Consider the following 55,300-nt stretch of genomic DNA (forward strand, 5'->3'; position numbering starts at 1 on the left):
CTACGTCCGACAAGGACGCCGCCGGGGTCGTCGACATGGCGAACTACTCGGCCGCCGGGCGGGTCCGCTTGGTGGCCCGGGGCAGCTTCGCCGACGGGGTCGCGGCCGGCTTGGCGGCCTTCGGTGCACGGGCCGCCTTCTTGACGGCGGCCGGCTTGGCCTCGGCGATCTCGGCCACGTCGGCCGGGGTCGGCACCTCGGCCGGGGCCGTGGCGGCGGGAGCCGGGGTGGCGGCGGTGGTCGCCGGCACTCCCTCGGTGGCCTCGATGTCGGCGTTGACCGTCTCGGCGGCCTCCAGCACACCGGCGCCGACGACGCGCTCACCCCGGGCGACCAGCGCACCGTACGCGGCGAAGGCCCGCTCCTGGGCGGCCTGGGCGCCCGCGTACACCATGATGGCGTTGCGGGTCGCGGCAGCGCGCAGCTTGTCGAGGTCGGTGACCTCGCGCAGCTTCGCCAGGTCGGCGGCCTCGCGCAGCTTGGCCAGCTCGGCCGAGTCGCGCAGCTTGGCCAGGTCCAGTTCGGCCTGCGCCCGCTCGCGCAGCGTGCCGGCGGTCTCGTTGGCGGTACGCAGGGTCTCGGTGGCCTTCTGGCGCAGCTCGTAACCGGTCAGCACGGCCCGACCGCCCAGGTCGGCGACGACCCGGGTGCTGAGGACGCCGACAACGGCCGGCAGCTTGCGCAACTGCTCGATGGCCAGCTCACCGGCGCCAGCGGCGGCGTAGATCGGGGCGGGGATGCGGTTGGTCTTCGGCTCGCTCATGACGTCTCCTCTTCGGCCGCCGTGGCGGCCTCGCGGACCGCCGGACCGGCGGCCTTCTTCTCGGGGGTGTTGGTGCTGCCCGGGGCGGGTGCGGTGCCCGCCTCGGTGACGGCGACCGACTCGAGTACGGCCTCGGTCGGGGTGCCGCCTGCGGTGGTGGGGCCGGTGGCGGCCAGATTGGCCACGTCGGCGGGCTGATCGCCGACATCGGTCGGGGTGGTCGCCCCGGCCGTGCCGCCAGTGGACCCGGTGCCGCTGCCCTCGGCGGGGGCCTGGGCGTCGGCCAGCCGGGTGTTCTCCCGGCGGAACGTCTCGTAGATCTGGGTGAGTGACTGCTTCTGGGCCATCGTCAGGTCGGCATCCACGGCGATGGCCGCGAGCACGCCGTGGCCTTCCTTGTCGTCGAGCAGCCCGGCGCGCAGGTACATCGCCGGGGTGGAGACCCGCAGCGCGCTCGCCAGTTGCTGAAGCACCTCGGCGCTGGGCTTGCGCAGGCCGCGCTCGATCTGACTGAGGTACGGGTTGCTGACCCCCGCCTGCTCGGCAAGCTGACGGAGCGAGATCTTGGCGTTCCGCCGAAGATCGCGGATGAACCCGCCGACGTCGGGAAGGTCCTTCGGTGTGGCCATGACCGCGACGTTAACCGGCCGCGCTAGCTCCTGCAAGCAAAACGCTAGCCACAGTTAGCAAGGTCTCAGCTGCCGGTTGCGCCCCGCTCCCCCGATTCCGTACGGTCCGTCCGTGCACAAGATCACAGTCAATGGAGCAAGCATCGCGTACGACGAGGCGGGCACCGGTTCGCCAGTCGTACTGCTGCACGCGGGCATCGCCGACCGGCGGATGTGGCGAGGGCAGCTTCCCGCGCTCGCCGCCCGCCACCGGGTGATCGTCCCGGACCTGCGCGGCTACGGGGACTCGGAGCTGCCGCCGACCCCGTTCGCGCACCACGACGACGTGGCCGGGCTGCTGGACGCGCTCGACCTGCCCCGTGCCGCCCTGGTCGGCTGCTCCTTCGGCGGGGCGGTCGCCATCGACACCGCACTGGCCCACCCCGACCGGGTGAGCGCGCTTGCGCTGTTCGACACGGCGGTCTCCGGCAACGAGTGGTCCGAGGAGGCGAACGACCTCTGGGACGACCTGGTCGGCGAGGTCGACCCCGACGACTTCGTCGCCGGCGCTGCCGGTGAGGTGCGGTTCTGGGTGGTCGGCCCGGGCCGCCAGCCGCAGGACGTCGACCCCGCGCTCCTCGCGTTCGCGCAGGAGATGGACCAGCGTGCGCTCGCCGCCGAGTTGGCGCTCGGTGCGGTCGAGGTGGGAGAGCTGACGCCGCCGGCGATCGGTCGCCTCAGCGAGCTGACGGTGCCCGTCCTGGTCACCGCCGGCGCCGCCGACGTACCGGACATCAGCCGGCTCGCCGACCGGATCGCCGCCGAGGTCCCCGGCGCGGTACGGCTGCCGGACGTGCCGGACGCCGCACACCTGTTGCCGCTGGAGCGTCCGGAGCCGGTCAACGCCGCACTGCTCGACTTCCTGCGCTAGACGACAGTCACCAGAGCGGGCGGACCGCGCCGACCGGGACACCGCCGCCGAAGAGCGGCACCTCGGCGTACTCGGTCAGCACCGGGGCGTCCACACCGAGCCGGCGCAGCGCGGAGACCAGCACCGGCATCCGGGCCCGGTCGGCGCCGTCGTCGATCTTCAGTGCGACGGCGCCGACACCCGGCAGGGCCACCGCGATCACGCCCTCGGCACCGACCTTGGCCAGCAGACCCGGAACGCCGCGCATCAACCGGGTGTCGTCGGCCTGGGTGCCACCGACGATCTCCGGGTACGCGCGCATCGCGTCGGCCACCGTACGCGGCACCGAGCCGGGCTCGGCGTCGACCAGCCGGAGGAACGCCCCGGCCAGGCCGGTCAGCGACACCGCGAGCACCGGGGCGCCGCAACCGTCCACGCCCACCGCCGCCGCCTGCTCGCCGGTGAACTCCTCGATGGCCGCCCGCAACCGCTGCTGCAACGGGTGCTCCGGCCGCCAGTAACCATCCAGCGGCCAACCGGCGGCCTCGCAGGTCAGCAGCATCCCGCTGTGCTTGCCGGAGCAGTTCATCTGCACCCGGTTCGGGCCGCCCCCGGCGCGCAGCACGGCCTCCCGGGCGGCCATGCCCACCGGCAGGTCGGGCGGGCAGTGCAGGGCCGAGGCGTCCAACCCGGCCCGCTGGAGCAACGCACCGACCCGGGCCAGGTGGAAGTCCTCACCGGCGTGACTCGCCGAGACCAGCGCCACGTCGGCCGGGTCGGTCAACGGCAGGCCGGCACGCAGCATCCCGATCGCCTGCATCGGCTTGCTGGCCGAGCGGGGGAAGATCGGCGACGTCACGTCCCCGGCGGACGCCACCGCCGCACCGGCGGCGTCCAGCACCACCACCGAACCTCGGTGCGCCCCCTCCACGAACCCGGAACGGACCACCTCGGCGAGTGGAGCGCCACCCTCGTACGTCTTCGTCACGCGCTGGACGGTACCGACGGTGCCAGGGTGCCCGTCGGCGGGGTGACCAGGTGGTCCTCCGCTCGGGTGACAGGAGTGTGGGACCGGCCCGGCCTTACAGACCGAGCAGCTCGCGAGCCTCGGTGGTGGTCAGCGGCGGGCGTTGAGCGAGCTGGGCGAAACCCACAGCGCGGGCGACCAGTTGCATGTTGGACTCCACCGGACGGCCCTTGGCGTACGTCACTGTGTCCTCCATACCGACCCGCAGGTGCCCGCCGGTCGACAGGGAGGCCAGCAGCACCGGAATCGTGCTGCGGCCGACCCCGGTGGCCGAGAACGTGGTGCCCTCGGGCAGGTCCCGCAGCATCCGGTGCGCCGCGACCAGCGTCTCGGTGGTGCCCGGCATACCGCCCGGCACGCCCATCACGAAGTCGACGTGCACGTGCCCGCCGGCCGGCAGGCCGTACCTGCCGAGCAACCGCTGCAACGCGGACAGGTGGCCGAGGTCGAAGATCTCGTACTCCGGCACGATCCCGCGTTCCTGCATCCGGGTGTGCAGGTCGACGATGAACTCCCAGCGGTTGAGGAAGACGTCGTCGCCGAAGTTGACGGTGCCCATCGTGCACGAGGCCATGTCCGGCCTGGCGTCGAGGACGGCCAGCCGAGCGGCCTCCGGATCGGTCACCGCGCCGCCGGAGGAGAGCTGCACGATCAGGTCCGTGCTCTCCCGCAGCGCCGCCACCGTGTCGGCCAGGCGCACCGGGTCGAGGCTCGGCCGCGCCTCGTCGTCGCGGATGTGGACGTGGATCACGGCAGCGCCGAGCGCCTCGCACTCCTTGGCGGTGAGCAGCAACTCTTCGAGGGTCACCGGCAGCGCCGGCACCTCTGCCTTGGCCGACTCAGCGCCGGTCGGGGCCACCGTGATCAACGTCCCTGTTGTCATGCCGGCGATCCTAGACGGCCCGCTCAGGACGGGTCGATCGCCGCCGCGGTCTCCCCGATCATCAGCGCGGCGTCGTCGGAGACGTTCCGCTTGATCACGGCCAGGGCGACCTGACCCAGCTCGTGGTGCAGCACCGCGGTGCCGACGAAGCCGACCGCCCGGCCGTCGAGGGTCACCGGCGTACCGACCGCCGGCGGCTGGTCGGTGGTCACCCCGTCCAGGTGCAGGAGTACGAGGCGGCGCGGCGGCCGACCCATGTTGTGCACCCGGGCCACCGTCTCCTGCCCCCGGTAGCAACCCTTGTCCAGGTGCACCGCCGGGCCGATCAGGTCCACCTCGGCCGGGATGGTCCGGTGGTCGGTGTCCACCCCGACCCGGGGCTGGCGCGCGGCCACCCGGATCGCCTCGTACGCCCAGAGCCCCGCGACCGGCACGCCCGCGCCGCGCAGCTCCGCCACGACCTGGTCCATCGCCGAGCGGGGCACCAGCAGGTCCACCCCGAGCGGGCCGCGGCGGGCCCAGCCGCCGATCGGCAGCGGTCGTACGTCGTACCGCGCGCTCGCCCGGAGTGGCACGGCACCGTGCGGGAACTTCGGACCCGGCACCGCGATCTGGTCCGGCGCGGCGAGCCCGGTCACGCCGAGCGTGCTCAGCGCCTCCGTCGCCGCCGGCCCGACCAGCGACAACAGTGCCCGCTCGGCGGTCGCGTCGCGCGGCTCGACCTTGCTGAAGAACCGCATCTTGTTCAGGTAGGCCAGTAGACCCTCGGTGGCCCCCGGCTCGGTGTCCAGCCAGGTGGTCTCGCCGTCCTCCGCGACCATGGCGTGCTGCTCGATGTGGCCGTGCGGGGACAGCACCAGCAGTTCGGTGCCCTCACCGGCGGCCAGTGCGCTCAGGTGCTGCGAGGTGACAGTGTGCAGCCAGCTGGCCCGCTCTTCCCCGGGCACCGCGATGATCCCCCGGTGCGACCGGTCGACCAGACCTACAGCGGTGTCGAGGGTGCGCTGCTCACGCAGCGGGTCGCCGTAGTGTGCGGCCACCCCCCGCACCCCGGCCGCGACATGCGCCGGATCCGGCTGGTCACGGCTGGCCTCGTCAATGCCCTCGACGGCCACCGCGCCCGCGATGTCGATCATTTGTTGTCCCCGTTCTCGCAGCGTACGCAGACGCCGAAAAGTGACACGTGCCCGATATCCACCCGGAACCCCCGCTGCGTGGCCAACTGGTCGGCGAGCGGGCGCAGCAGCTCCGGATCGATCTCGTCGATCGCGCCGCACTCCCGGCAGACCAGGTGGACGTGTTGGTGCTCACCGGCGGCGTGATAGGTCGGTGAGCCGTGCGACAGGTGCGTGTGGGCGACCAGGCCGAGCCGTTCCAACAGCTCAAGCGTCCGGTAGATGGTGGTGATGTTGACGCCGGCCGCGACCTCCCGGACGGCGGTGTGCACCTGCTCCGGGCTGGCGTGCCCCAGATCGAGCACCGCCTGGAGGACGAGCTGCCGTTGGGCCGTCAGCCGCAGCCCACGGGCCCGCAGCATTTCCGCGAGGGAGGATTCGGACACCGTCCGATCATAGTTCGGCCACCAGGCTGCTCCTCACATCGCGATCGACCGCCGCTACGCTCGACGGTCATGGTGAAGTCGTCCGGCGGGGAGGGCGCGGCCGGCCCGACCGCGCGGATCGCCGTGCTCGGGCGCGGCCTGATTCCGCCCGGCGACCCCGTGCTTCGCGGCGACGACCTCGGCGTCCTGCACGGCGACGGCATCTTCGAAACCATGCACCTGCGGCACGGCCGGCCGTGGCTGCGCGACGAGCACCTGGCCCGCCTGGTCGCGGCGGCCTTGGCCATCGACCTGCCCCTACCCCCCACCGCAGCGCTGACCGACCTGCTCGACGAGGTACGCGCAGACTGGCCGACGCCCGTGGAAGGGGCGCTCCGGCTGGTCTGCACGAGGGGCCCGGAGGCCGGCGGCCCTCCGACGGTCTACGCCACGCTGGCCGAGGTGCCGGCGCCTCCCCGGGCAGCCCGGCGGAACGGGATCAATGTGGCCACCCTGCCGCTGGGGGTGACCGCCGACACTCGCCCCGGGCTGAGCTGGCTGCCGGCCGGGATCAAATCCACGTCGTACGCGGTCAGCAGCGCCGCCCGCCGCTGGGCCGGCCGGGCCGGGGTGGACGACGTGCTGTGGGTCTCCTCCGACGGCTACGCGCTGGAGGGCCCCACGGCCAACGTGGTGTGGCTCACCGACGACACGCTCTGCACGGTGCCGGCCGCGACAACCGGCATCCTCGCCGGCACGACCGTCGCCTGGTTGCTCGCCCACGCCGCCGAGCTGGGCCTGAACACCGCCGAGCGGCTGGCCACGGTGGCCGAGCTGCACGCCGCGGACGGCCTGTGGTTCACCTCGTCGCTACGCGGAGCCGCCGAGGTGCACACGCTGGACGGGGTGCGTCGGGCTCGCTGCCCGCGCACCCCGGCCCTGCACGCCCTGCTGGGTTTCCCCGTCTAGTCAGCCGCCGACCCGGACGAGCCGGGCGGAGAGGTGCGGGCTGAGACCGTGGCCCATGGCGGCCATCTCCTGGGCGTAGAGCAGCGCACCCTCGACGATGCCGAAGAGCCGCTTCCCACCGGTGACCTCCTTGGCGGTCGGAGTCCGGACCACGGCGTCGGTGGCGAACTCGACCTGGGTGCCGGTGCGCTTGCCCAGGTGCAACTCCATCACCCCGGTCGGGGTGCTCAGCAGCGCCTCCAGCTCGTCGCCCGCCCGCCCGTCCACCAGCACCGGCCGCCACCAGCCGATCTCACGGCCGGCCGGCCGGACCGGCTTGCTCTGCTCGTCCAGGATCCAGGCGCGGGACTCGTAGTGCAGGAACGGTCGGCCGTCGTGGCTGATCCGGATCTCCTGCGCGTAGTCGAAGTCCTCGATGGTGGGGAAACCACCCTTGCCCCGGCCGCGCCACAGCCCGATGTAGGGCAGCAGGCCATCCAGCGCGGGGTGCAGCTTCGGCCCGACCCGAAGGTCGTGGCTCTCCTCGAACGGGTACTCCTCGACCGGCGGCGCGTTCAGCCACGGCGGCTGCAGCGGGTTCTCGCTCACAGGGCCACCTTCGTTCGCGACTGCGGGGCTCGCAGACCCGGCTCACTCCTCGCGCTCACAGGGCCACCTTCGTTCGCGACTGCGGGGCTCGCAGACCCGGCTCACTCCTCGCGCTCACCAGCGTCCTCTCGAAATGCGTACGGCAAGGTAGACCAGGCCACCGGCGAGCCCGCCCAGGCCAGCGACCAACAGGCTGACAAACCCGATCTCGGTAACCATCCCGGCCATCCTATGCTGGGCCACATGGCCCGCACTCTCGTCGTCAAGGCCACCGCAGGGGCGGACGCCCCGGAGCGGTGCGCGCAGGCATTCACTGTCGCCGCGACGGCTGTCGCGGCCGGGGTGGACGTGTCGCTCTGGCTGACCGGTGAATCGACCTGGTTCGCGCTGCCCGGTCGCGCCCAACAGTTCGAGCTGCCGCACTCCGCACCGCTGGCAGAGTTGCTGCACGTCATCCTGACCAGTGGCCGGGTGACTGCCTGCACCCAGTGCGCCGCCCGCCGGGAGATCGGCCCGGACGATGTGTTGCCCGGGGTGCGGATCGCGGGCGCCGCGGTTTTCGTCGAGGAGGCGTTGGCCGAGGGCGCGCAGGCACTCGTCTACTGACCATCCGACCCGGTGGGGCTGATCCGGGCGGAGTGCCGATACCGACCCGACATCTCGGACGGCTGCCTACGATTCGGATGTGACCGAGGCGGCGGAGAGGTTCTTCGAATCACTGCCGGCGCGCGCCCCGGACGTCCTGGGCGGCCTGGCCGACGGAACCCTGCAGATCGACCTCGGCAGCGACCACCGGACCGAGCACTGGCTGGTCCGGATGCGGCCCGGGTCGGTGCAGGTCAGCCGCGAGCGCGGGCCGGCCGACGCCATCTGGTTCAGCAGCGCCGCCCTCTTCGATCGACTGATCACCGGCGAGGCGCAGGGTGTCGCGGCGGTGCTACGCAACGAGAGCACGTTCAGCGGAAACGTGGTGCTCTTCCTCGCCTTCCGTCGGTTCTTCCCCGACCCACCCGGCACCCGCGACCCCCGTGAGGTGGCCCGCCGGGCGGCCAGGCGACCGACGTGAAGGAACTCGTCAGCATTCTGGACGGCAACACCTTCCTGGTCAGCGACCGGCGTGGGGACATCGAGCCGTCCTACGACTTCCCCACCGGGCTGTTCTCCTTCGACACCCGGTTCCTGTCCAAGTGGGTACTCACCCTGGACGGCCAGCGGCTGCACGCCCTCTCCGTCGACGACACCCAGTCGTACCGCACCAAGTTCTTCCTCGCCCCCGGCGAACCCACGCACTACCTGGACGCCAAAGCGTCGGTGATCCGCAGCCGGGCGATCGTGGGCAGCTTCGCGGAGGAACTGACCGTCCTCAACCACACCGAGGCGGACGTCGAGTTCACCGTCCGGATCGACATCGCGGCCGACTTCGCCGACCTGTTCGAGATCAAGCACCGCCGGCAGAAGCAGGGGCGCACCACTGTCACGGTCGCGGAGAACGAGTTGCGGCTGACCTACCGCCGGGAGGCGTTCCACCGGGAGACGACGGTCAGCACCAGTGCGCCGGGGCAGGTCGACACCACCGGGATGACCTTCCGGATCCGGATAGAACGCAACGGCAAGTGGACCACCCGGCTACGCGTGTCCAGCGTCGTCTTCGGGGCGCGCGGTGAGGACATCCGCGCGACCCTCCCCTACGGCGGCAGCCGCAGCGCGGACGTCATCCGGGCCGAGCAGCAGGAACTGATCGACCGGGCGCCGAAGCTCGGCTGCGACTGCCAGCCACTGGCCGGGGCGTACCGGCGCAGCCTCAACGACCTAGCCGCCCTGCGCTACGAGTCGATCGCCCTGGGCGTGCGGCTGATCGCCGCCGGACTGCCCTGGTTCATGACCCTGTTCGGTCGGGACAGCATCATCACCTCGTTGCAGGTGCTGCCGTTCCTGCCGGAGCTGGTGCCCCCGACCATCCTGATGCTGGCCGGACTACAGGGGCACCGGGTGGACGACTTCCGGGACGAGGAGCCCGGCAAGATCCTGCACGAGCTGCGGTACGGGGAGACCGCCGGCTTCGAGGAGCAGCCGCACTCGCCGTACTACGGGTCGGCCGACTCGACCCCGCTGTTCATCATCCTGCTCGACGAGTACGAGCGGTGGACCGGTGACGCCACACTGGTCCGCAAGCTGGAACCGCAGGTCCGCGCGGCGTTGCAGTGGATCGACACGTACGGGGACCTGCTCGGCACCGGCTATCTCTGGTACCAGACCCGCAACCCGGAGACCGGTCTGCAGAACCAGTGCTGGAAGGACTCCTGGGACGCCATCTCGTACGCCGACGGCGAGATGCCCGGCTTCCCCCGGGCGACCTGCGAACTTCAGGGGTACGCGTACGACGCGAAGATCCGGGCCGCCCGGCTGGCCCGGACCTTCTGGAACGACCCGGCGTACGCCGACCGGCTGGAGCGGGAGGCCGCCGACCTCAAGCGGCGGTTCGACCGTGACTTCTGGATCGCCGACCGCGAGTACTACGCGCTCGCGCTGGACGCCGACGGGCGGCAGGTGGACGCGCTCACCTCGAACATCGGGCACCTGCTGTGGAGCGGCATCGTGGACGAGTCCCGCGCCGGCAAGGTGGTCGAGCACCTGCTCGGGCCGCGCCTGTTCTCCGGGTGGGGAGTGCGGACGCTCGCCGAGGACGAGGGACGGTACAACCCGATCGGGTACCACGTCGGCACGGTGTGGCCGTTCGACAACTCGATCATCGCCTGGGGGCTGTGGCGGTACGGCTTCCGGAATGAGGCCGGGCTGATCTGCGACACGATGCTGGCCGCGTCCCGCTACTTCGAGGGACGGCTGCCGGAGGCGTTCGCCGGCTACGCCCGCGACCTCACCGACTACCCGGTGGAGTACCCGACCGCGTGCAGCCCGCAGGCCTGGTCGACCGGCACTCCCCTGCTGCTGCTCCGGGTGATGCTGGGCCTGGAGCCGCAGGGCGAGCACCTGATCATCGACCCGGCCGTGCCACCGGGCATGGGCCGGGTCGAGCTGCTGGACATCCCCGGTCGGTGGGGGAAGGTCGACGCGTTGGGCCGCAGCCGTGACCCGGAGGATCAGCCAGGCGGCGGATGATCCGAGCGAGCCGCCCGGCTCAACCCGGGCAGCCGACGGTGGCGGCCAACCGGGTCGCGTCCTGGTCGAGCTCGGCCAGCACGGTGACCGGGCCGGTGCGGTACGCGTACACCGGGGGTTGGTCCAGCAGTGGGGCGTTGCCGGCCAGCGCGGCGAGCGCGGCCGTCGGCGCGGCCGGGCCGGGGCCCTCAGCGGAACGGACGGTGTGGGCCGACCCGCCGCCCGGGCAGGGTGCGGTGACCAGCTCCGGCGCGGCGTCGGCCGGGCGGTCGAGCGCCCGCAGCGCCGCGGTCAGGGCGGCGGCCTCGGGGCCGGCGGTGGCCGCGACCGGTGTGTAGCCGGAGCCGACCGGTCGGCAACCGGTGTCGACGACCACTCGCACCCGGCCGTCCGCGGTCGGCCGTCCCTGGACGGCCACGAACTCTCCGGCGTCGGCGTACAGCTCGATGCCGTTCAGCCCGGGGCCCACCCCGGCCCGCCAGCTCGCCGGCAGCCGCTCGGCGATCCCCTTCAGCACGGTCTGCTCGGAGCCGGCTGGCGCGAGCACCCCGACGTCACGCCGCAGCCTCGCCCCGTCGGCGAACGGGGTGACCCGGCAACCCTCCGCGATCCGCGCCGGGCCCAGCTCCAGCAGACCGGCCGCACCGGCCGCCCGGGCCAGCTCGCCGATCGCCCGGTCGACCACCGGGCCCGCCTGGTGGAGGGACCGCTGCTCGCGCACGGTCGGTGGGTCGTCGCGGACCGACGTCCAGGTGAGCAGGGCCAGCAACACGGCCCAGGCCGCTGTCGCGGCCACCAACACACGCCGCCACGACCGGGCAGGAGGCGGCGCGGTGGGACCGGCCGAAGGAGCCCAACCCGTCTGGACAGCACCGTTCACCCGGCCATGGTGTCACGGGTCGGCCGCCGGCCCACCGGCGGTCAGGTCGAGCGGGGTGGTGGATCGAGCCGGTAGCCGATCCCCTGGACGGTGTGCACCTGCGGCCCTCCCGGGAGACCACGCAGTTTGTGCCGGAGCTGCTTGACGGCTGAGTGCAGGATGGCGCTGCCCCGGTACGGGCCGCTCCACACGGCGGCGAAGAGCTGTTCGTAGCTCCACACCACCAGCGGTGGGCCGATGAGCAGGGCGAGCAGTTCCCGTTCGGTGGGGGTGAGCGGGAGCGGGTCCCCGCGCCAGGTGACCCGGTGTCCAGCCCGGTCGACGACAAGCTCACCCCACCTGACCAGGCCCTGCGGCACGCCGGGCGGCACGATCGCGGGACGGGCCGGAGCGGCGGGCGGCACTGTCGCGGGACGGGCCGGCGGCGGGGCGGTCGGCGACGACAGCAGCTCGCGCAGCTCGGTCAGGTCGGCACAGCTGAGCACCGGGCCGAGCCCGTCGAGTTGACGCAGCACCCGCTCCCGCATCGACATGTCCGCGCTGACGCAGACGACGATCGGAACCTCTTCGCCGGACATGCCACCCTCACCCGTGATTTCCACCAGTAGATAGTGACGTATGCCGATTGATTTCGCGGCCCGTCCCGGCGGAACGGCGGTGACCGCCGAGGACCCGTGAGCGGCGGTGGCCCACACCACCGGCGCATCGCCGAACACACGACCGGGGCCGACCACCCCAGGAGGGTGACCGGCCCCGGTCGATCAGAGCAGTGGGTCAGGCGACGGTGACGCCAACCTCGTTGACGCCACGGCCAGCGGTGACGGCGGTGTCGCCGTTGCCGTGCCGGGACAGCGCCCGAAGCGTCCACGAGCCCGGCGCGGCGAAGAACCGGAACTGGCCGGCTGGCGAGGTCACCACCTCGGCGGTGAACTCACCGGTCGAGTCGAGCAGCCGGACGTACGCGCCCGGCACCGGCTCGTCCTCGCTGGAGCGGACGATCCCGGTGATGACGGTTTCCTTCTCCAGGTCCAGACTGGCCGGCAACTGTGCGGCCTGGTCCGGTGCGGCGCAACCCGCGGCGATGGGAAGCGTCATGATCAGGCCTCCCCGGGTTCGTCACCGAGCGCGACCGGCACGCCGACCAGCGAGCCGTACTCGGTCCAGGAACCGTCGTAGTTCTTGACGTTGCGGTGGCCCAGCAGCTCCTGGAGCACGAACCAGGTGTGCGAGGAGCGCTCGCCGATCCGGCAGTAGGCGATGGTCTCCTTGCCGTCGTCGAGCCCCGCGTCGCCGTAGATCTTGCGCAGCTCGTCGTCGGACCGGAAGGTGCCGTCCTCGTTGGCCGCCTTGGACCACGGGACGCTGATCGCGGTGGGGATGTGCCCGGCCCGCTGCGCCTGCTCCTGCGGCAGGTGGGCGGGGGCGAGCAGCCGGCCGGCGAACTCGTCGGGGCTGCGCACGTCGACCAGGTTCTTGGTGCCGATCGCGGCCACGACCTCGTCCCGGAAGGCCCGGATCGACGTGTCCGGCTCCTGCGCGACGTACTGCGTCGCCGGGCGGGCCACCGAGTCGGTGACCAGCGGGCGGGCGTCCAGCTCCCACTTCTTGCGACCGCCGTCGAGCAGCTTCACGTCGCCGTGGCCGTAGAGCTTGAAGTACCAGTAGGCGTACGCGGCGAACCAGTTGTTGTTGCCGCCGTAGAGGATGACGGTGTCGTCGTTGCTGATGCCCCGCTCGGAGAGCAACGCCTCGAACTGCGTCTTGTTGACGAAGTCCCGGCGGACCTGGTCCTGCAGGTCGGTCTTCCAGTCAATCTTGATGGCGCCGGCGATGTGGCCGGTGTCGTAGGCCGAGGTGTCCTCGTCGACCTCGACGAAGACGACGCCCGGGGCGTCGAGGTTCTTCTCGGCCCATTCGGCCGAAACGAGTGCGGTGTCGCGACTCATCGAATCACTCCCTGGTGAGGATGGATGGTGAGCCAACGCGCGAGCATTGATGGGTGTAACTGTCGCACCACGCGCGGGACCCAGCGGAAGGACGGGATCACGGGTTCGTGCGACGGCGCCGCTGCCGGGCATTCGGTGGGATCACCGGAGGGTGCGAGAACCCTGCGCCGGTGGCCGCCGTCAGGCGGCCGGAGACAGCCCCGCCGTCAGATGACGGGGCGACACAGGCAGGTGGCCACGCGGCACAGGTCGACCGCGCGCCGTTTGGTGAGGTGGGTCCCCATGGCCAGGGAGCCTACCAGTCAGTGACCGGGCTGCCACTGAGCCGACCACCATCCGGGAATCGACCGGATCACCGGCCGGATGGGGTTCCGACTCAGCTGACGGAATTGATCGGTACGTTCTTCGCGTCGGCGGTGACCGCCAACCCTTCCGGCAGCGGCCGGACCTCCCGGACGGCGAGTTGGAACGGCAGGTCGGGCAGGGGCACGTCGATGGAGATGTCCTTGGCGAAGTTGTTCAGCAGGCCGCGCGCCAGCGGCAGGTTCGGCAGGCCCGCGGCATCCAGGTCGTTGAAGCGCAGGGCGACGGCGCCGTTGTCGGCGACGGTGACGTCGGCGGTGCCGCTGATCGTGATCTTCCGACCGAGGATGTCGGCCGGACCCGTGACGGCGAGCTTGCCGTTCTGCTCGCCAAGCGTGAGCCCCGGACGCTTCAGCAGCGCGGCGAGGCTGTCGTAGCTCATCGTGCCGGTGCCGTTGACGGTGTCCGCCACGATGTCACCCTGGCCGGTGCGCAGGGTGTCCAGTGAGGCCCGGACGTTGCGGGCGTCCACGTCCAGCACCGACAGGCGCACGACGTCGCCCTGGACCGGGGCCTGCACGTCCCGCAGGTTGATGGTGATCCGCTGGTAGCGGCCGTCGAGCACCTGGGTGAGGAACGGGGTGCCGGCGACCTCCACATCGGGCTCGGCGGATTGCCCGCCCTGCTTGGTGATCTCCTGGCGGACCCGGTCGGCGATCATCCGCTCGGCGACCCCGACCGCCACCCGGTCGGCAACGACCAGCAACCCCGCCACCACCAGAAGCAGGACGAACAGGCCGATGAGCAGCTTGCGGCCGCGCCGTCGGGGCCGCGCCCCGTCCGCCGGATAGTCCTCCGCCACGCCGCCTCCTGTCTCCACCCGCCGCACCACGACGGGTCGTCCACACCGGTGCCGCTGCGCGGCGCACCCGTAGGTACCCGACCGGCTCCAGGCTCAACCGTGACTCAGAGGAAGAGCATGCACATCGCGTACGCGGCCGGTGCCGCCAGGGCGAAACCGCCGAGCGGACCCTGCATGTGTCGGGCCACCCACATGGTGGGCGGTTCTCCGGCCATCAGCCGGCCCGCCTCCGCGTACCCGACGGCGAGGTCGGAGAGCACGGCGGTGACTGCCGCGACCAGGCCGATCACGGCGGCCCGGGTCGGCGTGAAGGGTGCCACCAGGTAGCTGCCGAGAAGTGCGCTGGTCAGCGTGCCGACCATCGCGCCAGCCACCACGCCAGCCGCGCCCCTGGGCACCTGCGGGGCCAGCCGGGGCCAGGGCAGTACGGCGTCGGTGAGCCGAGCGACAGTCAGCGCGACGCCGCTCGCCGTCAGGCAGACGGTGATCGCCTGGGTGCCGGCCGGGATCCGGCTGAGCACGATCAGGGTGCCGAAGGCCACCACTCCGACCACGATGAGCAGCGTGGCGCCGAGGGAGTCGGTGACCCGGACCCGGTCGACGCGGCGGACCAGCTGGCCGAGCACCGCGGCGAGGAAGCCGCCGGCGGCCAGGTAGCCCAGCGGCGCCAGACCGGCGACGTCGGTCTGCACGGCGGCGATGTCGGCGAGTGCGGCGACAACGACGCTGATCCCGGCGACCACCAGCATCGCGGGAGGGCGCATGGCGATCGTCCAGGCGAGCACGAAGAGCAACTGGACGCCGAAGATGATGAAGGCGAACGGCAGCCGGTGACCGGGCCCGGACGTCTGCGCGCCGAGCACCAGGCCGACGCCGAGCAGCGCGGCGAAGCCGGCGATGGTCAACGCGAGCTGACGGTGCACCTCGACCGGGGGTATGACCTCCTCTTCCGGCTCGTCGATCTCGTCTTCGGATCGGCGCGCCGGTTCGCCGGAGCGACGGGCTCGGCGAGGCCCACTTCGTTCGCGGCGATCGCCGTCGGTGGTGGCCGGACCGGTACGCGGCGCGGGCGGGTTGCCGCGCGTCGCTGCGGCGGCCGGGCCCGGGTGGGGTCCGGCGGGCCACGATTCACGGCCGGCCTCGGGCGAGGTGGAGGGAAACACGACCCGATCGTGCCAGACCGGCGGCCGGACACGACGGTCACGGGTTTCAGCAACGTTAAAATCTGCTCCACGATCAGGGGCAAGGTAGACAAACGGGAAATGGCCAGACGGCGCGGCCGAGGCGATCGGTTACGCTCAACCCCGTTACCCCGCCCGTCAGCGACGCCGGGACCACGCAATTTCTCAGCACACTCCCCCGCGAGTGTGTCTGGTCGCGTGCGGCCGAGCGCCGCCGGGACGGAGGTGATCGTGGAGATCCTGCTGCTGGTGACCGCGCGCGCAGGCGAACCGTCGGCTGTGCTGCCGGCACTCGACCTGTTGCCGCACTCGGTCCGCACCGCGCCGCGCGATGTCCGCACTCTGGTCGCGGGCCCCAGCCCCGACGCGGTGCTGGTGGACGCCCGGTCGGAGTTGAGCGAGGCCCGGGCGACCTGCCGCATGTTGCACGCCACCGGGCTCGGCGTGCCGCTGGTCGCGGTGGTGACCGAGGCCGGCCTGATCGCGCTGAACGCCGACTGGGGCGTCGACGACGTCATCCTCGCCTCGGCCGGTCCCGCCGAGGTGGAGGCACGACTGCGGCTCGCGGTCGGCCGCCTGAGCAACGCGACCGCCGGCGCCGGCGGCTCGATCCGGGCCGGCGAGCTGACCATCGACCCCGACACGTACGCGGCCAAGCTCAAGGGCCGCCCTCTCGACCTCACCTACAAGGAGTTCGAGCTGCTGAAGTTCCTGGCCCAGCACCCAGGGCGGGTGTTCACCCGGGACCAGCTCCTGCGGGAGGTCTGGGGCTACGACTACTTCGGCGGCACCCGCACTGTGGACGTGCACGTCCGGCGACTGCGCGCCAAGCTCGGCTCGGAGTACGAGTCGATGATCGGCACCGTCCGCCAGGTCGGCTACAAGTTCGTCGTCCCGCCTTCGCGGTCCCTGCCCGAGGCAGAGCACGCGCCCCTGCCCGTCTGATCGAGGAGTCACTCAGCTTTCCTATATGCCCTTTTTGCGCGGCTTGGCGGTTCTATTCTGACTGCCGGGTTTGTCGGAGAAAGGGGCGACGGTGCGCGCAGTGACCACGGGGGCGACGGGTCGGCCTGGCCGGCAAACCGGGCGGAAGCCGTGACGCGGGTCAGTTCGTCCGCGCGGGCGACGGGAATCGTGACGCTGGTGTTGGCGGCGCTGCTCGGCTCGGCGTACGCGCTGGGCCGCAGCCTCGTCGTCGACCCGACCCCCCGGCATCCCACCGATGTCACCGCGCACGCCGACGGGCCGCACTACGCCGACCAGCCCAGCGACGGCGAGCCGGGCGACGTCCCGAACCCCGGCGCCAGCAACGGCCCCACCGAGACGGGCCAGGACGGGTCGGAGCGGGACGGCGGCGGCGACAAGCTGTTCGGCGCGCACGCCACCACCGGCTCCCCACGGCTCGCGCTGACCTTCGACGACGGGCCCGACCCGCGGTACACCCCGCAGGTCCTCGCCATGCTGCGCGAATTCGATGTGAAGGCGACGTTCTGCGTGGTCGGCGAGAACGCTCAGAACCACCCCGACCTGGTCCAGGCGATCGTGGGCGACGGCCACACCCTGTGCAACCACTCCTGGCACCACGACGTCGGCCTGGGCGCCCGGTCGGCCGACGCGATCCGGGCCGATCTCCTGCGCACGAACGAGGCGATCAGGGCGGCCGTGCCGAACGCGCCGATCGTCTGGTACCGCCAGCCGGGCGGGGCCTGGACGTACCCGGTGGTATCGGTGGCGGGGCAGCTCGGCATGACCCCGCTGCACTGGTCGGTCGACCCGTCGGACTGGGATCTGCCCGGTGCCGCCAAGATCACCGCGACCGTGCTGAGCCAGGCCGAACCGGGCTCGGTGGTGCTGCTGCACGACGCCGGCGGCGACCGGCAGGGCACCGTGGACGCGTTGCGCCGGATCCTGCCCGACCTGACCGCGCGGTTCGACCTGGAGGCCCTGCCCACCGACCCGACCTGAGTCACAGCATTCGCTCGGCGACGGACCGGGCGTCACGACACGCAACGGATACGGTGACGGGATGAGCAGCGCGGAGCCGACCAGCGACCAGGTGACCCGGACCGACCGACTGGCACCGGCGGACATCGCCGACGTGCTGGCCCTCGCCAGCTCCGCGGGCGACACCGACGGCGCCGACCCGCTCGACGAGCACGTCCTGCTCCGACTGCGCGACCCGGACGCCCCGGCCGTGCACCTGATCGCCCGCGCCGACGACGGCACCCTGACCGGGTACGCGCACCTGGACACGACCGACCCCGTCGGCGGCATCGGCGTCGAGCTGGTGGTGCACCCCGCGTACCGGCGGAGGGGCACCGGCCGCGCGCTGGCCCGGGGCGTGCTCGCCTCGGCCACCGGGCCGCTGCGGGCGTGGGCGCACGGCGACCACCCGTCCGCCGCTGCCCTCGGCGTCGATCTCGGCTTCACCCGGGCGCGGGTGCTCTGGCAGTTGCGTCGGCCACTGGCCGCCCCGCTCGGCGAGCCACGCCTGCCCGACGGGGTGGCGCTGCGCGCGTTCCAACCCGGTGCGGACGACGCGACCTGGCTCAGTCTCAACGCGCGCGCCTTCGCCGAGCACCCCGAGCAGGGCCGGTGGACCTCGGACGACCTGGCGGTCCGCCTCGCCGAGCCGTGGTTCGACCCGGCCGGCTTCCTGCTCGCCGAGGAGACCGCGACCGGGCGGCTGCTCGGCTTCCACTGGACCAAGGTGCACGAGCGCCCCGGTTCGGCCCGGATCGGCGAGGTGTACGTCCTGGGAGTGGAGCCGACCGCGCACGGCGGTGGGCTCGGCCGGGCGCTGACCACAGCCGGGCTGGCGTACCTGCGGGACAAGCGCGGCCTGGACCGGGTGATGCTCTACGTGGACGAGTCGAACACCGGGGCAGTGGCGCTCTACGAACGGCTGGGCTTCGCCCGCTGGTCCGCGCACATCAACTACCACCTGGGCTGACCGTGGTCACCGGCGGGTAACGGCCGGGCGTCGGCGGCATAACGCCGAACCGGAAATATACCCATACTTCCGACAGGTGTATCCCGGTTCACTTAACGGACAACTCACCCTCAGCAAGCGGTCACCTCCGGGGCCGTACGTGTTCACCCTGCGTTCACTTGTGACCGGCGAACCGGCTACCTGGCACTTCTAACTTTCGTGTCAGCCGGTCAGTGCCGGTCCTCGGCCCCCGGGATCGGGGCGCCAAGTCAGACGCGAAGGGAACCCCTCAGGTGAAGCTCCAGCGGTACGGCACTATTGCCTGCCTCGCCCTTGCCGCGACGCTCGGCCTCAGTGCATGCGGCTCGGACAACAACGAGCCCGCCTCCGGCGCCAGCGCTTCGGGCTCGACCGCCGCGGTCGACTGCGCTACCGGAACGCTGAACGCCCAGGGCTCGTCGGCGCAGAAGAACGCCATGGCCGAGTGGATCAAGGCGTACCAGCAGAAGTGCCAGGGCACCACGATCAACTACGAGCCGACCGGCTCGGGCGCCGGCATCCAGGCGTTCATCGCCGGCACCGCCGACTTCGCCGGCTCCGACTCCGCGCTCAAGCCGGAGGAGCAGCCGCAGGCCGACGCCAAGTGCGTCGGTGGCAAGGCCATCCACCTGCCGATGGTGATCGGCCCGGTTGCCGTCGCCTACAACGTCAGCGGCGTGGACAACCTCCAGCTCAAGCCGGCCACCCTGGCGAAGATCTTCGCCGGCAAGGTCACCAAGTGGGACGACGCGGCGATCAAGGGCGACAACCCGGACGCCAAGCTCCCGTCGACCACCATCCAGACCGTCCACCGCTCGGACGAGTCGGGCACAACCGACAACTTCACCAACTACCTGTCGAAGACCGCTGAGACCGACTGGACCCTCGGCAAGGCCAAGGCGTGGAAGGCCCCGGGCGGCACCGGCGCCAAGGGTTCGGACGGCGTGGCCAGCTCGGTCAAGGGCGCCGACGGCTCCATCGGCTACATGGAGTGGTCGTTCGCCGAGAACGCCGGCCTGAAGATGGCCAAGATCGGTAACGGCGCGGGCGAGTTCGCCGCGCTGACCGCCGAGGCGGCCGGCAAGACCATCGCCGGCGCGGCGATCGAGGGCCAGGGCGACGACCTCAAGCTGAAGATCGACTACAACACCAAGGAGGCCGGGGCCTACCCGATCGTCCTGGCGACGTACGAGATCGTCTGCAGCAAGGGCCTCGCGGCCGACAAGTTGAAGCTGGTCAAGGGTCTGCTGGGCTACGCCGCCAGCGCCGAGGGCCAGACCTCGCTGACCGACCTGGGCTACGCCCCGCTGCCCGAGACGGTCCGCACCAAGGTCGAGACCGCGGTCAAGAACCTCTCCTGACCCGACCCCACCACCTCCTCAACCGAATCGAGCGAGCAGATGGGTGAAACCTCTCACCGCTCGGCCGACGCCGGCACCGGCGGGACGCGCGTGACCCAGAGTCACGAGTGGCCCGCCGGTGCCTCGGCGCGTGTGGCCGAGGCACCAGTCAGCACCCGTTCCCCGGGCGACACCGGGCTGGGCGGCGGCGGCGCACTGCCGCGCAGCCGCAAGTTCGGCGCCGAGCGGGCCTTCCGCGGTCTCACACTGGCCGCCGGCACCGCCGTTCTGGTCATCATCGCCGCCATCGCGATCTTCCTGATCGCCAAGGCGGTGCCGGCCCTCCGCGCCAACACCGAGAACTTCTGGTCCTACGAGGGCTGGTCTCCCAACGAGACGCAGCCGAAGTTCGGCATCGGCACACTCGCCTTCGGCACCGTGCTCAGCTCGGCGCTGGCGCTGCTCATGGCGGTGCCGGTGGCGTTGGGCATCGCGCTCTACCTCTCGCACTACGCACCCCGCCGGCTGGGCACCGCGCTCGGCTTCCTGGTCGACCTCCTCGCCGCCGTGCCGAGCGTGGTCTTCGGCCTCTGGGGGCGGGACATCTTCATCAACCCGGTCCGGGACTTCTCCGTCTGGCTGAACGAGTACTTCGGCTGGATCCCGATCTTCGGCGGCGACGGCCCGTTCGGTAAGTCGATCATGCTGGGTGCCCTGGTACTCGCGATCATGGTGCTGCCGATCATCACCTCGCTCTCCCGCGAGGTGTTCCTCCAGACGCCGACCCCGAACGAGGAGGCCGCCCTCGCCCTGGGCGCCACCCGCTGGGAGATGCTCCGCACCGCGGTCCTGCCCTACGGCCGCCCCGGCATCATCGCCGCGGTGATGCTCGGCCTCGGCCGGGCGCTCGGCGAGACCATCGCCCTGGCGCTCACCCTCGGCATCACCTTCGGCATCTCGTTCAACCTGATCCAGAACGGCGGCAACACCATCGCCGCCAACATCGCCAACGCGTTCGGCGAGGCGAACGAGACCGGCCGGGGCGCGCTCATCGCCTCCGGTCTGGTGCTGTTCACCATCACGCTGATCGTCAACATCACGGCGCGGGCGATCATCTACCGCCGCCGGGAGTTCACGGAGTCGGCCGCATGACCACAACCGTCACCTCCCACCGCACCCGGCCGCCGGCCCAGCCCGCCTCGCTGCGGGCCAGGCGGCTGCCCTGGTACGCCGCCCCGGCCATCGCCGTGGCAGCCCTGCTGCTCTCCGCCGTGATCGTCTACGGCACCGACATCGGCGGCCCGGTCCTCGTGGTCGTCCTCGGCGCGATCCTCTACCTGGTTGGGCTCTTCGCCGCCGCCAACGCGGTCGAGGGGCGCCGGTCGGCGCGCAACCGCACCTGGAGCGCACTGATCCACTCCGCCTTCGTGCTGGCGGTGCTGCCGCTCGTCTCGGTGGTCTGGACGCTGGTCAGCAAGGGCGCCGAGCGGTTCGACGCCAACTTCTTCCAGACCTCGATGAACAACATCGGGGCCCGGGACGCCAACGGCGGCGCGTACCACGCGATCGTCGGCACGCTGGAGCAGGTCGGCATCGCCACACTGATCACCGTCCCGCTCGGCGTTCTCTGCGCGATCTACATCGTCGAGTACGGCCGGGGCAAGTTCGCCTTCGCGATCCGGTTCTTCGTGGACGTGATGACCGGCATCCCGTCGATCGTCTCCGGCCTCTTCGTGCTGGCGTTCTGGGTGCTGGTCGTGTCGCCGTGGTTCAACGACGGCCGGCCGAGCTTCTCCGGCTTCGCCGCCGCGCTCGCGCTGAGCGTGCTCATGCTGCCCACCATCGTCCGGTCGACCGAGGAGATGCTCCGCCTCGTCCCGGCGCCACTGCGCGAAGGCGCGTACGCGCTCGGCGTACCCAAATGGAAGACCATCCTGCGCGTGGTGGTGCCGACGGCACTGCCCGGCATCGTCACCGGCGTCATGCTCGCCATCGCCCGCGCTGCCGGCGAAACCGCGCCGGTGCTGCTGGTCGCCGGCGGCGGCGCCGCGATCAACACGAACCCCTTCGAGAACAACCAGTCGTCGCTGTCCCTCTTCGTCTACCAGCAGGCCGGTGACGCGTCGAAGTACGCACCGGCACGGGCGTGGACCGCGGCACTCACCCTGGTCGCCCTCGTGCTCATCCTGACGATCGCGGCGAAGCTGCTGGCCCGTCGCAACCGGCTCAGCCGATGAACCCCGGAGGTACCACCATGGCCAAGCGCGTCTCAGCCTCGAACGTCACCGCGTACTACGGCGGGTTCAAGGCGATCGAGAACATCAACCTGACCGTCGAGCCGAAGACGGTCACCGCCCTCATCGGGCCGTCCGGTTGTGGCAAGTCCACGTTCCTGCGGTCGATCAACCGGATGCACGAGGTGCTGCCGGGTGCCCGGGTCGAGGGCAGCCTGACCATCGACGACCAGGACATCTACGACCGGGACGTGGACGTCACCGCGGTCCGGCGCACGATCGGCATGGTCTTCCAGCGGCCGAACCCGTTCCCCACCATGAGCATCTTCGAGAACGTGGTGGCCGGGCTGAAGCTCAACGGGGTCCGCAAGAAGTCGATCCTGGAGGACGCGGCCGAGAAGGCGCTGCGCTCGGCGAACCTGTGGAACGAGGTCAAGGACCGGCTGGGTAAGCCCGGCGCGGGCCTCTCCGGCGGTCAGCAGCAGCGGCTCTGCATCGCCCGGACCATCGCGGTCGAGCCGCAGGTCGTGCTGATGGACGAGCCGTGCTCGGCCCTGGACCCGATCTCCACCCTGGCGATCGAGGACCTGATGTTCCAGCTCAAGGACAAGTTCACGATCATCATCGTGACGCACAACATGCAGCAGGCCGCGCGGGTGTCGGACCGGACCGCCTTCTTCTCGATCGAGAAGACCGGCGACCCGGGCCGGCTGATCGAGTACGACAACACCCAGAAGATCTTCAGCAACCCGAGCGTGAAGAAGACCGAGGACTACATCACCGGCCGCTTCGGCTGAGCCGCATACCCCTACCCAGACCGCGCCCAAGATCTGCGCAACTACCCGGATACTGCTGCCTCCCGCGCGTCCGAGGCAGCAGTATCCCTGAAGTTGTGCGGATCTTGACGGTGCGCGTCGGACACGCGCGGGGGCAGCGGGTCAGCTCAGGACGAAGCGGGGTTCGCCGTTCGGGGGCAGGTCGAGGCGCGGGGTGACCGGGGTGGCCGCGTCCCGTTCGGCCGCCGCTCGCGCCACACCGGCCAGGTCGCCGGCCGCCGCAACCTGCGCCAGCGTGACCAGGGTCGGCGGCAGCATGGTCAGTTCCCCGGCCTGGGCCCGGGCCAGCGCGTCCGCCGGCCGGATCCACAGGGTGTGGTCGGCCTCGCCGGAGACGTCGCGGGTCCGCTGCCCCGCCGGCAGCAGGGCGACGAAGAAGTACGTGTCGAAGCGGCGCGGCTCGAACTCGGGAGTGATCCACCGGCTCCATGGCAACAGCAGGTCCGACCGCAGGGTGAGTTGACGCTCGGCGAGCAGCGCGGCGAAGCCCAGCCGGCGCCCCTCCAGGTCCTGCCGGGCGGCCTCCCAGTCGTCGCCGCTGACGTCGCCCACCACGGTCTCGCGGTCCGGGCCGGCGAGCAGCACGCCCGCCTCCTCGAAGACCTCCCGAGCGGCGGCGCAGACCACCGCCTGGGCGGCGTCCGGGGTCACCCCGAGTCGCCCGGCCCACTCAGTGGGTGCCGGCCCGGCCCAGTCCAGGTGTGCCTCGGAGTCGGAGCGGTCCACCCCGCCGCCGGGGAAGGCGTACATCCCGCCGAAGGTCATGGCGGCGACCCGGCGGATGACGTACACCTCGAAGTCGGCGTCGGTCGGACGCAGCAGCAACACGGTGGCCGCGACCCGCGGCGTCGCCGGGGTGCCACCCTCGGCCTGGAACCGGCGGGCGTGCTCGACCAGTGCGGCCGGGGCTGCGAAGCCAGCGCTGTCGATCGTCATGCCGCGAGCCTAGTTCCCCGACCGGCGGGGCTGGTTGGTGTGCCAGGCACCTCGATGCGGCAGAGGTTTGGCGGACGAGACATCGGTCATCGGGCCGGGCGGCGGGTGGTTCACCTGGCTGGGCTAGCGTGCCCGACATGACTCGTTGGGGCATCCTGGCCACCGGCCACATCGCCAGCCGTTTCGCCGAAGACCTCCGGCTGGTGCCGGACGCTGAGCTGGTCGCGGTCGGCTCCCGCGCCGCGGAGAGCGCGCAGCGCTTCGCCGACACCTACGGCGCGAAGCGCGCGTACGGCTCCTGGGTGGAGCTGGCCGCCGACCCGGAGATCGACGCGATCTACGTGGCGACCCCGCACTCCGCGCACTACGAGGCGGCGATGACCTGCCTCACCGCCGGGCGCGCGGTGTTGTTGGAGAAGCCGTTCACCCTCGACCTGGCCACCAGCACCGAGCTGGTGGACACTGCCCGCGCCTCCGGGGTCTTCCTGATGGAGGCCATGTGGATGCGGCTGAATCCGATGATCCTGCGGGTGGTCGAGCTGATCGCGGATGGGGCGATCGGCACGGTGACCGGCGTCCGGGCCGACTTTGGGGTGGCCGGGCCGTTCCCGCCGGAGCACCGGATGCGCAACGCGGCGCTGGGCGGGGGTGCCCTGCTCGACCTGGGGATCTACCCGATCAGCCTGGCCCACCTGCTGCTGGGCGTGCCGCAGCACATCCGCTCCTGGGCGCAGCTCGGCCCGGAGGGGACGGACGAGAACACCGGCATGCTGTTCGGCTATGACACCGGAGCGTTGGCGACCCTGAGCTGCGGCATGGTCGGGTTGAGCGGGCAGACCGCCTCGATCACCGGCACCATTGGGCGGATCGACCTGCCGGAGCCGTTCTTCCGGCCGGGTTCCGTGACAGTGCACCGGGCCGGCGCCGAGCCGGAGACGATCGTCGCCGACGGGGCCGGCAACGGCTACCAGTACGAGGCGATCGAGGTGCAGCGCTGCCTGGCCGCCGGCCTGACCGAGAGCCCGGTGGTGCCGCATTCCACGACCCTTGAGGTGATGGCGCTGCTGGACACGGTCCGCGAGCAGATCGGCGTGCGGTACGAGTGAGGGGTACCCCGTCCCCGCCGTCAGCGTGCCGAAGCGCCCGGCACGGCCACGATTGACTCGTGTGGCAGAGCGACAACGTCCCGCAGGGCTTTGCCGGTCACCGCGACCACTGTGGTGGCCTGCCGCCCGGTGTCGTTGGCCTGCCGACTGAGCAGCAGGCCATCACCGTTGACGCCGAGAACGTTCCAGAACTCGCGGTTGCCGGCGTCGCGGGGCAGGTCGATGGCGCGCTCAACGACACGTCCGTCGGAGGCCACCCGCAACACTCCGGTGGAGATGCCATTGGCGGTGCCCACCCCGAGGAGATATCCGTCGGCGTCGGGATGCACGAGGACCGACCCCGGAAAGAGACTCTCATTCTGGGCAAGGATCGCCGAGGCGTCGATGGTGACACTTCGCCCGGTCGCACCGCCGATGGCAGAGACCGTGAGCGTCAGCACCCGTACGGGCTCGGTTTGCTGGTCGCGGGCACGGGAAACGACCTTCCCCTCATTGGTCAATGCGAGGGGGGTACGAGCGGCCGGAATCACGGCCGGAGTCCTGCTGCCGGTGGCAGGGTCCACGAGCGTGTACGTGTTGTCATTACCTTCGCGGAAGTCACCGACCAATAGGCGCTTCGAGTCTGCGGACCAGACCCACGCGGCCATGCGCCGGCCGGTTTCGGACGGCGGGAAGGCCATCGTCCGGGTGCCGGTGAGGTCGCGTACCACGTAGCCGTCGCCCGCTGGGTAACCGAGCCAACGACCGTCTGGCGACAAGCTCAGCAGCATGGCAGACGACCCCGGGTTGCGGTCCTCACCGGGGATGATGAACTGGCGGTCGCCCACCACCACAAGCCCCGGGCAACCCGACCGGCATCCGGCATAGGCGAAGCTGGCCCGACCCACCGCTCCCGGCGGCAGGGCGGGTGCCGCTGGTGGAGGGCTGAGCGTGGGCACCGGCGTGGAGGCCGCTGTCGTCACCTCGGTCGCCTGGTTGCCCGGCGTGCCCGTGGGCATGGACGGACGCAGTGTCACCCAGGTGCCAACAGCGACAACGGCTACCGCGACCGCCAACGCGGGAGCGGCAAGCATGGTTCGCCGCCTACGATGCCCCACTGCCAATGCCCGCTCCGGGTCGGAGTAGTTACGGGCGTCGTCGGCCAACTCTCGGTAGACGTTACGGAAGTCGTCGTTCACTGAGCCGCCTCCGCAGTGGTGGACTGGTTGGACAGACTAGGGCTGAGCCGCCGCAAAGTGACCAGCGCGTCGTGGCTGTGCCGCTTGACGGTCCCGACGGCACAGCCGAGTCGGCGCGCAGTCTCAACCTCGGACAGGTCCTCGTAGTACCTGAGGAACAGCACGGCGCGCTGCCTCGGCGGCAGGGATGCCAGGGCCACGGTCAACAGTTCACGTTGGGCGACCTCGTGCGCCACATCGCCCCGGGCGGGCCGATCAGGTGTTCCGCCAAGGAGTTCGCCATGGGTGCGGCGGCGCCGCCAGGAGCGCAACTGATTGAGCATCGCCTTCCGGACGTACGCGGCCGGGTTCCCGCCGGCTTCCACCCGTCGCCAGTGCACCGCGGTACGAGCGAGCGCCTCCTGCAGCAGGTCCTCGGCCGCTTGGTGATCGCCGGTGAGTAGGTAGGCGGCCCGGGACAGGGCGGCACCGTGGGCGTCCGCGAACTCCCGGAAACCCGAGTAGCGGTCGGCACGGCTCACACGACGACCTCCTGTCACAACCCTCAACCTGATAAACGCGCCTGGGATTGATTTGGGTTGAGTGGTTCGACCGGCCGAGACGAGCGCAGCTCCGGTCCGCCTTGTGACACGACGGTCCGGAGCGCCGTTCGACGGCCCGGGAGGCGACAAGACCGCCGCCTCTCCAGGCGCTTGGCACGAGCGTCGGCGTCCGGCACGAAACGCGGGAGGGGTTCCCTTCCCAACGTGAGACGTCAGGAAAGGGAACCCCTCGAGCCGGGCGGATCGGATAGGCGGGTCAGCCGAAGAGCGGCCGGACCAGCAGGTAGGTGACGCAGGCGATCAGCGCTGCGGCCGGGAACGTGACGATCCAGGCGATCACGATGTTGCCGGCGACGTTCCAGCGGACCGCGGACAGCCGCTTGGTCGCGCCCACGCCCATGATCGCCGAGGTGATGGTGTGGGTGGTCGAGATCGGGGCCTTCAGCACCAGGGCGTTGAAGTAGAGCACCGCGCTGGCGACCGTCTCGGCGGCGAAGCCCTCCGGCGGACCCAGGTCGATGATCTTACGACCGAGGGTGCGGATGATCCGCCAACCGCCGGCGTAGGTACCCAGGGCGAGCATCGTGGCCGAGGTCCAGAACACCCAGCCGGGGATGTGCGTCTTGTCGTCCTGGAAACCGCCCGTGTAGAGGGCGAGAACCACGATGCCCATGGTCTTCGCGGCGTCCTGCATGCCGTGGCCGACGGACATGGCGGCGGCCGAGACGGTCTGCGCCCACCGGAAGCCACGGTTGAGCTTGCCCGGCTGCCCCTTGCGGAACAGCCAGAGGATGGCCAGCATCAGCACGTAGCCGAGGGTCAGACCGACGATCGGTGAGAGCACCATCGGCAGGAGGACCTTCTCGCCGATGGTGACCCACTGCACGATGCCGCCGGTGGACAGCAGGGTCGCGCCGACCAGACCCCCGAAGAGCGCGTGCGAGGACGACGAGGGCAGACCGAAGTACCAGGTGATCAGGTTCCAGGCGATGGCGCCGAGCACACCGGCGAAGACCACACCGAGGCTGGCAACCCCGGTGGGGAGCGTGACCAGGCCGTCGCCGACGGTCTTGGCCACCCCGGCGCCGAAGTGCGCGCCGACGAAGTTGCCGACCGCGGCGAGCCCGAGGGCGATCCGGGGTGTCAGCGCCCGGGTGGAGACGCTTGTTGCGATCGCGTTGGCGGCGTCGTGGAAGCCGTTGGTGTAGTCGAACGCCAGGGCCACCGCGATCACCGCCAGCACGGCGATGAGTTCAGGGGACACCGGCTCAGGACTCCTTGACGGCGATGGTCTCGACGGTGTTCGCCACGTGCTCGAAGGCGTCGCAGGCGGCCTCCAACTCGTCGGCGACCTCCTTCATCTTCAGCACCGTCAACGCGTCGTACTCGCCGGAGAAGAGGCGGACGAGCAACTGCCGGTTGATCCGGTCGCCCTCGTTCTCCAGCCGGTTGCACTCGATCCAGTAGTCCTCAAGATCCTTCATCGACTTCAGCCGGGGCATCGCGTCGGCGGTCAGCTTGGCCTGCTGGTCGAGCACGTTCACCATCTCGTGCAGCTCACGGGGCAGCGCCGGCAGCTCGGTCAGCCCGTACAGGTAGAGCAGGTCACCGACGGCCTCCAGGTGGTCCATCACGTCGTCCAGCAGCGAGCCGAGCCGGTAGATGTCCTCCCGGTCGAACGGCGTGATGAAGGTCGAGTTGATCTTCTTGTACAGGTCGTGGGTGATCTGGTCGCTGTCGTGCTCGACCTCGGTCAGCCGCTCGCTCACGGACTGCACGTCGACACCCGGCAGGGCCAGCTCGTTGAGCAGCGCGGTGCCCCGGACCAGGTTCTGCGCGGCCCTGGTGAAGAGCTCGTAGAAGGCGCCCTCGGTGGGGCGGAAGGAAAACTTCACAGCACAGACCTCGTCGCGTCGGTGGAAGGGTGGCGGCGCCCGAAGAGCGTCCGCTCGGTGAATGCTAGGAGCCGACAGAACCGCGAATTCGCCGGCCCACCCCTGGCCAAGCGTCATTCACCGCTCGTTCACCTGCTGTTCATCTCGGCCGTCCCACCCGCACCCGGTCCCCCAGCAAGCAACCGTTCCCGCTCTTGAGCCACGTCGAAATCGGCAGCCGGATACCCCAGATCAAGCGTGTCGAACGTCTCACGCAGCAGATGGGCCACCGCCCAGTCCCGGTACCACTTGCGGTCCGCCGGCACCACGAACCAGGGCGCGGCGTCCGTCGCGCACCGGCTGAGGGCCTCGGCGTACGCGGCCTGGTAGTCGTCCCAGTGCCCCCGGGAGTCGATGTCGGAGGGGTTGTACTTCCAGTGCTTCTGCGGGTCGGTGAGCCGTTCCAGCAGGCGGTTGCCCTGCTCCTCGTACGAGATGTGCAGCATCACCTTGACCACGGTGATGCCGCCCTCGGTCAGCTCCCGCTCGAACGAGTTGATCGCGTCGTAGCGGGCCCGCCAGGTCGCCTCCGGCACCAGCCCACCGACCCGGGCGATCAACACGTCCTCGTAGTGCGAGCGGTTGAACATCCCCACGTACCCCGGCGGCGGCAGCTCCCGCCGGATCCGCCAGAGGAAGTCGTGCCGCAACTCCTGCCGGGTCGGCGGCCCGAACGAGCGGATGTGCAGACCCAGCGGGTTCATCGCACCGGCCACCCGCTTGATCGTGCCGTCCTTGCCACCGCAGTCCATCGCCTGGAGCACCAGCAGCACCCGGTGCGCGGGCTGCTCGGACCCGGTCTTGGCCATCGCGAAGAGCATCTCCTGCTGCCGGCCCAGCTCTCCGCCGACCAGCTCCACCTGCTCTCGCGCCCAGGCCTTACGGCGCTCACCGCGACCGACAGTCTCCGGCAGGCCGGGCGTGGAACGGGGGTCGATCGCGCCGAGATCCACCGGTGCGGTGACCCGCAGCAGCTCCCGCACGGAGCCGCCGGCCGGTGCCACGATCTGCCCTTGCTGGGGTGCGCTCATCCACGGATCATCGCCCACCCGCAGGCCTTCCGCCCGCCGAGGGCCACCCCTCGGGTGACGGGCGGGGCTGCCAGCGCGTGCGGTCGACGGGAGGATGTAGGCCAGGACGGTGCCGACCGGGAGGGTGGTGGGTCGTGCGGGACCTGGCGACGGAGTTCGAGGCCGAGCGGGGCCGGCTGCTCGTGGTGGCCCACCGGATGCTGGGCAGCCGCAGCGAGGCGGAGGACGCGGTGCAGGAGACCTGGCTGCGCTACGCCGGGGCGCTCGCCGACCCGACGGCCCGCGCCGAGATCCGTGAACTGTCCGCGTGGCTGACCACCACCTGCGCCCGGATCTGCCTGGACGTGCTCCGCTCGGCCCGGGTGCGGCGGGAGGCGTACCCCGGGCAGTGGCTGCCGGAACCCGTGGTGAGCGCGTTGGGCGGCCCGTCGTCGGACGCGTACGCGACGGACCCGGCGGAACGGGCGGTCCGCACCGACCAGGTCGGCGCGGCGTTGCTTGTGGTGCTGGAACGGCTCGCGCCGGAGCAGCGGGTCGCCCTCGTGCTGCACGACGTGTTCGCGGTGCCGTTCGCCCGGATCGCCGACGCGCTCGGCACCACCGAGGTGGCCGCCCGTCAGCTCGCCTCCCGCGCACGACGGGCGATCACCTCGTCGGACGTCCCCCGGCACACCGCCGACCTGGCCGAGCAGCGCCGGGTGCTCGAAGCGTTCGTCGCCGCCACCGAGTCCGGCGAGCTGGACCAGCTGCTCCGGGTGCTCGCGCCGGACGTGGTCTTCGTCGGCGACTCCGGCGGGCACTTCCCCGCGGCCCGGCAGCCGGTGCTCGGCGCGGCGGCGGTGGGTCGCTTCACGCTCGGCCTGTTCGGCCGTGCCGGCCGGTACGCCGACCGCGTGCGGTCGCGACCGGTTCTGGTCGACGGCGCGCTCGGCCTGCAGATGGAGACGGTGCACAGCGACGGGCGGCCGATCCGCCTGGTCACCGCGTTCGCCGTGGACCAGGGGCGGATCACCGCGATCTACAACCAGCTCAACCCGGAGAAACTGACCGGCCTTGTGCCGTTGGGCGACGACGACGCCTGGCCGCCGCGCTGGTGAGCCGACCGAGCGGGGGTGCGGCCTCAGACCACGAGGGCCAACCACTTGCGGTACGCGGTGGCGAACGGTTCGGTGCCGTCGCCGAGTGACCCGAGCAGCCGCTGGGCCGCGGCTTCGGCCTCGGCCACCACGTCGTCCGGGTAACCGAACCGGGCCCGGTGCTCGGCGAACTCGTCCTCGTCGAGCAGTTCCACCAGGCCGGTGGCCCGACGCCGGACCACGTCGAGGTCCAGGTCGATGATGTGCACGACGTCGTCGGATTCCCAGTGGGCCGGGGTGGTGATGTCGCAGTAGACCTCGCTGGTGCGGGGCGGCGGGTTGAACATGGCCGTCCACCAGGCGCGATGTGGCACCAGCAGCACGAACGGGATCTTCTCCACCGATGGCCGGCCGTGGTAGACCGAGGCGGTGCCCTCGGGCACGCCGAGCCAGATGCCGAGATCGTCCTCGGTGAGCCGACGGGCCGGGTAGTCGCGGTGGGCGCTGCCGTCGTACTTGCGGTAGATCACTCGGACCATGTCGCTCGGCATGATTCGCACCCTAACCGATACTGCCCACGCGTCGTAGCGCGGCGGTAACCGGACGACACTGACCGGACCGGCCGGTCGTGCCGGCATCTCGCCACGCGGCGGATGGGCGCGGCCGGTGTCGGCGGCGACGGGTACCGTCGCACGGTGACTCCGCCCCGCACCGCCACCGGTTCCGCCACCCCGTCGGCCCGCGGCAAGGGCCGCCGGCGGGGTGCCCGGCCCAGCGGCACGGAGCTGCTGGCGGCTGCGGTCGGCGCGGTGCCCGGCGGCGCGGAACGCCCCGGCCAGCAGCAGATGACCGAAGCGATCGAGGAGTGCGTGGCCGGCGGCGAGCATCTGCTCGTGCAGGCCGGCACCGGCACCGGCAAGTCGCTGGCCTACCTCGCGCCGGCGCTCACCGTGGACGGCCCGGTGGTGGTCTCCACCGCCACCCTGGCGTTGCAGTCCCAGCTGGTCGACCACGACCTGCCCCGGCTGGCCGACGCGGTCGAGCCGGTGCTGGGGCGTCGGCCCACCTTCGCGGTGCTCAAGGGTCGCCACCACTACCTCTGCCTCGCCCGACTGGACAACTCCACCGAGGAGGAGCCGGAGGACACCCTCTTCGACGCCCCGGCGGCCCGCCCCGGCGGTGGGACGAAGTGGCTCGGTGAGGCGGGCCGACTGGGCAAGCAGATCGAGCGGCTGCGTGACTGGGCCGAGAAGACCGCCACCGGCGACCGCGACGAGCTGGACCCAGGCGTTGACGACCAGGCCTGGCGGCTGGTGTCCATGCCGGCCCGCGAGTGCGTCGGCGCGACCCGGTGCCCGTTCGGGCAGGAGTGCTTCGCCGAGGCGTCCCGGGCCCGTGCCCGCGAGGCCGACATCGTGGTGACCAACCACAGCCTGCTCGCTGTCGACATGCTCGCCGACCGGCACATCGTGCCACCGCACAAGCTGCTCATCGTCGACGAGGCGCACGAGCTGGCCGACCGGGTCTCCTCCGCGGCCCAGGCGGAGCTGGTGCCGGAGCTGATCGACCGGACCACCCGGCGGGCCCGTACGCTGCTGCGGCCGGAGACCGCCGAGGCGCTCACCGCTGCCGGTGACGCCCTCGCGGTCGGGCTGGCCGAGGCGCCGGCCGGGCGACTCACCGCCGGGCTACCGACGCCCCTTCGGGAGGCGTGCACGCTGCTCGACGCGGCGACCCGCTCCGCCCTGGACGCGATCGGCGACATCAAGTCCGACGACCCCGACCCGGTGCGCAAGCAGCAGGCCAAGGCCGCACTGGACGAGCTCTCCACCACCGCGCAGCGGCTGCTGGAAGAGGCCGACCACGACGTGGCCTGGGTGGAGAAGAACGACAGCGGCAGCCGTCGTGCGCTGGTGGTCGCGCCGCTCTCGGTGGCCGGCACCCTCGCCACCCACCTGTACGACGAACGCACAGTCGTCGCCACCTCGGCGACCCTGGCGCTGGGCGGCCGGTTCGACACGGTGGCCCGCGCCCTCGGGCTGGACGCGCCGCCGCCTGCCCCGCCGACTCCCGCCGCGGCCGCGCTGGCCGCCCGCACCGGCCCGGGCCGTCCGGCCGCCGAGGCGCCGGGCCGTCGCCTCGCTGGAGACGTCACCCTCAGTGCCGTCGTACCGGCCACCGAGGGCCCCGGTTGGCGGTCACTTGACGTCGGGTCGCCGTTCGACTACGCCCGGCAGGGCATCCTGTACGTCGCCGCGCACCTGCCCCGCCCCAGCGTCTCCGGGCTGCCCGAGGCTGCCGGGGAGGAGCTGCTCGGGCTGGTCGAAGCACTCGGTGGTCGTACTCTCGGGCTCTTCTCCTCACGGCGGGCCGCGCAGCAGGCGGCGGAGCTGCTGCGCGCGCGGACCGACCTGCCGGTGCTGCTCCAGGGCGAGGAGGCCCTGCCCCTGCTGGTCCGCCGGTTCCGGGAGGAGCGGGCGAGCTGCCTGTTCGGGGTGATGTCGCTGTGGCAGGGGGTGGACGTGCCGGGTGACGCCTGTCAGCTCGTCGTCATCGACCGGCTGCCCTTCCCCCGTCCGGACGAGCCGCTGGCCGCCGCCCGCGCGGCGGCTGTGGACGCCGGCGGCGGGTCCGGCTTCTCCGCCGTCAGCGTGCCGATCGCGGCGGTCCGGCTGGCTCAGGGTGTGGGCCGGCTGATCCGGGCGACCGGCGACCGGGGCGTGGTCGCTGTGCTCGACTCCCGACTGGAGACGGCCCGGGGCTACGGGCCGTTCCTGCGCCGCTCGCTGCCGCCTTTCTGGTACACGACCCGCCCCGAGGTGGCCCGCGGCGCCCTGGAACGCCTCGCCAAGTCCTGAACCCGCGCCGCGCCACCCCCGCGCGCCGCTGTGGCGCCGGAGGGTCAGGGGGCTTGGGAGGCGACGACCACGGCGTCGGGTGGGGTGTCCGGGACCCTTCGGGCGGCGAGCCGGCGGACCGCGGTGTTCAGCACCGCGATGAGCGGCACGGAGACCAGCGCGCCGGTGATGCCGGCGAGTACGACACCGGCGGCGATGCCGATGATCACCGCGAGCGGGTGCAGGGCGACCGCCCGTCCCATGATCAGCGGCTGGAGCACGTGCCCCTCGATCTGCTGCACACCGATCACCGCACCCAGGATGATCAACGCGATACCCGGGCCGCTGTCGACGAGCGCCACCAGCACCGCCACGCCACCGGAGAGCGCCGCGCCGACGATCGGGATGAACGCGCCGAGGAAGACCAGCGCGGCCAGTGGGAAGGCGAACGGAACGTCGAAGATGACCAGGAAGATGCCGATGCCGACCGCGTCGATGAAGGCGACCAGCACTGTCGCGCGGACGTAGGCGCCGAGCGTGTGCCACGAGGCGCGGCCCGCGTCGTCGACCTTCCACCGAGCGGCGACGGGCAGGAGCCGGACCAGGAAACGCCAGATCCGGCTGCCGTCGCGCAGGAAGAAGAACGTCGCGAAGAGCACCAGCAGCGTGCCGGTCAGCACCTCCGCCAGCGTCGCGGCCGTGCTCAGCGCGCCGCTGGTGAACTTCGAGGTGTTGTCGTTGATCCAGGCCTGCGCCTCGTCGATGTAGCGGTCGAGCTGGCCGTCGGAGAGGTGCAGCGGGCCCGTCTTCAGCCAGTCCTGGATCTGCCGCACGCCCTCCGAGGACTTCTCGCTGAGCTCCGGCACACCGCGGATGAACTCGTTGACCACCAGCGTCAGCGTGCCGATCACCGCGGCCAGGCCGCCGACCAGCACCACCGCCGTCGCCAGCGACCGGGGCAGTCGGGCCCGCAGCAGCCAGCCCACCGCCGGCGCGAGCAGCGCGGAGAGCAGCAGAGCGATGGCCAACGGGATGATCACGATCTTGATCGTGCCGACGATCCGGAGCAGGGCCCAGGCCACCACACCGATGACGATCAGGCGCCAGCACCACGCGGCGGCGATCCGCAGCCCGTGCGGGACGTCAGCGTCATCCCGGCTGGAGGTCGAGCTGTGCAGGTCCACCGGAGGCTCCGCGCCGAAGACCGAGGCGCTCGGCGGCGCGGTCGGCCCCGGAACGGCCGGCGACGCCACCCGGGCGGCGTCCGACACGCCGCTCAACTCCTCGCTCGTGCTGCCCTCGTCGGAGCGCGCCGACTCCTGTCGTGACTGGTAGGCGCGGCGCAGCCGCCCGCGTACCCGCTCGAAGCGGCTCAAGCGCACCTCCTGGCAGAAGAAATCGGCCCGCCCACGGCGACAGGTCGGACAGCATACGTCCGTTGCCGACACCGTAGGGCAGTTCCGCCACACATTGCCCTCGCCACCACCGGCGTAACCACCGGCGGCCGGCCGTCGGCCACACGGTAGCGTCTGCGGCGTGACCGTCGACAACGATCTCGACGCTGGCCTGCCGATCCGCCTGCTGCACGACCGGGTGCTGGTGCGGATGGAGGGCAGCGAGGGCGAACGTCGCTCCACCGCTGGCATCGTCATCCCGGCGACCGCCCAGGTCGGCAAGCGACTCGCCTGGGCCACCGCCGTGGGGGTGGGCCCGAACGTCCGCGCCATCGTCTCCGGCGACCGGGTGCTCTTCGACCCGGACGACCGCTCCGAGGTCGAGCTGCACGGCCGCGGGTACGTGCTGCTGCGCGAGCGGGACGTGCACGCCGTGGCCGCCGAGCGGATCGAGAACGACCCCACCGGCCTCTACCTCTGACGCACCTCCCCGGGCCACCACGCCCCGCCGCGCGCCGTTTGCCCGGCCGCACGACGGGAAGCCATCCGGCGACCGTGGCCCTGGGGAGGGACGATGCCGGTATTCGTTAAGAAGTTGTTGACCTGGGGCAGCGTCGCGTTCCTGATCTACTTCGTGGCCTTCCGGCCGGACGGCGCCGCACAGATGTTCAAGGCGATCGGGGCGGCGCTGATCGCGATGTTCCAGGGTTTCGGTGACTTCCTCACCACCCTGATGACCTGAGCTGCAACGTCAGCCGGGGGCACCGGCCGTCAGGGGTGATTCGGCGGCCAGTGCGCGGGCGGTCGCATGGCGGGCCAGCCGGACGGGGCGTAGCCCACCGGAGGCGCGGCAGGGGCCAGCACCACCGGAATCGGCACCACCGGCTCGTCCGGCGCGTCCACCGGGCGCTGCGTGCCGTCCGGGAAGCGCAGGTGGTAGCGGCTGCCGTCCCAGACCCCGGTCGGGGCCTGCGGGTCCCGGCCGACGAAGAACGACCGGTACGCGGTGATCGCGTCCAGCAACTCCCGCTCCTCTCGCGCGCTCCGGTCCTGGTCGGCGGGCTTGCGGTCCAGGCCGCGCAGCGTGCCGTCACGCAGCAGGGCCAGCCGGGTGGCGGCGGACTGGTAGCCGCGCATGGCGCGCACCCCGGCGTCGCCGGCGACGCGTCGGGCCCACCTGCGGGCAGCGTGCCGCCGGCCGAGGCTGCTCAGCGCGGCCACCTCGGGCGGGCTCAGCCAGCCGGCGCGTACGTAGTCCGGCAGGGTCCGCTCGGTGAGCCGCCCCTCCCAGGCGCGCAGCCACACCGCCAGCCCCACCATCCCGAAGAACACCGGCACCATCAGGCCCAGGAAGCCGTACAGCATGATCAACGCTTGGCCGGTGGCCTGGGTCAGCGTGGGCAGCAGGTTCCACGTACCGTGCAACATCATCGCCAGCAGCAGGCCGCCGATCGGGGCGAGCACCCGGACCCGCCGGTCGGCCGTCCGCGCCGCGATGCCCAGCCCCACACCGGTCATCGAGGTGAAGAGCGGGTGGGCGAACCCGAACAGCAGGATCCGCAGGATGAAGATCGCGATGACCTGCTGGATGCCGGTGGCCGGGCCGTACCGGTCGACACCGGACGCGTAGCCCAACCCGCCCAGGTAGAGGATGTTCTCCACCATGGCGAAGCCGACCGCGGACAGCCCGCAGTAGACCAGGCCGTCGGTGATCCCGGACCACTCGCGGCGGCGGAACACCAGCAGCAGGATCGGGCCGAGCGCCTTGGTCAGCTCCTCGATGAACGGCGCCACCAGCACCCCGGTGAGCGCGGACGGCAGACCCCAGTCCTCGAAGCGGTTGGCCGCGAAGTCGTTCACGGTGAGCGAGGCGGCGGTGGAGACGAATGCTCCCCAGGCGAAGCAGAAGATCAGATATTTCAACGGCTCCGGTTCGTACCGGTCCAGCCAGAGGAAGCAGGCGACCAGCACCGGCACCGGCAGGATGGCGGCGGCCACCCCGATCAGCAGGGCCTGCACGCCGAGCGACTGGCCGAGCGTGAAGACCATGAACACCGCGCAGGCGGCGATGAGCAGCACCACCCCGGCCAGTGCCAGGAACCGTCGCCAGCCCAGTCGGCGCAGCGGCATCCGGGGTGCCTCGCCGACGGACGGGGCCGCTGGCGCGGGCGACGACGGCAGGGGTGAACCGGGCGGGGTGTCGGCCATGCGGTCAGCGTAGCGATCTGCCGCCGGCTGGTCCGGTCGCATCGGCAGCCGCTATGCTGCCGGCAGGTCACGAGCGCCAGCGTCAAGCCCCGGCTTGCTGGCCGGCAACCCTCGTCGAGTTCGCGGTGGGGTGCCCCGGGTGATGACCGGGCCCAGCCCGATCGGTGTGCTGGGCAAGCGCGGACCCCGTCCCGATGCCGCACCCGGGGTCCCTGACCCCGGAGGTTCCGGCGTGTCCGTCACCCTTGTCTCCTCGCTGCCCATCCGCGTCGACGCCGCGCCCCGGCCGGCCTCGTCGCGACCGCTGGACGTCCTCGGCGTACCGGGCGAGATCAACCTGGACTACGCGGCCAGCGCACCGTGCGCGCGGGCCGCCGCCGACGCGGTGACCGAGCTGCTGCCCTGGTACGCGAGCGTGCATCGTGGGGCGGGAGCGTTGTCCCGGCGCTGCACCCTCGCCTACGAGCAGGCCCGCCAGACGGTCGGTGACTTCTTCGGCGGCCGCGCCGACGACCACGTGATCTTCACCCGCAACACGACCGACGCCCTCAACCTGCTGGCGCGGGCCCTGCCGGCCGGCACGACAGTGGTCACCAACGCCTCCGAGCACCACGCCAACCTGCTGCCCTGGCCGCGCGGCTCGGTGCGGCTGCCGGTGCCCACCGACCCCGACGCGGCGGTACGCGACCTCGCCGCCGCCCTCACCGAGCTGCGCCGGGGCAGCAACCCGGCGCTGCCGGTGCTGGTCGCGGTGACCGGTGCCAGCAACGTGACAGGTGAGCTGTGGCCGGTCGCCGAGCTGGCCCGGGTGGCACACCGGCACGGCGCCCGGATCGTGCTGGACGCCGCGCAACTCGCCCCGCACGTCCCGGTCGACCTGCTCGCCCTCGACGTCGACTATCTGGCCGTGTCCGGCCACAAGCTGTACGCGCCGTTCGGTGCGGGTGTGCTCATCGGCCGGGCGGACTGGCTGGACGACGCCCCGCCGTACCTGGCCGGTGGTGGCGCCACCAGCCACGTCGGGCCGGCGACACACGACGTGACCTGGGCGACCGGCCCGGCCCGGCACGAGGGCGGCACCCCGAACCTGCTCGGCGCGGTGGCGCTGGCAGCCGTGTGTGCGGCGCTCGACGACGCCGACCGGGCGGCACTGGCCGCCCACGAGCAGGCGCTGCTGGCCCGACTGCGCTCCGGCATCGCCGCCCTGCCGCACGTCGTGGAGCTGCGCACCTTCGGCCCGGACGCGCCCCGGGTCGGGATCGTCTCGTTCGTGGTCGCCGGCTGGGAATCCAGCGACGTGGCCGCGCGACTGGCGGCCGAGCACCACATCGGCGTACGCGACGGCTTGTTCTGCGCTCACCCGCTGACCCGGCGGCTGCTCACCGAGGCGGCGGGGCGTACCGGTCGGCGGGATCTGCCGTCCACCGCGTTGCGTGCCAGCATCGGCCTGGGCAGCACGGCGGCCCAGGTGGACCGGCTGCTCGCCGCGCTCGCCGAGCTGGGCTGAGGCCTCCGCGCGCCTCGCTCAGCCGACCGGCGGGGCGGTGGGTGGTTTCGGCGCCTCGCCCGGCTCGGCGGGCTCTCCGACGGGGCGCTCCTGCTCACCGAAGGCGGTGCGGATCCACCGGTTCGCCTCCTCCTGTTCGATTCCGGAGGCCACCAGCAGGTCGCTCGCTGTGGTCCGGATCTGGGCGACCACCACACTGCCCGAGAAGCCGACCCCGTCGCCGTACGCCCGGCCGGCCTCGCTGACGGCCCGCAGCGACCGCTCGCGGGCCTTCTCCGGTTCCTCGCCAGCGGCGAACTCGTGTTTGAGCAGCCGGACCGACTCGGCGAGGTGGTTGATCGCGTCCGGCATCGGATCGGGCACCGGTTCCTCGTCCTCGACCAGGGTCACGGACCTGCGGATCAGCGTGCCGCTGTTGCGCATCGCCCGGTCGATCGGGTCGGCCGCCTCCGCGTAGTGGGTCAACTCGTCGCGGCGGTGCCACCGGGCCGGGGAGAGGGTGGCTGTCTCCTTCGCGCCCTCGATCGCCTCCCCCAACGTGGCCAGTTCCTCCTTGTTGTTACGCAGCCGGTCCAGTGCCCGCTGGATGCCGGCGCGGTCCCGGCTGCGTAGCCCGTCGGCGGTGGCGTCGAGTTGGGCGGCGAGCAGGTCCAGCGCCGGCCGGGCGGCCCGGTTGATCACCCGGAGCGGGTTCAGTGGCAGCAGCACAGCCGTGACCAGCAGCGCGATCCCACCGCCGAGGAACGCGTCGACGAAGCGGGGGATCTCCAGGTTCTGGGTCGACGGGCTCAGCGTGACGATCAGCACCGCCGTGGCCGCCGCCTGGATGACGATGGCGACGCTCGCCCCGGCGAAGATCGTGAGCAGGATCGCCACCGTGACCACCAGGCCGAGCTGCCACGCCCCGGTGCCGAGAAAATAGATCAACAGGTCGCCGACGCCCACCCCGACGCCCACCCCGACGATCAACTCCACGGTCCGGCGGAATCGCTGGCCGACCGACGCGGCCAGGGTGCCGACCGCGGAGATCGGCGCGAACACCGGTTGCGGGTTGCCGAGCAGCCGGTGCGAGACGAAGTATGCCAGTCCGGCAGCCAGCCCGGCCTGCACGGCGAGCCCGCCGGCCATCCGCACCCGGTGCAGCCGGTCATGCAGGGTGGCCCGGCCGCGATGGCGCAGTTCCTCGGTGGCCTCGGCGATCCGGGCACCGTCGATGTCCACCAGCCCCTTGCGCAGCGCGGTACGTCGCACCATTGGAGGTCGCTTGTCCCGGGCCACGGCCATGGGCGCGACTACCCGTGGTGGGCCCGCTGAATCCTCCCTTCTCGCGCGTCGTGGGCGGATGCGGCAGACTCGGGCGGTGGTTGATCTGCTGGATCGCTGGCGAATCGCGGCCCGGGGCGCCGGTGCGGGTTCGGGCCTGACGTCGACCGGCGCCGGGGAGCAGCTGCTCGCCCGGTGGCGGGAGCCGCACCGGCACTATCACACGGTGGCCCACCTGACGGCGGTGCTCGACGTGGTGGACGAGCACGCCGACCTGGCCGGCCGACCCGACGTGGTCCGGTTGGCGGCCTGGTTCCACGATGCCGTCTACGACCCGCGGGCCGCCGGCGACGCCAACGAACGCGACAGTGCCGCGCTGGCCGAGAGCGTGCTCGCCGGGCTCGGGGTGCCGGCACCCACGGCGGCGGAGGTGCGCCGGCTGGTACTGCTCACCGCCGGGCACACCGTGGCACCGGGCGACCCGGACGGCGCCCTGCTGTGCGACGCGGACCTCGCCGTGCTGGCCGCCCCTCCGGCCGACTACGACAGGTACGCGGCGGCCATCCGGCGGGAGTACGCGCACGTGCCGGAGCCGGCCTTCCGGGCCGGGCGGGCCGCGGTGTTGACCGGCCTGCTGGCGCTGCCCGCGCTGTTCCGGCTGCCGCCGCTGGCCGCCAGATGGGAGGAGCCTGCCCGGGACAACGTGCGCCGCGAGCTGGCCGCGCTCAGCGAGGGGTCGACGGGCGCGGGCTGACCAGGTGTTTCGGGCGACGCAGTCCCGCGGAGCGGAGCAACCGGACCAGCTCCCGGCTCGGCACCACCTGGGCACCGAGCCACACCGCCGCCGCGAACCGGTCGGCCGGAATGTCGTAGTGGTCCCGGTCGAAGCCGCGTCGGGGCGCGCCGAGTGTCTCGGCGAAGGCGTGCAGCTCGGCGTACGAGACGTCGCTGATCAGGTGCGACCAGAGCCGACCGCGCCACGGCCAGGCAGGCCGGTCCAGGTAGAGCATGGTGCCCAAGCTATCCGGCTCAGTTGATCATGTTGATGATCGCCCGCCGGCGACCTAGCCTCGGCTGCATGGCCCCCACCAATCTCCTCGACGACCTGCGCGACGCGCTCGGTGGCGACGCCGTGCTCACCGACCCGGACCTGCTGCGGATGCACCAGCGGGACGAGGCCGACCTGTGCGCCGCCGGCACCCCGCTCGTGGTGACCCGTCCGCGCAGCACCGAACAGGTGGTCGCCGTGGTCCGGGCAGCGGCGCGGCACGGCGTACCCGTGGTGCCGCAGGGTGCGCGGACCGGGTTGGCCGGCGCGGCGAACGCGGTGGACGGCGCGGTGGTGTTGAGCACCGTGGCGATGGACGAGATCCGGGAGATCGACCCGGTGAGCCGGATCGCCGTGGTCCAACCCGGGGTGGTCAACGCGGCGCTGGCCGGGGCGGTGGCGAAGCAGGGCCTCTGGTATCCGCCGGATCCCGGCTCCTGGGAGTCGTCGACGATCGGCGGCAACGTGGCCACCAACGCCGGTGGCATGTGCTGTGTGAAGTACGGCGTGACCACCGAGTACGTCCTCGGCCTGGAGGTGGTGCTCGCCTCCGGTGAGGTGCTGCGCACCGGCCGGCGTACGGCCAAGGGGGTGGCCGGGTACGACCTGACCCGGCTCTTCGTCGGCTCGGAGGGCACCCTCGGGGTGATCACCGAGGTGACCGTGGCGTTGCGGCCCGCGCCGGCCGAGTCGCTGACCCTGGTGGCGGTCTTTCCGTCCACTGCGGCGGCCGGCGCCGCGGTGGCCGAGATCGCGGCCCGCGGGCTCACGCCCAGCCTGTTGGAACTGCTCGACCAGACCCACCTGCGGGCGATCGAGGCGTACCAGCCGATGGGGCTGCGGACCGACGCGCAGGCCCTGCTGCTGGCCTCCGTGGACACCGGCAGCCGAGCCGCCGACGACCTGGCCGCCCTGGCCGCTGTGTGCGAGGCGGCCGGCGCCGACGAGGTCTACGCGGCCACCGACGCGGTGGAGGCGGCTGCGCTGCTCCAGGCCCGCCGGCTGGCCCACCCCGCCATGGAGAAGTTCGCCGCCGACGCCTACCCGGGTGGCAACGGCGGCCTGGTGATCGACGACGTGGCGGTGCCGCGCGGTTCGCTTGCCGCGCTGCTGGACGGGGTGGCCCGCATCGCGGCGGAGTGCGAGGTGCCGATCGGTGTGGTGGGGCACGCCGGGGACGGCAACATGCACCCGAACATCGTGGTCGACCGGGCCGATCCGGCGAGTGTGGAGCGGGGCCGGCGGGCGTTCGACGAGATCATGCGGCTCGGCCTGGACCTCGGCGGCACGTGCACCGGCGAGCACGGGGTGGGGCTGCTCAAGCGGGACTGGCTGGCCCGGGAGATCGGGCCGGTCGGCGTCCGGGTGCACCAGGCGATCAAGTCGGCGCTCGACCCGGCTGGTCTGCTCAACCCGGGCAAGGTGCTCTGACCTGGCTGAAGGTCAGCCCTTGACCTCGGCCGGGGTCGCCTGGGTGAGCAGCAGCAGGATCTCCCCGGCGACCGGCGTGCGCTCCTCACCAGGGCAGTCCTGCGAGGTGATCAGCCCGGTCGAGGTGAGCAGGCTGGACGTCAACGCGTCGATGCAGGTGGTCCGGTACCTCCGGGCCTGATCGGTCTCGGCGGCCAACTTCGGGTTGGCGAGCAGCACCTGGAGCCGTTCGGTCAGCTCCGGCGCGAGGGTGCCCCGGGAGGTGACCCCGTCGCCTGCGCAGTCGAGGCACTGCCACGCGCCGTTGCGCTCGACGCTCAGGGTACGCATCGGCCCGTCTTCGCCGAGCCGCTGGAGCAGGCTGACCTGACCGGCGGCGACCGTGGTGGGGATCTCCAGCTGCGATCCGCCCCCCGCCACCGGGGCGGATGGCTGCGCCAGAGTCGTATCCGGCTTGTCCCGGTCGAGCAAGGAGCACCCGGTCAGGGCACCGACGAGCGCGACGGCGATGAGGGGTAGGAGCAGACGAGGGTGCGCGCGGGGTAGCACGCGCGGAAACCTACCCCACCGTAGGTAGCGACCGAAACCACCATCCGGGTCGGTATCGATGGTTACCCATTGGTAACGTCGCAATTCGTCATCGAGCGGACGGACGCAGCTCCACCTGATCGTCGTCGCCGCCACGGTCGGCGGCGTACCCCCGCACGTCCGGAGCGCCGAGCCGAGCGGCGTCCGCCGCGGCGTCGTCCGGCATCAACTGGGACTGCCGCTCCGCCTCCACCCGGGCGCGGTAGTGCTCCACCTCGCGGGCCCGGGTCGCCTCGTCCCAGCCGAGCACCGCGCCCATCAGCTCGGCGGTGTGCTCCGCGGACTCCAGCCCTCGGTGGCTGGTCTCGAACGAGATCCGGGTCCGCCGGGTCAGCACGTCCTCCAGGTGCAGCGCACCCTCGGCCCGCGCCGCGTACGCGACCTCCGCCGCCAGATACTCCGGAGCACCCGCCAGCGGAGACGCGAGCAACGGGTCGGCGTCGACCAGGGCCAGCAGGTCCAGGGTGAGGGTGCCGTACCGCTCCAGCAGGTGCTCCACCACACCCACCGGCACGCCGTGCCGGCGGGCCAGGTCGGCCCGGTCCCTCCACATCGCCGGGTAGCCGTCGGCACCCAGCAGAGGCAGATCGGCGGTACGCGACGAGCGCGCGCCGCCGAGCCGGCGGGCCGCCCGGTCGACCACGTCGGAGGCCATCACCCGGTACGTCGTGTACTTGCCACCGGCGACCAGCAGCAGTCCGAGCATGGGCTCGAAGACCGCGTGCTCGCGGGAGAGCTTCGACGTCGAGTCGGCCTCGCCGGCCAGCAACGGCCGCAGCCCCGCGTACACCCCCTCGATGTCGGCGGTGGTCAACGGCCGGTCCAGCACGGTGTTGACCTGCTGCAACAGGTAGTCGATGTCGCGGGCCGAGGCGGCCGGGTGGGACCGGTCCAGCCGCCAGTCGGTGTCCGTCGTGCCGATGATCCAGTGCCCGCCCCACGGGATGACGAAGAGCACCGAACTCGCCGTGCGCAGGATGAGCCCCGCCTCGCCGGTGATCGCCGAGCGGGGCACCACCAGGTGCACCCCCTTCGAGGCGCGCACCCGGACGCCGGGCCGCAGGCCCACGTCGTTGAGCATCCGCGACATGTCGTCGCTCCAGACACCGGTGGCGGCGATGACGGTACGGGCGTGCACCTCGAACTCCGCGTCCGGCGAACCGGCCGGCGCCTCCAGGTCACGGACGCGGACACCGGTCACCTCACGCGCCTGCCGGATCAGCCCGACGGCGCGGGCGCTGCTCACGACCGTGGCACCGAGGCTGGCGGCGGTGCGGGCGAGGGTCACCACCAGGCGGGCGTCGTCGACCTGCCCGTCGTAGTAGCGGATCGCCCCGGCCAGCGTGTCGGGCCGCAGACTCGGGAAGACCCGCCGGGCCCCCTCGCGGGTCAGGTGCCGGTGCAGTGGCATGCCCCGGCCACCGCCGAAGATCCCGGCGAAGGCGTCGTAGGCGGCCACACCCGCGCCGTAGTAGGAGCGGCGGAAGATGCGGGCCGGCAGGTCCCGCAGCCCTCGCCCGGCGGGCAGGGGCACCAGGATCGGCACCGGACGCACCAGGTGCGGCGCGAGCCGGGTGGCGAGCAGGCCGCGCTCGGTGAGCGCCTCGTGCACCAGGTGGAACTCCAACTGCTCCAGGTAGCGCAGACCACCGTGGATGAGTTTGCTCGACCGACTGGAGGTGCCCGCCGCGAGGTCACGCGCCTCGACGAGGGCCACCTTGAGCCCCCGGGACGCCGCGTCCAGAGCCGCACCGGCACCGGTCACCCCGCCCCCGATGACCAGGACGTCGAAGCGCTCGGCGCGCAGTCGCCGCAGGTCGGACACACGGCGGACCGGCGAGAGCTGGCCGGCGACGGATCGGGAGATGTTGGGGTCACGCACAGGTCCACGGTAACCGCCATGCCACCGTGCCGGCATTCGCCGCCCGCCCGGCTGACGGAAACTGTCCAGCACCGGCACGGTTCTCCGATCGACCCGCAACACGACGGTCGGATGGAAACCGCTCGCCGTGGTCGTAAGGTTCTCGGATGCAAGGTCACCCCGCGCAACCCGGATTCAGCGACCGCAGCTCCCCGTGGTCGGTGGTCGCAGCCGTGCTGGTCGGCTGCTGGACGGTCGCGGTCACCGCGGCCACCCAGACCGGCGGCTGGGTCACCGATCAGGTGCTGCTGGGCTTCGGGCTGGACCGCGTCGGCTGGCTCTGGCCGGTGCTCGGCCTGACCACAGTCGTGCTGGTGGGCACACCCGCCCTGCTGCTGGCCGTGCTGCCCCGGTCGGCTGCGGTCCGGGCCACCGGGAAAGCCTGGCTGATCGGGGGTCTCGCCCTCGGCGTGCTCACGCTGCTGCGGGTCGTGCCACCGGTGCACCACGAGGCGTACCTCGCCGGGCTGGCCGGCGTCACGTTGCTCAGCGCGCTCGCCGCGCGCTGGTCGGCGCGACGATCGTCCGGCCCGGATGTCGACACCGCGCCCGCCGCCGCACAGTGGGCCGGCGAGCGCACGGAGCAACGCGACGCCCCCGGTGGTGCGGCGCTGAACGACGATGCCGCCGCCCGAGCCGAGACCGTCGCAGGCCCGGGGTCGAGCGCCGACGCCGCCGGGAGTCCGAACCCGGTCGGACGTCAGCGTGGATCGCATCGGACCGGGCCGGTGCCTCTGCTCGCGGTCGCCGCCGGGTTGGCGCTGCTGCTGCCGTGGGCCTGGCTGGGCGCGCTCGGCGGGCTCCTGGAAACCGCGCTCGCGCTGTTGGCGGCAGCCGCGCTGGGGGTGCTGGCCGCGACACTGTTGGACGCCACCTTCTGGACCCGGTTCGCTGTTGGCCGACCGCCGCGGCCGGCCCGGCTCGTCCTGCTGGGAGGTCTGGTCGCCGGGGTGGCGCTGCTGCTGCTCGCGGCCGGCACCGGCCAGTCCGGCGCGCAGTTGCCCGCGCTGCTGACCCTGCCCCCGGTGGGTTTCGCACTGGCCGCGCTGTGGGCCGCGGCCTGGCGACCCAGCACCGACCCGGCCGGCGCCGCACGCGCCGGCCGCACGGCGACCGGCTGGCTCGTGGGCCTGGCCGCACTCGGCCCGCTGGCCTTCACCGACCCGGAAGAGATCACCCTGCTGCTGGTCGCCACCCGGGACATCCCGTTCTGGGTGGCGGTCGCCGCTGGCGCCGGGCTCGCCGTCGCGGTCCTGGTCGCCATCGGGTACGCGGTGCTGCTCGCCCGGCCGACGGCACGCACCCCGAGTCGCCGGTCGGCCGCGGTGGCAGCCGTGGTGCTGCTGGTGGCGTTCGGCGTGGTCGACCTGGGTCCAGGCCAACCGGGCCTGCACGGCGAGCGGCTGTTCGTGGTGCTGCGGGCGCAGGCCGATCTGAGTGGACTGCCGGCCGGCGCTGCGGGTCGGGCCGGGAGGGACGCCCGTGCGACGGAGGTCTACCGGCGGCTGGTGACGACCGCCGAGCAGAGCCAGGCCGACCTGCTCCGGGGGTTGCGTCGACTGCGACTCGACCCGGTGTCGTACTACCTGGTCAACGCGGTGGAGGTCGACGGCGGTCCGGCGGTGCGGGCGTGGCTCGCCCGCCGACCTGAGGTGGCCCGGGTGCTGGTCAGCCAACGTCTGCGGCCACTGCCGGCGCCGGCGGGGCAGAGCCGCGGCACCGCGCCCAGGCCCACCGGCCCGGAGTGGAACATCCGCCAGATCGGCGCGGACCGGGTGTGGTCCCAGCTCGGGGTGACGGGCACGGGCATCGTGGTGGGCAGCTCGGATTCGGGGGTGGACGGCGCCCATCCGGCGCTGCGCGCCGGGTTCCGGGGCGGAGACGACTCCTGGTACGACCCGTGGGACGACACCCGCAGCCCGACCGACCAGGGTGGGCACGGCACCCACACGGTGGGCAGTGCGGTGGGGCGCGACGGCATCGGGGTGGCGCCTGACGCGCAGTGGGTGGGCTGCGTCAACCTGGACCGCAACCTCGGCAGCCCTGCGTACTACCTGGACTGCCTCCAGTTCATGCTGGCGCCCTTCCCGGCCGGCGGCGACCCGTTGACCGACGGCCGTCCGGAGCGCGCCCCGCAGGTGCTCACCAACTCCTGGGGTTGCCCGCCCATCGAGGGTTGCGATCCCGGCGTACTGCGGCCGGCCACCGCCGCGCTGGACGCCGCCGGGATCTTCGTGGTCGCCGCGGCCGGCAACACCGGGCCGTGGTGCGCGTCGATCGACGACCCACCGGCGCCGTACGCGGACGTGCTGACCGTGGGTGCGGTGGACGCGCAGCGCCGGGTGGCCGAGTTCTCCTCGCGCGGGCCGGTGCCGGGTGCGAGCAAGCCGGACGTGCTGGCACCGGGTGTGGGTGTGGTGTCGGCCATGCCGGGCGGCACGTACGCCGCGCTGGATGGCACGTCGATGGCGACCCCGCAGGTGGCCGGGGTGGTCGCGCTGATGTGGTCGGCGAACCCGGCGCTGGTCGGCGACGTGGCCCGGACCCGGCAGATCCTGCGGGACACCGCCACGTCGGCGACGCCCACCTACCGCTCCGACAACCCGTCCGACACCTGTGGTGCTCCGTCGAACGTCACGGGTGCCGGTGAGGTGGACGCGTACGCCGCCGTGCGCGCCGCCCAGCAATAGGCAGGTTTCCTTCCGGATCCGACGGGCGGGAGCGCGGGTCGCCACACGGTGTTCTAGGGTCGGCGACCATGGACGCCGAGATCACCGTCACCGAGCTGACCCGCGACCTGGCAGACACCGTGGTGCGGCTCTGCGAACAGGCTCTCGACCTGCCCGAGGACGCCACCGAGGCCGCCGCCATCGTGGACGCGCTCGGGCCCCGGGCCGCCGCCGACCGGCCGGTGGTCGGGCTGGGCGCGTACCGGGGTGCGGACCTGGTCGGGGTGCTGTTCTGCTCGCTGTCGTCGGCCGAGCCGGGCATCGGGCACGTCGACCTCGTCGCGGTCCGTGCGGATCAGCGCCGCCGGGGCGTCGGCCGGGCGCTGCTGCGGCGGGCCGAGCAGGTGCTGGCCGAGCGCGGAGCGACCGAGGTGCTGCTGGCCGGGAACCCGCCGTACTACGCGTGGCCGGGCATCGACGTCCGCTACACCCCGGCGGTCTGCGCCGCCCTCGCGCTCGGCTACCAGCAGGACCGGACCGCCTGGAACATGACCGCCGACCTGTCGTACGACGGGTCGCCGGCACTGCGGTCCACCGAGGCGGCGGAGCGGCGGCTGGCCGATCAGGGCGTCACGGTACGCCGGGCGGAGCCGGCGGATCTCCCGGCGTTGACCGCGTTCGCCCGGTCCACCTTCGGCGGCACGTGGGACGGCGAGCTGGCCGGGTCGGTGGGTCGTGACGGCGCCGGCTGCCACCTGGCGGAGCGGGGCGGCGAGGTACTTGGCTTCGCCGCGTACGGGTCGTCCCGGCCGAGCTGGTTCGGGCCGATGGGCACCGCTCCGGCGGCCGAGGGGTCGGGCATCGGTGGTGTGCTGCTGCGGCGCTGCCTGCGCGACCAGCAGGCGGCGGGGCTGACCCGGGCGGAGATCGGCTGGGTGGGACCCGTGCCGTTCTACTCGGGCGGCGCGGGTGCCCGGATCGAGCGGGTCTTCTTCCTGTACCGGCGGACCCTGCCGGTGGCATAACCGGGGCAAAGGGGACATTGATCCATTCGCCCGCGTCGGTCATCGACGCCCCCTACCGTTTCGGTAGAGGAGGCAGCCATGACCACGGATGACGACCAGACCGAGGACGGCCCGCCGATTACCTGGAAACCGGTCGGCGAACTCCCCGGCCAACTGCCGTTCGACCGGCTCGACTACGGCGACGCCGAGCAACTGGCCGAGATGACCACCGACGACGGGTCGGCGGTCGTCGAGGAGTCACGGGAGATGGTGGACGAGCCGATCAAACTGCTTCCGCCGTACGACCGGGCACAGAAGCGGCGCAACCAGCGCCCACTGCCGACCTGACGACGAACGGGGCGGACCGCATCAGCGGCCCGCCCCGTTCCGTGTCGGAACTGGACTCAGAAGTCCATGTCCCCGCCACCCGGGCCAGCCGGGGCAGCCGGGGTCTTCTCCGGCTTGTCCGCGACAACGGCCTCGGTGGTGAGGAACAGCGCCGCGATGGAAGCGGCGTTCTGCAGCGCCGAGCGCGTCACCTTGGCCGGGTCGATGATGCCCGCGGCCAGCAGGTCGACGTACTCGCCGTTGGCGGCGTTGAGGCCGTGACCCGCTTCGAGGTTACGGACCTTCTCCACCACGACGCCGCCCTCAAGGCCGGCGTTGACGGCGATCTGCCGCAGCGGGGCGTCCAGCGCGACCTTGACGATGTTCGCACCGGTCGCCTCGTCGCCGACCAGGTCGAGCTTGTCGAAGGCGGTCTTGCCGGCCTGGACCAGCGCGACGCCACCACCCGGGACGATGCCCTCCTCGACGGCGGCCTTCGCGTTGCGAACGGCGTCCTCGATGCGGTGCTTGCGCTCCTTGAGCTCGACCTCGGTGGCCGCGCCGACCTTGATGACCGCAACGCCGCCGGCCAGCTTGGCCAGCCGCTCCTGCAGCTTCTCGCGGTCGTAGTCGGAGTCGCTCTTGTCGATCTCGGCCCGGATCTGGTTGACCCGGCCCTGGATCTGCTCGGCGTCACCGGCACCGTCGACGATGGTGGTCTCGTCCTTGGTCACCACGACCTTGCGGGCGCGGCCCAGCATGTCGAGGCTGGCGGCGTCGAGCTTGAGGCCGACCTCCTCGCTGATGACCTGGCCACCGGCGAGGATGGCGATGTCGGTCAGCATGGCCTTGCGGCGGTCACCGAAGCCCGGCGCCTTGACGGCGACCGACTTGAAGGTGCCACGGACCTTGTTGACCACCAGGGTGGCGAGGGCCTCGCCCTCCAGGTCCTCGGCGATGATCAGCAGCGGCTTGCCCGACTGCATGACCTTCTCCAGGATCGGGAGCAGGTCCTTCACCGACGAGATCTTGCTGTTGGCGATCAGGATGTACGGGTCGTCGAAGACGGCCTCCATACGCTCCGGGTCGGTCATGAAGTAGGCCGAGATGTAGCCCTTGTCGAAGCGCATACCCTCGGTGAGCTCCAGCTCCAGCCCGAAGGTGTTGCTCTCCTCGACGGTGATGACGCCTTCCTTGCCGACCTTGTCCATCGCCTCGGCGATGATCTCGCCGACGGTGCTGTCGCCAGCGGAGATGGAGGCGGTGGAGGCGATCTGCTCCTTGGTCTCGACGTCCTTGGCGAGCTTGGACAGCTCCTCCGAGACGCTCGCGACCGCGGCCTCGATGCCCCGCTTCAGGGCCATCGGGTTGGCGCCAGCGGCCACGTTGCGCAGGCCCTCGCGAACCAGGGCCTGGGCCAGGACGGTCGCCGTCGTCGTGCCGTCACCGGCAACGTCGTCGGTCTTCTTGGCGACCTCCTTGACCAGCTCAGCGCCGATCTTCTCGTACGGGTCCTCGAGCTCGATCTCCTTGGCGATGCTCACACCATCGTTGGTGATGGTGGGGGCACCCCACTTCTTCTCGAGCACGACGTTGCGGCCCTTCGGGCCGAGGGTCACCTTTACGGCGTCGGCGAGCTGGTTCATGCCCCGCTCGAGGCCGCGGCGAGCCTCTTCGTCGAAAGCGATCATCTTGGCCATACGGCGTTGTCCTCCTGGACACTCACGGGCCACCCGAGATGTGTGCCCCGGATGGGCCGCCTGGTGTGCGCACCTAGGGACGTCGCCACCTGGCGACGACGACGTCCTTCGGCCGGGCCGGATAGCCCGCGACGACCGGCCATGTGCTGCCCCGGTGTCTCCACACCGGCACAACCTGGCCCCACCGTCCCGACCGTTGGCACTCACGGTATGCGAGTGCCAATGACTTGTTTAGCACTCTCCCCTGCCGAGTGCAAGCACGATGGGGCCGCTCAGCCGAGTTCCGCGGCCAGTCCGGGAGTGTTCACCGGCGCCTCATGAGCGCGCTGCTCGGCGTACGTGACCAGCAGACCGATCATCTGGGAGAGGTGGGCCGGCAGGGCCAGCACCGCGGTGATCCCGATCACCACCACCGCCCCGACCGCGCTGTCCGGGGACGCGAAGGGATCCGTACCGAACGCCGAGGTGCCAACGCCCTCCAGCACGCCGGGAATCACGGTGCCGACGATCACCGCCAGGGCAACCAGGGCAACCCGACCGAGCAGCAGGCCGAGCCGGTCGTGGAACATCCGGAACGACCGGCCGATCGGGTTGTGGCGTTCGAAGAGGTAGACCGGGCCGGCCATGCTCAGCGCGAACGCCAGGTAGATGCCCGGCAGGACGCAGAAGCAGGCACCGATGCCGATGAGCAGGCTGATCAGCAGGGTCCACCCCCACAGCCCGAGTGCCCGACGGATGCCGTAGCGCAGCGCGGAATCCAGGCTGCCCGGCTGACCGGCCGCCTGCTGGGTGATCACCCAACTGCCGGCGGCCCACCCGACGGCCTGCAACAGCCCGACCAGCACGCTGCCGCCGATCAGCAGGACCAGGAGGCTCACCAGCTCCACGGCGAAGTTGTCCGGCAGGGCGGCGGTCGTGCTCGTCTGGGCCTCGGCGGCCCACTTCGCCGACGGGTCCGCCCCGAGAGAGATCACCGAGAGCACCGCCGCGGGCAGCACCTGGGTGAGCAGCATGATGGGCACCAGCTGCCGCCAGCCCCGGCGCAGCGCTCCCCAGCACCGGCTGAACCAGCCGGCCAGGCCGGCACCGGGTGGGGTGACCAGGGGGTCGTTCGGGTCGTACCCGTAACCCGGCGGGTACCAGTTGACCGGCGGCCCCGGATGCCACGGCTGCGGACCGTAGGGCCCCGCTCCAGGCGGGTAGCCGCCGGTCGGCGGGAACACCCACCCCTGCTGCGGCTGACCGGCCGGGCCCCAGGCGCCCTGCGCAGGATCCCAACCAGCCGGCGGGACACCCGGCACGGAGCCAGGCGGCTGACCGGCCGGGCCCCAGGCGCCCTGCGTGGGGTCGGACGGGCCTGGCTCACCCGGCCCGTAGGGCGGGTTGGACGAGGGTGGCTGGTCGGTCATGAACGCTCCTCAGCATCGGCTGGAACGGTTCACGATCTTCCCGGCTGCGCGCCCGTGCCGCCAGCCCCCAAGGCGTTGGCCGACCAGTGCGGAACGGTCAGGCGATGACGCGTACGTGCTCCGCCTGGGGGCCCTTCTGGCCCTGGGCGATCTCGAACTCGACCCGCTGGCCGTCGTCCAACGCCTTGTAGCCGTCCATCTCGATCGCGGAGAAGTGAACGAACACGTCCTGACCGCCGTCGACGGCGATGAAGCCGTAGCCCTTTTCGGCGTTGAACCACTTGACGCTGCCCTGTGCCACGGTGCCACTTCCCTCACTCTGCGCGGTGCTGCCTGACCCGGCGCACGGAGCGGCCGGGCGCCCTCGGACCACCGCTCCGGCAATCGATGACCGCCATTGAAGTAGGTGACCGAAATCGCACGCTACACGAGGACTGACAGCCGCGCACGACCACAAATCGGGCATGGTCCTGATCGCTTCCACACCAGCTCCGGCCGCACCGGTCGACCCGACGCGGCGATCCGACGGATTCATCGACGTGAGTGCCCGCGGGGAAGGAGACGAGGCTGCGCCGCGACCCGGTGAAGATCGGGCCCGACCCGAAAAATGCCGTTCACCCCCTGTGATAGGCATGCGGCATGACCACCGATACGGGCTCGATCTCCGTTCGTCGTGCGGAGATCCGCCGGGGCCGGCCGGAGGACGCCGCCCGGATGCGGGCGCTGCGCCTGGAGATGCTCGCCGACGCACCGTTGGCCTTCCTGGAGACCCTCGCAGACGCGGCGGCCCGGCCACACAACGAGTACGCCGCACGGGTCGCGTACACCTCGGCCGGCCCGAACAACGCGCAGTTCGTCGCGGACCCGGGCGGTCGGCTGGTCGGGCATGCCGGTGGCACGGTCACCCCGGACGAGCCCGGGCTGACCGTGATCTACGCCGTGTACGTCACGCCGACCTGGCGGGGCAGCGGCCTTCTCGGTGACCTGATCGACGGGGTGGCCGACTGGTCCCGGGCGTGCGGCCGACCGGAACTGCTGCTGGAGGTCGTGGTCGGCAACGACCGCGCCTACCGGGCGTACCAGCGGCTGGGCTTCAAGGACACCGGCGTGCGAGTCCCCCACCCCAAAATCCCAGCCCTGAACGAGCTACAGATGCGCCGACCCGCCTAGAACAGAGAACTCATCCCAAGGCAGAACCACTCTGACGCCCCCCAATAAAGAAACCGGAAGCGCCCGCGCCACAGTGCCCACAAGGGGTTTCCGGGGCAGCCCGACCCGCGCAGGGATCAAGCCTGACCGCCCGGAGCGGGTCGGGCTGCCCCGGAAACCCCCACCGCAACCACCTACACGTGACGCCGAGACTGAACGATCCGGAACCGGTTGGCCACATAAGCCCCATCGGTCAAAGCCGAGTTGGCCGCCGCGTTGGCCCCGCTGCCGTGGAAGTCGGAGAACGCCGCCGACTGGTTCACGAAGACCCCGCCGGTGAGGTTGCAGGACAGGTGTACCCCGACCTCGACCGCGACCGCCTCGGTGGCGTCCAGCACCGCCTCGTCGGTGGAGTAGACCCCGGCGGTGAGCGCGCCCTTCTCGCCGACCGTCCGGCGCAGCAGCTCCAGGCTCTGCGCTGTGGAGTCGGTGGCGATGGCGAACGAGATCGGCCCGAACCACTCCCGGCCGTACGTCTCCGCGTCGTCCGCCGCCAGCTTCACGATCGTCGGGGTACGCACCACCGCGTCGGCGTACGCCGGGTGCGCCACGACCCGCGACTCCAGCACCGGCTCGCCGACCTTGGTCACCTCGGCCAGCCGTTCCAGCACCCCGTCGTTGACGATGGCGCCGGTCAGCTCCACGCCTCGCGCCGGATCGGCGGTGAGCTTGCCGACCGCTGCGGCGATCCCGCCGGCCACCTCGTCGAAGCTCTTGTGCCCCTGGTCGGTCTCGATGCCGCCGGCCGGGATCAGGATGTTCTGCGAGGTGGTGCACATCTGGCCGCTGTAGAGGGTCAGCGTGAAACCGAGGTTGCGGCACATGCCGGCGAAGTCGTCGGTGGAGTCGATGACGACAGTGTTCAGACCGGCCTTCTCGGTGTAGACCGAGGCCTGCCGGGCGTGCGTCTCCAGCCAGTCGCCGTACTCGGTGGAGCCGGTGAAGTCGACGATCTTCACGGAGCGGTGCAGGGCCAGGTCGCTGGCGAGCTTCTCACCGGGCGCCTCGGCCGCCAGCATGATCAGGTTCGGGTCGAACCCGGCCTCGGCGAGCACCTCCCGGGCGTACTTCACGGTGATGGCCAGCGGTAGCACCGCGCGCGGGTGCGGCTTGACGATCACCGGGTTGCCGGTGACCAGCGAGGCGAACAGCCCGGGGTACGAGTTCCAGGTCGGGAAGGTGTTGCAGCCGATCACCAGCGCCACCCCACGCGGCACCACGTGGAACGTCTTGGTCATCCGCAGCGGGTCACCCTTGCCGGCGGCCTTCTCCCAGCCTGCCGTGCCCGGGTGCCGGGTCATCTCGGCGTACGCGTAGGCCAGCGCCTCCAGGGCCCGGTCCAGTGCGTGTGCGCCGCCGGCCTGGAAGGCCATCACGAACGCCTGCCCGCTGGTGAACTGCACCGCGTTGGCCAGCTCGAAGATGTTCTTGTGCAGCCGGTCGAGGATCTCCAGGCAGACTCCCACCCGGGCCTGCGGGCCGGCGTCGCGCCAGGCCGGCAGCGCGGCGGAGGCGGCGCTCACCAGCTCGCCGGGGCCGGCGTGCGGGTAGCGCACCGCGAGCTCCACCCCGAACGGGCTCGTCTCGGTGGCGACCCGGTCGCCAGCGCCCGGCTGGTCGAGCGGGAAGTCCCCACCAAGGTACGCCTCGAAGGCGGCCTTGCCGTCGGCGGCGGCGGTCTCGCCGTACACCCGAGGGCTGGGGGATTCGGGATAGGCGGACCAGTAGCCCCGCTCCGTGATCGCGGTCAGCGCACGGTTGAGGGTGTCGGCGTGCCTGTCGTGCAGGGGCTGCGGGGTCTCCGTCATGCCCGCCATCATGCCTGAGCCCGGTCCGCGAGCAGAAGCGCCAATGACCGACGGCACCGCGGTTGCCCGCGGCGGCAGCGGGTAACCGCGGGCCTCCGGCCAGGAGAGCCGGCCACGGGAGGGCGGCGGGTGAGGACCACCGAGATCCGGGTGCACGGGGTCGCCGACAAGGGGCCCGAGACGATCCTCGACCGACCGATCGTCGCGCGGGTCGCG

At 71.9% G+C, this 55,300-nt stretch carries 57 protein-coding genes and 1 riboswitch (1 of these 58 only partly in view); of the genes, 25 read left to right on the forward strand and 32 right to left on the reverse strand.

Annotated elements, in window-relative coordinates:
- Positions 1 to 43: 43 nt before the first annotated feature.
- Both FBZ33_RS28405 and FBZ33_RS28410 read right to left on the reverse strand, forming a co-directional pair.
- Complete coding sequence (locus FBZ33_RS28405) at positions 44 to 763, reverse strand: hypothetical protein (protein ID WP_141911355.1); 720 nt, start codon at positions 761 to 763, stop codon at positions 44 to 46.
- Positions 760 to 1,392: a helix-turn-helix domain-containing protein gene (locus tag FBZ33_RS28410; RefSeq protein WP_141911357.1), complete on the reverse strand. Its 633-nt coding sequence runs from the start codon at positions 1,390 to 1,392 to the stop codon at positions 760 to 762. Before FBZ33_RS28410 ends, FBZ33_RS28405 begins: the two co-directional genes overlap by 4 nt.
- Before the next feature lie 112 nt (positions 1,393 to 1,504).
- On the opposite strand from FBZ33_RS28410, the gene FBZ33_RS28415 reads away from it, so the two are divergent.
- Positions 1,505 to 2,302, forward strand: coding sequence for an alpha/beta fold hydrolase (locus FBZ33_RS28415; RefSeq protein WP_185755429.1), 798 nt, complete (start codon positions 1,505 to 1,507; stop codon positions 2,300 to 2,302).
- A gap of 7 nt (positions 2,303 to 2,309) precedes the next feature.
- Here the strand turns inward: FBZ33_RS28415 and FBZ33_RS28420 are convergent, their stop codons facing one another.
- From FBZ33_RS28420 to FBZ33_RS28435, 4 genes are all read right to left on the reverse strand, one after another.
- Complete coding sequence (locus tag FBZ33_RS28420) at positions 2,310 to 3,269, reverse strand: asparaginase (protein WP_141911360.1); 960 nt, start codon at positions 3,267 to 3,269, stop codon at positions 2,310 to 2,312.
- Positions 3,270 to 3,363: 94 nt separating this feature from the next.
- Complete coding sequence (locus FBZ33_RS28425) at positions 3,364 to 4,191, reverse strand: 3-keto-5-aminohexanoate cleavage protein (protein ID WP_141911361.1); 828 nt, start codon at positions 4,189 to 4,191, stop codon at positions 3,364 to 3,366.
- 23 nt (positions 4,192 to 4,214) lie between these two features.
- Entirely contained in the window at positions 4,215 to 5,327 is a 1,113-nt protein-coding gene (locus FBZ33_RS28430; RefSeq protein ID WP_141911363.1) for a folate-binding protein YgfZ, read from the reverse strand.
- Positions 5,324 to 5,752 (reverse strand): Fur family transcriptional regulator, encoded by a 429-nt coding sequence (locus tag FBZ33_RS28435; RefSeq protein ID WP_141911364.1) that lies wholly within the window; start codon positions 5,750 to 5,752, stop codon positions 5,324 to 5,326. The genes FBZ33_RS28430 and FBZ33_RS28435 overlap by 4 nt, the downstream gene beginning before the upstream one ends.
- 69 nt (positions 5,753 to 5,821) lie before the next feature.
- Here FBZ33_RS28435 and FBZ33_RS28440 point away from each other — a divergent pair, with 69 nt between their 5' ends.
- A complete protein-coding gene (locus FBZ33_RS28440; RefSeq protein ID WP_141911366.1) occupies positions 5,822 to 6,700 on the forward strand; it encodes an aminotransferase class IV in 879 nt (292 codons plus the stop codon).
- Here FBZ33_RS28440 and FBZ33_RS28445 read toward each other — a convergent pair whose 3' ends face one another.
- Together FBZ33_RS28445 and mtfM are read right to left on the reverse strand one after the other, a co-directional pair.
- On the reverse strand, positions 6,701 to 7,288 hold the full coding sequence (locus FBZ33_RS28445) for an FABP family protein (RefSeq protein ID WP_141911367.1): 588 nt from the start codon (positions 7,286 to 7,288) through the stop codon (positions 6,701 to 6,703).
- 114 nt (positions 7,289 to 7,402) lie between these two features.
- On the reverse strand, positions 7,403 to 7,507 hold the full coding sequence (gene mtfM, locus FBZ33_RS33655; protein WP_030327764.1) for a small membrane protein MtfM: 105 nt from the start codon (positions 7,505 to 7,507) through the stop codon (positions 7,403 to 7,405).
- Positions 7,508 to 7,519: 12 nt separating this feature from the next.
- On the opposite strand from mtfM, the gene FBZ33_RS28450 reads away from it, so the two are divergent.
- The 3 genes from FBZ33_RS28450 to FBZ33_RS28460 all read left to right on the forward strand — a co-directional run bounded on the left by FBZ33_RS28450 (position 7,520) and on the right by FBZ33_RS28460 (position 10,405).
- Entirely contained in the window at positions 7,520 to 7,894 is a 375-nt protein-coding gene (locus FBZ33_RS28450) for a DsrE family protein (protein ID WP_088950390.1), read from the forward strand.
- Positions 7,895 to 7,973: 79 nt separating this feature from the next.
- Positions 7,974 to 8,354: an SCP2 sterol-binding domain-containing protein gene (locus FBZ33_RS28455; RefSeq protein ID WP_088950391.1), complete on the forward strand. Its 381-nt coding sequence runs from the start codon at positions 7,974 to 7,976 to the stop codon at positions 8,352 to 8,354.
- Positions 8,351 to 10,405, forward strand: a complete 2,055-nt coding sequence (locus tag FBZ33_RS28460) for a glycogen debranching N-terminal domain-containing protein (protein ID WP_141911369.1) — start codon at positions 8,351 to 8,353, stop codon at positions 10,403 to 10,405. The genes FBZ33_RS28455 and FBZ33_RS28460 overlap by 4 nt, the downstream gene beginning before the upstream one ends.
- Positions 10,406 to 10,424: 19 nt before the next feature.
- On the opposite strand, the gene FBZ33_RS28465 is transcribed toward FBZ33_RS28460, so the two are convergent.
- The 7 genes from FBZ33_RS28465 to FBZ33_RS28490 all read right to left on the reverse strand — a co-directional run bounded on the left by FBZ33_RS28465 (position 10,425) and on the right by FBZ33_RS28490 (position 15,559).
- Positions 10,425 to 11,201 carry a hypothetical protein gene (locus FBZ33_RS28465; protein WP_255509058.1) on the reverse strand — a complete coding sequence of 259 codons (777 nt, stop codon included), beginning with the start codon at positions 11,199 to 11,201 and terminating at the stop codon, positions 10,425 to 10,427.
- Between the two features lie 125 nt (positions 11,202 to 11,326).
- Positions 11,327 to 11,863: a winged helix-turn-helix domain-containing protein gene (locus FBZ33_RS28470; RefSeq protein WP_141912995.1), complete on the reverse strand. Its 537-nt coding sequence runs from the start codon at positions 11,861 to 11,863 to the stop codon at positions 11,327 to 11,329.
- 196 nt (positions 11,864 to 12,059) lie between these two features.
- Positions 12,060 to 12,380 (reverse strand): DUF1416 domain-containing protein, encoded by a 321-nt coding sequence (locus FBZ33_RS28475; protein WP_141911373.1) that lies wholly within the window; start codon positions 12,378 to 12,380, stop codon positions 12,060 to 12,062.
- Positions 12,381 to 12,382: 2 nt separating this feature from the next.
- Positions 12,383 to 13,231, reverse strand: a complete 849-nt coding sequence (locus FBZ33_RS28480) for a sulfurtransferase (RefSeq protein WP_088950396.1) — start codon at positions 13,229 to 13,231, stop codon at positions 12,383 to 12,385.
- A 206-nt stretch (positions 13,232 to 13,437) separates the two neighbouring features.
- On the reverse strand, positions 13,438 to 13,515 hold the full coding sequence (locus FBZ33_RS33850; RefSeq protein ID WP_310503780.1) for an Ms5788A family Cys-rich leader peptide: 78 nt from the start codon (positions 13,513 to 13,515) through the stop codon (positions 13,438 to 13,440).
- 92 nt (positions 13,516 to 13,607) lie between these two features.
- Complete coding sequence (locus FBZ33_RS28485; RefSeq protein ID WP_141911374.1) at positions 13,608 to 14,396, reverse strand: DUF2993 domain-containing protein; 789 nt, start codon at positions 14,394 to 14,396, stop codon at positions 13,608 to 13,610.
- Between the two features lie 104 nt (positions 14,397 to 14,500).
- Positions 14,501 to 15,559, reverse strand: a complete 1,059-nt coding sequence (locus tag FBZ33_RS28490; protein WP_141911376.1) for a hypothetical protein — start codon at positions 15,557 to 15,559, stop codon at positions 14,501 to 14,503.
- 243 nt (positions 15,560 to 15,802) lie between these two features.
- Between FBZ33_RS28490 and FBZ33_RS28495 the strand changes: the two genes are divergently transcribed.
- The 7 genes from FBZ33_RS28495 (at position 15,803) to pstB (ending at position 22,919) form a co-directional block, all read left to right on the forward strand.
- On the forward strand, positions 15,803 to 16,522 hold the full coding sequence (locus FBZ33_RS28495) for a response regulator transcription factor (protein ID WP_179781168.1): 720 nt from the start codon (positions 15,803 to 15,805) through the stop codon (positions 16,520 to 16,522).
- A 189-nt stretch (positions 16,523 to 16,711) separates the two neighbouring features.
- Positions 16,712 to 17,542 carry a polysaccharide deacetylase family protein gene (locus tag FBZ33_RS28500; RefSeq protein WP_255509059.1) on the forward strand — a complete coding sequence of 277 codons (831 nt, stop codon included), beginning with the start codon at positions 16,712 to 16,714 and terminating at the stop codon, positions 17,540 to 17,542.
- Between the two features lie 61 nt (positions 17,543 to 17,603).
- A complete protein-coding gene (gene mshD / locus FBZ33_RS28505; protein WP_141911379.1) occupies positions 17,604 to 18,530 on the forward strand; it encodes a mycothiol synthase in 927 nt (308 codons plus the stop codon).
- Positions 18,531 to 18,802: 272 nt separating this feature from the next.
- Positions 18,803 to 19,909 (forward strand): phosphate ABC transporter substrate-binding protein PstS, encoded by a 1,107-nt coding sequence (gene pstS / locus FBZ33_RS28510; protein WP_141911381.1) that lies wholly within the window; start codon positions 18,803 to 18,805, stop codon positions 19,907 to 19,909.
- Between the two features lie 39 nt (positions 19,910 to 19,948).
- On the forward strand, positions 19,949 to 21,040 hold the full coding sequence (gene pstC / locus FBZ33_RS28515) for a phosphate ABC transporter permease subunit PstC (protein ID WP_141911383.1): 1,092 nt from the start codon (positions 19,949 to 19,951) through the stop codon (positions 21,038 to 21,040).
- Positions 21,037 to 22,125: a phosphate ABC transporter permease PstA gene (gene pstA / locus FBZ33_RS28520; RefSeq protein WP_141911384.1), complete on the forward strand. Its 1,089-nt coding sequence runs from the start codon at positions 21,037 to 21,039 to the stop codon at positions 22,123 to 22,125. Before pstC ends, pstA begins: the two co-directional genes overlap by 4 nt.
- Positions 22,126 to 22,142: 17 nt before the next feature.
- Positions 22,143 to 22,919, forward strand: a complete 777-nt coding sequence (pstB, locus tag FBZ33_RS28525; protein WP_141911386.1) for a phosphate ABC transporter ATP-binding protein PstB — start codon at positions 22,143 to 22,145, stop codon at positions 22,917 to 22,919.
- Between the two features lie 141 nt (positions 22,920 to 23,060).
- Here pstB and FBZ33_RS28530 read toward each other — a convergent pair whose 3' ends face one another.
- Entirely contained in the window at positions 23,061 to 23,894 is an 834-nt protein-coding gene (locus FBZ33_RS28530; RefSeq protein WP_088950404.1) for an NUDIX domain-containing protein, read from the reverse strand.
- Between the two features lie 137 nt (positions 23,895 to 24,031).
- Here FBZ33_RS28530 and FBZ33_RS28535 point away from each other — a divergent pair, with 137 nt between their 5' ends.
- On the forward strand, positions 24,032 to 25,000 hold the full coding sequence (locus FBZ33_RS28535; RefSeq protein ID WP_141911396.1) for a Gfo/Idh/MocA family protein: 969 nt from the start codon (positions 24,032 to 24,034) through the stop codon (positions 24,998 to 25,000).
- Between the two features lie 20 nt (positions 25,001 to 25,020).
- Here FBZ33_RS28535 and FBZ33_RS28540 read toward each other — a convergent pair whose 3' ends face one another.
- The 5 genes from FBZ33_RS28540 to FBZ33_RS28560 form a co-directional block, all read right to left on the reverse strand.
- Positions 25,021 to 25,827, reverse strand: a complete 807-nt coding sequence (locus FBZ33_RS28540; protein WP_141911398.1) for a hypothetical protein — start codon at positions 25,825 to 25,827, stop codon at positions 25,021 to 25,023.
- Positions 25,828 to 26,174: 347 nt separating this feature from the next.
- Positions 26,175 to 26,699, reverse strand: coding sequence for a SigE family RNA polymerase sigma factor (locus tag FBZ33_RS28545; protein WP_141911399.1), 525 nt, complete (start codon positions 26,697 to 26,699; stop codon positions 26,175 to 26,177).
- A 277-nt stretch (positions 26,700 to 26,976) separates the two neighbouring features.
- A complete protein-coding gene (locus FBZ33_RS28550; RefSeq protein WP_141911401.1) occupies positions 26,977 to 27,984 on the reverse strand; it encodes an inorganic phosphate transporter in 1,008 nt (335 codons plus the stop codon).
- 4 nt (positions 27,985 to 27,988) lie between these two features.
- Positions 27,989 to 28,615, reverse strand: a complete 627-nt coding sequence (locus tag FBZ33_RS28555; protein ID WP_053655020.1) for a DUF47 domain-containing protein — start codon at positions 28,613 to 28,615, stop codon at positions 27,989 to 27,991.
- A gap of 128 nt (positions 28,616 to 28,743) precedes the next feature.
- Entirely contained in the window at positions 28,744 to 29,685 is a 942-nt protein-coding gene (locus FBZ33_RS28560; RefSeq protein WP_141911402.1) for a PPK2 family polyphosphate kinase, read from the reverse strand.
- Between the two features lie 134 nt (positions 29,686 to 29,819).
- Here FBZ33_RS28560 and sigJ point away from each other — a divergent pair, with 134 nt between their 5' ends.
- Entirely contained in the window at positions 29,820 to 30,782 is a 963-nt protein-coding gene (gene sigJ, locus FBZ33_RS28565; RefSeq protein WP_141911404.1) for an RNA polymerase sigma factor SigJ, read from the forward strand.
- Between the two features lie 23 nt (positions 30,783 to 30,805).
- Here the strand turns inward: sigJ and FBZ33_RS28570 are convergent, their stop codons facing one another.
- Positions 30,806 to 31,312 (reverse strand): DUF402 domain-containing protein, encoded by a 507-nt coding sequence (locus FBZ33_RS28570; RefSeq protein WP_088950409.1) that lies wholly within the window; start codon positions 31,310 to 31,312, stop codon positions 30,806 to 30,808.
- Between the two features lie 102 nt (positions 31,313 to 31,414).
- On the opposite strand from FBZ33_RS28570, the gene FBZ33_RS28575 reads away from it, so the two are divergent.
- Entirely contained in the window at positions 31,415 to 33,619 is a 2,205-nt protein-coding gene (locus tag FBZ33_RS28575; protein WP_172862116.1) for an ATP-dependent DNA helicase, read from the forward strand.
- A 44-nt stretch (positions 33,620 to 33,663) separates the two neighbouring features.
- Here FBZ33_RS28575 and FBZ33_RS28580 read toward each other — a convergent pair whose 3' ends face one another.
- The gene (locus FBZ33_RS28580) at positions 33,664 to 34,974 is read right to left on the reverse strand and encodes an AI-2E family transporter (protein ID WP_255509060.1); all 1,311 of its coding nucleotides are present in this window, start codon (positions 34,972 to 34,974) and stop codon (positions 33,664 to 33,666) included.
- Between the two features lie 160 nt (positions 34,975 to 35,134).
- On the opposite strand from FBZ33_RS28580, the gene FBZ33_RS28585 reads away from it, so the two are divergent.
- Together FBZ33_RS28585 and FBZ33_RS32980 are read left to right on the forward strand one after the other, a co-directional pair.
- Positions 35,135 to 35,473, forward strand: a complete 339-nt coding sequence (locus tag FBZ33_RS28585; protein WP_088950411.1) for a co-chaperone GroES — start codon at positions 35,135 to 35,137, stop codon at positions 35,471 to 35,473.
- Between the two features lie 93 nt (positions 35,474 to 35,566).
- Positions 35,567 to 35,734, forward strand: a complete 168-nt coding sequence (locus FBZ33_RS32980) for a hypothetical protein (RefSeq protein ID WP_172862117.1) — start codon at positions 35,567 to 35,569, stop codon at positions 35,732 to 35,734.
- A 29-nt stretch (positions 35,735 to 35,763) separates the two neighbouring features.
- On the opposite strand, the gene FBZ33_RS28590 is transcribed toward FBZ33_RS32980, so the two are convergent.
- Entirely contained in the window at positions 35,764 to 37,242 is a 1,479-nt protein-coding gene (locus FBZ33_RS28590; protein WP_141911407.1) for a PrsW family intramembrane metalloprotease, read from the reverse strand.
- 23 nt (positions 37,243 to 37,265) lie between these two features.
- Positions 37,266 to 37,386: riboswitch (SAM riboswitch) on the forward strand.
- A gap of 76 nt (positions 37,387 to 37,462) precedes the next feature.
- Here FBZ33_RS28590 and FBZ33_RS28595 point away from each other — a divergent pair.
- Positions 37,463 to 38,707 carry an aminotransferase class V-fold PLP-dependent enzyme gene (locus FBZ33_RS28595; RefSeq protein WP_141912997.1) on the forward strand — a complete coding sequence of 415 codons (1,245 nt, stop codon included), beginning with the start codon at positions 37,463 to 37,465 and terminating at the stop codon, positions 38,705 to 38,707.
- Between the two features lie 18 nt (positions 38,708 to 38,725).
- Here FBZ33_RS28595 and FBZ33_RS28600 read toward each other — a convergent pair whose 3' ends face one another.
- Positions 38,726 to 39,961, reverse strand: a complete 1,236-nt coding sequence (locus tag FBZ33_RS28600) for an aromatic acid exporter family protein (protein ID WP_141911408.1) — start codon at positions 39,959 to 39,961, stop codon at positions 38,726 to 38,728.
- A 106-nt stretch (positions 39,962 to 40,067) separates the two neighbouring features.
- Here FBZ33_RS28600 and FBZ33_RS28605 point away from each other — a divergent pair, with 106 nt between their 5' ends.
- Positions 40,068 to 40,724: a metal-dependent phosphohydrolase gene (locus tag FBZ33_RS28605; RefSeq protein WP_255509061.1), complete on the forward strand. Its 657-nt coding sequence runs from the start codon at positions 40,068 to 40,070 to the stop codon at positions 40,722 to 40,724.
- On the opposite strand, the gene FBZ33_RS28610 is transcribed toward FBZ33_RS28605, so the two are convergent.
- Positions 40,696 to 40,980 (reverse strand): DUF4031 domain-containing protein, encoded by a 285-nt coding sequence (locus FBZ33_RS28610; protein ID WP_088950414.1) that lies wholly within the window; start codon positions 40,978 to 40,980, stop codon positions 40,696 to 40,698. The genes FBZ33_RS28605 and FBZ33_RS28610 overlap by 29 nt on opposite strands.
- Positions 40,981 to 41,048: 68 nt before the next feature.
- Here FBZ33_RS28610 and FBZ33_RS28615 point away from each other — a divergent pair, with 68 nt between their 5' ends.
- Positions 41,049 to 42,449 (forward strand): FAD-binding oxidoreductase, encoded by a 1,401-nt coding sequence (locus FBZ33_RS28615; RefSeq protein WP_141911412.1) that lies wholly within the window; start codon positions 41,049 to 41,051, stop codon positions 42,447 to 42,449.
- A 12-nt stretch (positions 42,450 to 42,461) separates the two neighbouring features.
- Here FBZ33_RS28615 and FBZ33_RS28620 read toward each other — a convergent pair whose 3' ends face one another.
- Positions 42,462 to 42,998 (reverse strand): hypothetical protein, encoded by a 537-nt coding sequence (locus FBZ33_RS28620; protein WP_141911413.1) that lies wholly within the window; start codon positions 42,996 to 42,998, stop codon positions 42,462 to 42,464.
- Between the two features lie 88 nt (positions 42,999 to 43,086).
- Positions 43,087 to 44,904, reverse strand: coding sequence for a glycerol-3-phosphate dehydrogenase/oxidase (locus FBZ33_RS28625; RefSeq protein ID WP_099856767.1), 1,818 nt, complete (start codon positions 44,902 to 44,904; stop codon positions 43,087 to 43,089).
- Positions 44,905 to 45,065: 161 nt separating this feature from the next.
- Here FBZ33_RS28625 and FBZ33_RS28630 point away from each other — a divergent pair, with 161 nt between their 5' ends.
- From FBZ33_RS28630 to FBZ33_RS28640, 3 genes are all read left to right on the forward strand, one after another.
- Positions 45,066 to 47,648: a S8 family serine peptidase gene (locus FBZ33_RS28630; RefSeq protein WP_141911415.1), complete on the forward strand. Its 2,583-nt coding sequence runs from the start codon at positions 45,066 to 45,068 to the stop codon at positions 47,646 to 47,648.
- Between the two features lie 68 nt (positions 47,649 to 47,716).
- Entirely contained in the window at positions 47,717 to 48,652 is a 936-nt protein-coding gene (locus tag FBZ33_RS28635; RefSeq protein ID WP_141911417.1) for a GNAT family N-acetyltransferase, read from the forward strand.
- 78 nt (positions 48,653 to 48,730) lie between these two features.
- Positions 48,731 to 48,979, forward strand: coding sequence for a hypothetical protein (locus tag FBZ33_RS28640; RefSeq protein WP_088950419.1), 249 nt, complete (start codon positions 48,731 to 48,733; stop codon positions 48,977 to 48,979).
- 56 nt (positions 48,980 to 49,035) lie between these two features.
- Here FBZ33_RS28640 and groL read toward each other — a convergent pair whose 3' ends face one another.
- The 3 genes from groL to FBZ33_RS28655 form a co-directional block, all read right to left on the reverse strand.
- Entirely contained in the window at positions 49,036 to 50,658 is a 1,623-nt protein-coding gene (gene groL / locus FBZ33_RS28645; RefSeq protein ID WP_030490078.1) for a chaperonin GroEL, read from the reverse strand.
- Between the two features lie 272 nt (positions 50,659 to 50,930).
- Positions 50,931 to 52,067, reverse strand: a complete 1,137-nt coding sequence (locus tag FBZ33_RS28650; RefSeq protein ID WP_141911418.1) for a DUF3300 domain-containing protein — start codon at positions 52,065 to 52,067, stop codon at positions 50,931 to 50,933.
- 97 nt (positions 52,068 to 52,164) lie between these two features.
- Complete coding sequence (locus tag FBZ33_RS28655; protein WP_088950422.1) at positions 52,165 to 52,368, reverse strand: cold-shock protein; 204 nt, start codon at positions 52,366 to 52,368, stop codon at positions 52,165 to 52,167.
- Between the two features lie 338 nt (positions 52,369 to 52,706).
- On the opposite strand from FBZ33_RS28655, the gene FBZ33_RS28660 reads away from it, so the two are divergent.
- A complete protein-coding gene (locus FBZ33_RS28660; RefSeq protein ID WP_141911420.1) occupies positions 52,707 to 53,237 on the forward strand; it encodes a GNAT family N-acetyltransferase in 531 nt (176 codons plus the stop codon).
- Between the two features lie 173 nt (positions 53,238 to 53,410).
- On the opposite strand, the gene paaN is transcribed toward FBZ33_RS28660, so the two are convergent.
- The gene (paaN, locus tag FBZ33_RS28665) at positions 53,411 to 55,084 is read right to left on the reverse strand and encodes a phenylacetic acid degradation protein PaaN (protein ID WP_185755430.1); all 1,674 of its coding nucleotides are present in this window, start codon (positions 55,082 to 55,084) and stop codon (positions 53,411 to 53,413) included.
- A 129-nt stretch (positions 55,085 to 55,213) separates the two neighbouring features.
- On the opposite strand from paaN, the gene FBZ33_RS28670 reads away from it, so the two are divergent.
- On the forward strand, positions 55,214 to 55,300 hold the beginning of the coding sequence (locus FBZ33_RS28670) for a hypothetical protein (RefSeq protein WP_141911423.1). Its footprint extends 2,106 nt past the window's final position; only the first 87 of its 2,193 coding nucleotides appear in the window; it begins with the start codon at positions 55,214 to 55,216; its stop codon lies off the right edge, out of view.

Source organism: Micromonospora sp. A202, from assembly GCF_006715105.1.
GTDB lineage: Bacteria > Actinomycetota > Actinomycetes > Mycobacteriales > Micromonosporaceae > Micromonospora > Micromonospora zamorensis.

Excerpts from the sequence above, each read along its gene's own strand:
- FBZ33_RS28535 (WP_141911396.1), top strand. The coding sequence starts at position 24,032 with ATGACTCGTTGGGGCATCCTGGCCACCGGCCACATCGCCAGCCGTTTC.
- FBZ33_RS28470 (WP_141912995.1), bottom strand. The coding sequence starts at position 11,863 with ATGTCCGGCGAAGAGGTTCCGATCGTCGTCTGCGTCAGCGCGGACATG.
- FBZ33_RS28570 (WP_088950409.1), bottom strand. The coding sequence starts at position 31,312 with ATGCCGAGCGACATGGTCCGAGTGATCTACCGCAAGTACGACGGCAGC.
- groL (WP_030490078.1), bottom strand. The coding sequence starts at position 50,658 with ATGGCCAAGATGATCGCTTTCGACGAAGAGGCTCGCCGCGGCCTCGAG.
- FBZ33_RS28615 (WP_141911412.1), top strand. The coding sequence starts at position 41,049 with ATGGCCCCCACCAATCTCCTCGACGACCTGCGCGACGCGCTCGGTGGC.
- FBZ33_RS28480 (WP_088950396.1), bottom strand. The coding sequence starts at position 13,231 with ATGAGTCGCGACACCGCACTCGTTTCGGCCGAATGGGCCGAGAAGAAC.
- FBZ33_RS28425 (WP_141911361.1), bottom strand. The coding sequence starts at position 4,191 with ATGACAACAGGGACGTTGATCACGGTGGCCCCGACCGGCGCTGAGTCG.
- FBZ33_RS28660 (WP_141911420.1), top strand. The coding sequence starts at position 52,707 with ATGACCACCGATACGGGCTCGATCTCCGTTCGTCGTGCGGAGATCCGC.
- FBZ33_RS28560 (WP_141911402.1), bottom strand. The coding sequence starts at position 29,685 with ATGAGCGCACCCCAGCAAGGGCAGATCGTGGCACCGGCCGGCGGCTCC.
- FBZ33_RS28600 (WP_141911408.1), bottom strand. The coding sequence starts at position 39,961 with ATGGTGCGACGTACCGCGCTGCGCAAGGGGCTGGTGGACATCGACGGT.
- FBZ33_RS28650 (WP_141911418.1), bottom strand. The coding sequence starts at position 52,067 with ATGACCGACCAGCCACCCTCGTCCAACCCGCCCTACGGGCCGGGTGAG.
- FBZ33_RS32980 (WP_172862117.1), top strand. The coding sequence starts at position 35,567 with ATGCCGGTATTCGTTAAGAAGTTGTTGACCTGGGGCAGCGTCGCGTTC.
- pstC (WP_141911383.1), top strand. The coding sequence starts at position 19,949 with ATGGGTGAAACCTCTCACCGCTCGGCCGACGCCGGCACCGGCGGGACG.
- FBZ33_RS33850 (WP_310503780.1), bottom strand. The coding sequence starts at position 13,515 with ATGGGGACCCACCTCACCAAACGGCGCGCGGTCGACCTGTGCCGCGTG.
- FBZ33_RS28630 (WP_141911415.1), top strand. The coding sequence starts at position 45,066 with ATGCAAGGTCACCCCGCGCAACCCGGATTCAGCGACCGCAGCTCCCCG.
- FBZ33_RS28440 (WP_141911366.1), top strand. The coding sequence starts at position 5,822 with ATGGTGAAGTCGTCCGGCGGGGAGGGCGCGGCCGGCCCGACCGCGCGG.
- FBZ33_RS28575 (WP_172862116.1), top strand. The coding sequence starts at position 31,415 with ATGGGCGCGGCCGGTGTCGGCGGCGACGGGTACCGTCGCACGGTGACT.
- FBZ33_RS28475 (WP_141911373.1), bottom strand. The coding sequence starts at position 12,380 with ATGACGCTTCCCATCGCCGCGGGTTGCGCCGCACCGGACCAGGCCGCA.
- mshD (WP_141911379.1), top strand. The coding sequence starts at position 17,604 with ATGAGCAGCGCGGAGCCGACCAGCGACCAGGTGACCCGGACCGACCGA.
- FBZ33_RS28410 (WP_141911357.1), bottom strand. The coding sequence starts at position 1,392 with ATGGCCACACCGAAGGACCTTCCCGACGTCGGCGGGTTCATCCGCGAT.
- FBZ33_RS28430 (WP_141911363.1), bottom strand. The coding sequence starts at position 5,327 with ATGATCGACATCGCGGGCGCGGTGGCCGTCGAGGGCATTGACGAGGCC.
- FBZ33_RS28610 (WP_088950414.1), bottom strand. The coding sequence starts at position 40,980 with ATGCTCTACCTGGACCGGCCTGCCTGGCCGTGGCGCGGTCGGCTCTGG.
- FBZ33_RS28450 (WP_088950390.1), top strand. The coding sequence starts at position 7,520 with ATGCTGGGCCACATGGCCCGCACTCTCGTCGTCAAGGCCACCGCAGGG.
- FBZ33_RS28530 (WP_088950404.1), bottom strand. The coding sequence starts at position 23,894 with ATGACGATCGACAGCGCTGGCTTCGCAGCCCCGGCCGCACTGGTCGAG.
- pstB (WP_141911386.1), top strand. The coding sequence starts at position 22,143 with ATGGCCAAGCGCGTCTCAGCCTCGAACGTCACCGCGTACTACGGCGGG.
- pstA (WP_141911384.1), top strand. The coding sequence starts at position 21,037 with ATGACCACAACCGTCACCTCCCACCGCACCCGGCCGCCGGCCCAGCCC.
- FBZ33_RS28635 (WP_141911417.1), top strand. The coding sequence starts at position 47,717 with ATGGACGCCGAGATCACCGTCACCGAGCTGACCCGCGACCTGGCAGAC.
- paaN (WP_185755430.1), bottom strand. The coding sequence starts at position 55,084 with ATGACGGAGACCCCGCAGCCCCTGCACGACAGGCACGCCGACACCCTC.
- FBZ33_RS28590 (WP_141911407.1), bottom strand. The coding sequence starts at position 37,242 with ATGCGACCGGACCAGCCGGCGGCAGATCGCTACGCTGACCGCATGGCC.
- FBZ33_RS28405 (WP_141911355.1), bottom strand. The coding sequence starts at position 763 with ATGAGCGAGCCGAAGACCAACCGCATCCCCGCCCCGATCTACGCCGCC.
- mtfM (WP_030327764.1), bottom strand. The coding sequence starts at position 7,507 with ATGGTTACCGAGATCGGGTTTGTCAGCCTGTTGGTCGCTGGCCTGGGC.
- FBZ33_RS28640 (WP_088950419.1), top strand. The coding sequence starts at position 48,731 with ATGACCACGGATGACGACCAGACCGAGGACGGCCCGCCGATTACCTGG.